The organism is Achromobacter deleyi, assembly GCF_902859705.1.
Classification (GTDB): domain Bacteria; phylum Pseudomonadota; class Gammaproteobacteria; order Burkholderiales; family Burkholderiaceae_B; genus Achromobacter; species Achromobacter deleyi.
On the sequence record NZ_CADIJO010000035.1, the window covers coordinates 1 to 52717 of the forward strand.

Consider the following 52717-nt stretch of genomic DNA (forward strand, 5'->3'; position numbering starts at 1 on the left):
GCCCCGGCCGCCGCCGCCGTGACCCGCCTGGTGGCCCTGGCCGGCGCCGCCCGCGCCGCGCCCGGCAGCGATGCCGCGGCGATCCACGACGCACTGGCCGAGCAACAGCGGCCCGACCTGGACCCCCAACTGACCAACGCACGCGGCTTTCCGGTATTCAGCGCCCGTGCCGAGCACCTGGATATCGACGCCCTGCGCGAAGCCGCCCACGCCGACAAGGCCCCGCAGGCGGCGCGTTCGGATGACCGCCTGCGCGCCACGGCGCTTCTGTGCGAGGTGATTGAAACGCTGTCGCAAGAGGCCCGCGGCCACGTGCTGGACCACGGCACGCCGGAACGCGACCACGATTGGCCGCTGCTGCAGCTGGAACTGCTGCTGCCCGCGCAATGGCCGCAGGCCGCGCGCGACCACGCGCTGGAACAGGCCCGCGCGGCGGCCGTGTGGGTGCCCACGCGCCTGACCTTGCAGCTGCACAAGGCCGAAGACACGCTGGCCAGCGACAGCCTGCTGCGCCAACTGGCGCTGGAACCGCTTGCCGCGGACCGCGCCCCGCTGCGCATCGTGGCCGCGGCCGATTCCTATATTGATGCGAACGTGGTGCAGGACTGGGATGCCGGCGGCACCTTGGTCAGCACCGCCACGCCGCAAGGCCGCGTGCCCGGCGAGGCTGCCGCGGGCCTGCTGCTCGACCTGGCGCAGACCGCGCCGCCCGACGCCAAGAGCGCCCCGCCCGCCCTGCCGCCCGAAGGCGCCTTCGCGCTGACGCTGTCGGCCATGGCGCACCGCGCCACCGACGCCGACGCGCGCGGCGCCGCCAGCGAACCCATGCTGACCGAACTGGCCACCCACTTCCTGACCCAGCACGCGCGGCGCGCGGACGACATCCGTGCATTGGTCAGCGATGCCGACCACCGCGGCAGCCGGCCGCTGGAAGCCGCGGGGCTGGCCAGCACGCTGTTTCCCGCGCTGGACCCGAACCAGGATTGCCTGGCGGTCGGCACGGCCTGCGGCTACACCGGCGCGGCCGCGCATCTGCTGACCCTGGCCGTCGCGGGCCAGGCCAGCACGCAGGCCGAGGCGCCGGTGCTGGTTGTCATGACGCAAGACCCGGCGCTGCGCACGCTTGCGCTGGTGTCCCAACCCCTTTCCCCCTCCGCTTGACCCCTATAAAAACAGCCAAAATCATGCGTAGCCCTTCAGGTTTCTTCTCCGGTATTTCCAGCGCCATGAGCGAAGGCAGGCACTGGACCTCACGCGCGCTGGGCAACCCGCGCCTGTTCATGGCGATCGGCCTGATCGCCCTCGTCGTGTTCCTGTTCCTGTTTGCCGACACGGTCGAGATCGGCCTCGTGTGGGCGGGCATCGCGCTGGGGATCTTCCTGTTTCTCTGGCTGTGCGCCTTCCTGTGGCGCCGGCGCCGTGCGCGGCGTGCCAACAAGAACCTGGGCGATATGCTGGAGCAGCAGGTGCAGACGGGCGCGGCAGCCGCCAACCGCGGCGAGGTCGACGCGCTGCGCACGCGGCTGATCCAGGCGGTGCGCACCATCAAGACCTCGAAGATCGGGCAGGTGTCGGGCAACGAAGCCCTGTACGAGCTGCCCTGGTACATCGTGATCGGCAACCCGGCCGCGGGCAAGAGCAGCGCGGTCATCAATTCGGGCCTGCAATTTCCCTTCGCCGACAAGAACGGCGCGGCCGTGCGCGGCGTGGGCGGCACGCGCAATTGCGACTGGTTCTTCACCACCGAAGGCATTCTGCTGGATACCGCGGGCCGCTATTCGGTGCACGAAGAAGACCGCAACGAATGGATGGGTTTTCTGGACCTGCTCAAGCGCCACCGCCCCAAGGCGCCGATCAACGGAATCATCGTGGCGGCCAGCATCGACGAGCTGACCGGCGCGGGCCCCGAATTCGCGATCAACCTGGCCAAGAACCTGCGCCAGCGCGTACAGGAACTGACCGACCGGCTGGAAGTGTTTGCGCCGGTGTACATCATCTTCACCAAGGCCGACCTGATCTCGGGCTTCAGCGAGTTCTTCTCCGACAGCGACCAGCGCGAGCGCGACCGTGTGTGGGGCGCCACCCTGCCCTACGGCGCCGAAGAAAACCGCGACGTGCTGGCCCTGTTCGACGAGCGCTTCGACGAGCTGTACGAGGGCCTGAAGGAAATGGGCACGGCGCAGATTTCGCTGCGCAGCCGCAGCGACCTGCCGCCGGGGCTGTTGACCTTTCCGCTGGAATTCGCCGGCATCAAGCCCGCGCTGCGCACGTTCCTGTCGACGCTGTTCGAGACCAATCCGTTCCAGTACAAGCCGGTGTTTCGCGGCTTCTATTTCACCAGCGCCTTGCAGGAAGGCGTGTCGCAAAGCACGTCCACCGAGCGGCTGGCCGAGCGCTTTGACCTGCGGCCGGCGGCGCGCGGCCAGGCCCGCAACGTGTCGTCGCACAACGGCTTTTTCCTGCGCGACCTGTTTTCCAGCGTGATCTTCGCCGACAAGAAACTGGTGCGCCAGCACGCCAGCCCGGCCAAGACCCGCATGCGCTACGTGACCTTCTTCGGCCTGGTGCTGGCGCTGGGCCTGGTGCTGGGCGGCTGGAGCTGGTCGTACCTGGGCAACCGCCAGCTGGCGCAGAACGTGCAGGCCGACCTGGACAAGGTGGTGCGCCTGCAAAGCGAACGCACCGACCTGCAAAGCCGCCTGGAAGCCATGGAGATCCTGCAGGACCGCATCGAGCAGCTGGACCGCTATTCGTCCAGCCGGCCGTGGTCGCTGGGCCTGGGCCTGTACCAGGGCGACGTGCTCAAGGAACGCCTGCTGGCCGAGTACTACAACGGTGCGCGCCAGTTCATGCTGAGCCCGGTCAAGGCCAGCCTGGAAGACTTCCTGGCCAAGGTGGACATGTCCGGCGCCGCCGCAGCCGCTGGAGGCACGCCGCAACCGGCGCCGCAGGCCGCGCGCACGCCGCACAACCCGGGCGGCGACACGCTGTTCCAGGATGCCTCGCCGACCAATGCCGACGACGCCTACAACGCGCTCAAGACGTACCTGATGATGGCCAATCACCAGCACGTCGACCCCACCCACCTGTCCGACCAGATCACGCGTTTCTGGCGCGGCTGGCTCGAGACCAACCGCGGCGCCATGCCGCGCGACCAGCTGATCCGCAGCGGCGAGCGCCTGATCTCGTTCTACGTCAGCCGCGCGCCCGATGCCGGCTGGCCCCAGATCGATACCAACCTGGCCCTGGTCGAGAAGACCCGCGCCAGCCTGCGCGCCGTGATGCAGGGCATGCCGGCGCGCGAACGCGCCTACGCCACGCTGAAGGCCCGCGCCGCCACGCGCTTCCAGACCATGACGGTGGCGCGCATCGTGGGCGAGAACGACGCGGGCGTGGTGGCCGGCAGCTACGCCATCCCCGGCACCTTCACCCGCGAGGCCTGGGAACAGTACATCCAGCCCGCCATCAACGAGGCCGCCAAGAAGGAAGTGCAGACCAGCGACTGGGTGCTGGGCGTGAACGCACGCGACGACCTGACGCTGGACGGCAGCCCCGAGCAGATCCAGAAAAGCCTGGCGACGATGTACAAGACGGAATACGCCCAGGAATGGCAGAAGTTCCTGCGCGGCGTCACCATCAAGCCGTTCACCAGCTTCGAGCAGTCGGTGGGGGCCATGAACCGCCTGGGCGATCCGCAGACCTCGCCCATCGCCAAGCTGATCAACACCACCTACGAGCAGACCTCGTGGGACAACCCGTCGCTGATCAACGCCGGCCTGCAACAGGCGCAAAGCGGCGTGGTGGGCTGGTTCAAGCGCGTGATCCTGCGCCAGACCCCGCCCGCGCCCGCGGCCACCACCACGGCCAATGGCGAAGCGATTCCGATGGGGCCGGTGGGCCGCGAATTCTCGGATGTGGCCCGCCTGGTGGTCACGCGCGAGAACCAGTCGCTGCTGGGCAACTACATGGGCGCGCTGTCCAAGATCCGCACCCGCTTCAACCTGCTGAACAACCAGGGCGACCCCGGCCCGGGTTCGCTGATCCTGCTGCGCCAGACGCTGGAGGGCAAGGATTCGGAACTGGCCGACGCGCTAAAGCTGGTGGACGAGCAGATGCTGGCGGGCCTGTCGGCGACCCAGCGCGAAACGCTGCGTCCGCTGCTGGTGCGCCCGCTGATCCAGGCCTATGCCGTGGCCATGCAGCCGGCCGAGTCTGAATTGAACAAGGTCTGGAACGCGCAGATCTACCAGCCGTTCAACCTGACGCTGGCCGAGAAGTATCCGTTTGCCGCGCGCGCCAGCGTCGAGGCCAGCAGCGACGAGATCGGCCAGGTGTTCGGCCCGCAAGGCAGCATCGCCAAGTACGTCAACGACACGCTGGGCCCGCTGACCGTGCGCCGCGGCGACATCCTGACCGCCCGCACCTGGGGCGACATGGGCGTGAGCCTGCAGCCGACGTTCACGGCCAACTTCGCGCAGTGGGTGGCGCCGTTGTCGGGCGGTGCGGCAGGCAGCGGCGCGGCCAGCCAGCCGCAGACGCTGTTCCAGATCCAGCCCAAGCCCGCCTCGGGCGTGACGGAATACACCATCGAGATCGACGGCCAGCAGCTGCGCTATCGCAACACGCCGCCGCAGTGGGTCAACTTCGTGTGGCCCAATGCGCAGGGCGCGCCGGGTGCACGCATCACCGCCACCACCTTTGACGGCAGCTTGGTCGAGATCGTCAACGAGCCGGGCCGCTTCGGCCTGGAACGCCTGATCGCCACCGCCCAGCGCACGTCCAACGCGGATGGCAGCTTCAACATGAGCTGGGGCAAGTCCAACGTGACCGTGCCCGTGAAGCTGCGCATCATCAGCAACGCCCAGGCGCCTGGCGCCGGCGGCAGCGAGCCCGGCGGCAGCCAGGGCCTGCGCAACCTGCGCCTGCCCTCTTCCGTGGTGGGCGCCACCCCCGAATCCTCCTCCGCCCAGACGCGACCCGGAGCGCCGCAATGAGCAACTTGCAGTCCCCCCTGTTCCGCACGGCCTATTTCGGCAAGATCCCGGCCCGCGGCGACTTCGTCAAGAACACCTCGCACCCGCAGTTGATGGCCACGCTGGACGCCTGGGTCGCCAACACGATGGAACTGCTGGCCCAGGAACCGCACTGGAAGACGCTGTACGACGAAGCCGAACCCATGCCGTTTGCCATCCTGGGGTCGCGCGGCAAGCTGGCCATTGCGGGCCACCTGCAGCCCAGCCGCGATCAGTCGGGCCGGCGCTTTCCGTTCCTGTCCGCGACCTCGGTGGAGGTGCAGCGGCCGCTGGAATTCATTGCCCGCAGCCCCATGGCCTTCAGCCGGCTCTGGAACCGCATGAGCGGCGCCGCGGCGCTGCTGATGACCGACGCCGACCCCGCGGCGGCCTTGCAGGCGCTGAACGAACTCGAAGGCGAAATCCGCACCGAGGCCGACGACGGCTTTGACGCGTTTGTCGACCTGCAGACCGTCGAGCGCCTGGAAGCCATGCTGCGCGGCAACGGCCACGCGGCGCGGGTGCACGACATCATCCTGGCGCTGGGCATACTGCTTGAACCCGTGATGTCCAGCGGCTCGTCACAGCTGGATCGCGGGCTGGCGCTGCCGCTGCCCGACGACCCGCTCTACCTGAACCTGGTGGCCTCGTACTGGATGACGTTGATCGCGCCATTCCTGTCGCGTGCCGACTTCGAGATCACCGTGTTCATCGGCCGCATCGCCGGCAAGCATCGGCTGGTGGCGGGCTTTCGCGGCGCCTCGCCACAGACGCTGGCCAGCCTGCTGTCCACGCCGCAGGCGTTTGCCGAACAGCACATCGTGCTGGAAGACGCGCCCTGGGTGCGCAACCACGTGTCGGCCAGCCATGGCCTGGCCAAGCTGTCCAGCTACCTGGACCAACCGCGGTTGTCCCTGCGCATGGCGCTGGACACCTACCGCGAAGTCTTCACCGGAGCCTGACCATGCGTGTCTCTCTCCTGATCCTGGCGGCGCTGCTGTCGTCCGCCGCCATGGCGCAAGACGGCGCCACCGTCGTGCCCGCCAATGTCATTCCGCAACCGGGCCAGGTCGTGGCCAGCGGCGCCGTGCCCGACGAGGCCACCAAGGCCGATGTGCTGACGCGGCTGCAACAGGTGTACGGCGTGGGCAATGTGATCGACCAGATCGAAGTGGGCGGCGTGGTGGCGCCGCCGAACTGGTCCGAACACGTGGGCAAGCTGATCGGCCAGCCGCTCAAGCAGATCAACCGCGGCCAGCTGGAAGTGGACGGCACCCAGATCCGCCTGCGCGGCGAGGTGCAGAACGAGGCCTCGCGCCAGCAGATCGCCAGCACCTTCGCGACCTCGCTCAACCCCACCTACAAGATCGTCAACGGGCTGCGCGTGGCGGCCGGCAAGGACGAACAGGGTCTGCTGGACAAGGTGCTGACCAACCGCGTGGTGGAATTCGAAACCGGCAGCGCCACGCTGACCGCGCGCGGCCGCGAGCTGCTGGACCAGGTGGCCGACGTGGTGCCCAAGCTGCACAGCGACAAGGTGCAGATCATCGGCCACACCGACAGTTCCGGCAGCCGCAGCACCAACCTGGCGCTGAGCCAGGCGCGTGCCGACGCGGTCAGGGCCTATCTGGTGGACAAGGGCTTGCCGCCCGGGCGCTTCGAGACCCTGGGCGCGGGGCCGGACCAGCCGGTGGCCACCAACGCTACCGCGGAAGGCCGGGCCAAGAACCGCCGGATCGAGTTCCGGGCCAGCCGGTAAGGCACGCCCCGGCCGCGACGGCCGGGCACCCATCGAACAGGCGGCGAATACGCCGCGTTGCGGGCCCCGGCAGCATGCCTGGGGCCCTTTTGCTATCAGCCGTTGTGCTCGGGCGGCTTGGGCACGCCCAGCAGCTCTTCCAGGCCCGACAGGGCTTCGCCGTTCTTGACCACGGTGCGCAGCCACAGGTGCAGCGACATCTCGCCCCAGCTGGCCGCCTTGTCGGCCAGATAGGCCACCGGGCTGTGCGGTTCGGTGCGGCGAAAGAACTCAGCCACTTCACGCAATTGCGCCAGGGCCTGGTCGCGGGTTTGCAGCGGACCGCGCGCAGGCGCGGGCACGGCGGGCGGGAGATCGGCGGCAGCGGTCAAGGTGGGCTCCATCCGGATGGCGGGTGCGCCGGCAGGCGATGCGGCCGGGGCCGCGGCCGGCGGCGCCAGGTCGGCGCGCACCAGCAGGCCGGCCTCGCGGGCGAAACGATGCACAAGTTCGGTCACGTCCTGCAGGGCCGTGCGCAGCGGCGTGAAGGCCGGGCCGTCGTCGCCCAGGCGTTCGGTCAGCGTCAGTTCCAGCACGTCCACGGCCGCGAAGCAGCTTTGCAGCTGGCTTTCGAGGTCGGAATAGAACGCGGGTGGCGTATCGCGGCGGGCGGCATCGAACTGGTCCAGCGTGACCTTGCCGCGCGACATATCGGCCGCATTCTGCGGCGTGCGCTTGATGGCGTTGGCCAACTGGCTGGCGCTGTCCCACAGCACCGCGCCAAAGCGCCCGCCTTCGGACTGCGTCAGCGGCAGTTCGCGCACCAGTTGCTGCGAGCGCGACAGCAGCCACGCCAGGTTGCCGACGCGCTGCTGCGCATCGCCCTCGTCCGGCACGGGATGCAGGCCGTCCCAGTAGTGGCGGCACAGGCCGTCGACCAGCAGGAAGCCGTCGCGCAGCCCCGCAAAGCCGCGGGTCTTGGCCCAGGCTTCGGCCAGCCAGGCGGCCACGCGCACGTCCTTGCTGCGGGTGGCCAGCACGTCGGTGCAGATGCGGATGACCTGGGGCCAGTCGGCCTCTTTGATGTCGATGACCCAGTCGCCCTGGTCCAGGTGGGGGTCGTCGTGGCGGCGGGCTTCGCGGATGGCGTCGAATTCGGCCGAAAAAACCATGTCGGCGCCACAAGGCGCCGGGCCGGGAATGGGCTGCAACAATGCGTCGATATCGCTCATGGGTTCCTGAGTCGTGGCGGCGTCGAAAGCAGCGATGATCCCATATCTGTAACGACGTTACGTTCTAAGATGACACGTCCTATTACAAAGCGCATCAGGCACCCTGGATATCATTCAAGCTCTCCAAAAACTGGGAGTCGCGATGAACAAGTCATTCCACATGATGCCCAACGGCCGCTTCATCAATGGCACGCCGCGGCGCTGCCCTGACGGCACTTACGTCGGCGACGGCGGGCCGATCACACGGGCGCCGGACGGCACCTACGTTGCCGGCACACCGCAGCGCGCGCCCGACGGCAGCTACCTGGGCAGCGGTGGTCCCGTGCGCATGGCGCCCGACGGCACCTTCGTCGTAGGCCCGCCTCGCATGGCGCCTGACGGCACCTATCTGTAAGCATAAATAACCATCCTTTCGGAGCAACGGGCGGCCATGGCGCAGCGATCCGTAATACGCAAGGGCGACCGCACGTCACATGGCGGCGTGGTCGTCACCGGGGACGAGTCCGTCCAGATCTTCGGCCAGCCCATGGCGCGCGTGGGCGACCGCGTCACCTGCCCCAAGTGCGCCGGCCAGCACACCATCGTGGAAGGCGTGCAGAGCGTCAGCTCGAACCGCCCCACCGCGCTGGAAGGCATGAAAACGTCTTGCGGCGCCACGCTGATCGCCAGCCAGCAGTTCTACCAGCTTGAGCATGGTGGCGGCCAAGGCGGCGGTTCGGGCGTGAACGATGCGGCCGCGGCCGTACAGGCCGGCGCGCCGGCCGCGCTGGCCGAGGCGATTGCGCCGCAGGACGCGCCCGCCCAGTGCGCCCACGTGTCCGACACGCTGAAGCTGACCGAGCAGATGTTCGACGCCAAGCGCGCGCCCGTGCGCATGACCGGCCCGTCGGCCTACCAGCCGCCGGCCGGCCAGGCCCGCCAGGGTGACGACAAGTGCGTCATGTACGAGGCCTGGCCCGGCGGCCAGCGCGTGCCGGTGGTGCTGGAGCCGCGCGAATCGCCCTGGACCGGCAACCTGTTGCAGCGCTCGTCCAGTGAGATCACCGAACGCCTGACCGAACAGCCCCAGCCGCAACCCGAACAGGTGGCCAAGAGCCTGGGCGCGGCGCCCAAGGCGCTGTTGCAGGGCCGCGATCTGCAGATTCGCATCGCGCGCGGCATGTCGCTGGAAGACCGCGTCACCCGCCTGAACGCGCAGGTCGTCAAGGGCCCGCCCTGGGCCGACCCGACGCGCGACGCGCATACCGTGGGCGAAACGATGTTCTCGCACATCACGCTCTACAGCATGCCCGGCGAGCAGGGCATGGTCGACCACGCCGTGCTGCACGAGCTGGCCCACAGCTACGCCAACAACACCCAGGTCGACATGAAGGCCTGGGCGGCGGCCGCGCGGTCCGACGGCAAGGTGCCATCCGACTACGCCAAGGCCGGCCCGCAAGAGGACTTCGCGGAATTCGTGGTGATGGCCGTGGCCACCCAGGGCACCGGCTGCGAGCCGTACGCCCGGTCGCAGTACCCGGCGCGCTACAAGCTGCTGGACGGGATGAACCTGCTGGACAAGGCGCCGGCCACGCAAAGCGCCTGAGGCTGCCCGGCGTCGGCAGCCATGCGCGTCCGTGCGCGTCCGTTCAGGGCGCCCGGACGCCCCCCAGCCGCGGCGATTTGCACCCGGCGGCAACCCGCAGTACCATACGTTCCATATACAAACCATATACGGAACGTTCACTATGGGCATCGTCAAGATCTCCGAGCAGATGCACGAAAACCTGCGCGTCGCCAGCGGCGCGCTCAGCCGCTCCATCAATTCCCAGGCGGAACACTGGATGCGCATCGGCATGCTGTCCGAGCTGTACCCCGAATTGCGCCACGCCGATATCTGCCAGCTGCTGATCCGCATCGAGCAGGCGGAGGGCTTCAGTATTGCGGCGCTGTCCCAGGGGCAGCCGCAGCCCGGCCAGCAGGAGGCCGCGTAAATGGCGAAGAAGGTTTCGATCAAGTCCGCCGCCGACATCGTCATGGCCCGCAAGGCCGGCGCCCTGGCCGCGGACGTGCTGCACATGATTGCCGAGCACGTGCGCCCCGGCGTCACCACCGACGAACTGGACCGCATCTGCCATGACTACATCGTCAACGTGCAGCAGGCCATTCCCGCCAACGTCGGCTACCACGGCTTTCCCAAGACCATCTGTGCGTCGGCCAACCATGTGATCTGCCACGGCATTCCGTCGGCCAAGGTCCTGAAGAACGGCGACATCCTGAACATCGACGTGGCCGTCATCAAGGACGGCTGGTACGGCGACACCAGCCGCATGTACTTCGTGGGCCAGCCCAGCCCGCTGGCGCGGCGCCTGGTCAACACCACGTACGAAGCCATGCGCGCCGGCATCCTGGCGGTCAAGCCGGGCGCCACGCTGGGCGACATCGGCCACGCCATCCAGACCGTGGCGCACCGCGAGCACTTCAGCATCGTGCGCGAATACTGCGGCCACGGCATCGGCCAGATCTACCACGACGATCCCCAGGTGCTGCACTACGGCCGCCCGGGTGAAGGCATGGTGCTGCAGCCGGGCATGATGTTCACCATCGAGCCGATGATCAACGCCGGCAAGCCGCAGACCAAGCAACTGCCCGACGGCTGGACCGTCGTCACCAAAGACCGCTCGCTGTCGGCGCAGTGGGAACACATGGTGGTGGTCACCGAGACCGGCTATGAAGTGCTGACGCCCTGGCCGGACGGCTTCGGCGATTACCCGCCGATTCCTTGAGCGAAACGCCCAGTCGGCCTGGGCGACGGTTCGCCGACGCCTTGAGCTGAACCCACCGCAACATTCGGAGTGCGGACCGCGCGGGGCCCGATCATGATCGGGCCCTTGCCGTTTCTGCGGCCCTGCCGCCCGCCCCATGCCCGCCCTGCCCCCGGCCTTCCGGCGTCTCGCCGCGTCCAACCTGGCCGCCCAGTTCTCTGAACAGATTGCCCTGGCCGCCGCGCCGCTGGTGGCCGTGCTGGCGTTGGGTGCGAGTGCGGCCCAGACCGGCTATCTGCAGACCGCGCAGACGCTGCCTTTCCTGTTGCTGTCGCTGCCGGCCGGCGTGCTGGCCGACCGGATATCACGCCGCACCTTGATGACTGCCGCCGAATGCGCCCGCGCGGCCAGCCTCTTGGGCCTGTTGGCCTTGCTGGCGCTGGGCGGATTGAACCTGGGCTGGCTGGCCGTGCTGGGCTTTCTGGGTGCAGTGGGCACGGTGGCCTACAACGTGGCCGCCCCGGCGCTGGTGCCGACGCTGGTGCCGGCCCGCGACCTGGGCAACGCCAACCGCTGGCTGGAACTGGCGCGCAGCGCGGCGTTTTCGGCCGGGCCGGCCCTGGGCGGTGCGCTGGTCGGCTGGATCGGCGCGTCCAGCGCCTATGGGCTGGCCACGGCGCTGTCGCTGCTGGCGGCCATGCTGCTGGCGGGCCTGCCGGCCGAGCCGCCGCGCACGGCGCCGCGCCGACGGCTGTGGCGCGAACTGACCGAGGGCGCGGCGTTCGTGGCCGCCCATCCGCTGCTGCGGCCCGTGCTGGTGACCGCGGTGTTCTTCAATACCGCCTGGTTCGTGCTGCAAGCCGTGTACGTGGCGTATGCCGTTACGCATCTGGGCCTGACGGCGGCGGGCGTGGGCGCCACGCTGGGCATCTACGGCGCGGGCATGCTGGCCGGTGCGCTGGCCGCACCCTGGCTGGCCGCCCGCCTGCCGTTCGGCGCGCTGATCGCCGCCGGGCCGCTATGCGCGCTGGCGGCCAGCCTGATCCTGCTGTCGACCCTGGCGCTGCCGTCCGGCGCCTGGGCGGCGGTGGGCTTTTTCCTGTTCGGCGCCGGCCCGATCCTGTGGACGATTGCCACCACCACGCTGCGCCAGTCGGTCACGCCCAACGCGCTGCTGGGCCGCGTGTCCGCCGTGATCGTCACCGCCACCTTCGGCGCGCGGCCGGTGGGCGCCTTGATCGGCGCGGCGCTGGCGTCGCGGGTGGGGGTCGAGGCCTGCCTGTGGGTATCCAGCGTGGGGTTTGCGGTGCAGTTCGTGGTGCTGTTCGCATCGCCCGTGCGGCGGCTGCGCCAACAGCCGCAAGCCGTGGCGGCTTGAGGCGCCGCCCATCTGTGGTGACTATCTGTCGTGCCCATCTGTTGCGCCTATCTGTTGCGCCTATCTGTTGCGCCCATCTGTTGCGTCCATCTGTCGCGCCCATCTGTTGCGCCCATCAATCCGCCGATCTGTATCTGTCGGCCTGCCTGCCCTGCCGCTAGACTGGCGCGGTGCTGCCTGACGGCCCCTGCGCCGCCGGCTTTCCGATCCCCCATTTCTCCGCGCCCAGGCGGCGCGGCTGCCAACATGCTGAACATCCTGGGCAAGGCCTCTTCCATCAATGTCCGCAAAGTGCTGTGGACTTGCGCCGAACTGGACCTGCCGTTTGAACGTGAAGACTGGGGCGTGGGCTTTCGCCCGACGCAGGACCCGGCCTTCCTGGCCCTGAACCCGAACGCCATGGTGCCCGTGCTGCGCGACGGCGACTTCGTGCTGTGGGAATCGAACAGCATCATCCGCTACCTGGCCGGGCAATACGGCAAGACGGACGCGCTGTACCCCGCCGAGCCCAAACGCCGCGCCCGCGTCGACCAGTGGCTGGACTGGCAGGCGACCGACCTGAACCGATCGTGGACCTACGCCTTCCTGGGACGGGCGCGGCAATCTCCCGCCCACCAGGACCCGGCGGCCATCGCGGCATCGACCCGGGACTGGGCGCATTTCATGGGCATCCTGGAACAGCGCCTGCAAGCGACCCGCGCCTATGTGGCGGGGGATGATTTCACGCTGGCGGACATTGCGGTGGGCCTGTCGGTGAACCGGTGGTTCAGCACGCCGCTGGATAACGACAAACGGCCACCGCTACCCGCGGTGGCCGCCTATTACGACCGCCTGGCCGAACGTCCGGCTTATCTGCTGTACGGACGCAACGGCACGGCTTGACGCGCTTTACTTGACCACGCCGCAGACCAGGCGCCCGCCTCCGCCGCCCAGCGGCTGGGGCGTGTCGCTGTAGTTGTCGCCGCCCACGTGGATCATCAGCGCGTGCTTTTTCACGTCGGCCAGCTTCAGGTGCGGCGCCACCACGGCCTGTTTGGCCGTGCCGTTGGCGGCCACGACGATGAAGGGCAAGTCGCCCGTGTGGCCGTCGGTGGCTTCGGGGCCTTTGTGGGCCTTGGTGCCGTGCGGGTCCAGGTGGCCGCCGGCCGCGCCCCCGGGCGCCATCTGGCCGTTCACCATGCCGGGTTCGCACGAGCCTTTTTCGTGCACGTGAAAGCCGTGTTCGCCGGACGGCAGGCCCGTCAGGTTGGGGGTGAATTGCAGGCCGGCCTTGGTCTGCTTGATGGAGATGGTGCCGGCGCTTTTACCCACGCCGTCGGCCGTCAGGAACGACATCGCGACATTCTCGGCCTGGGCCGCGGCCGAAGCGCCGGCCAGTGTCAGCGTTGCAACAAGTATCGAGATTTTCTTCATGGACTTGCCTCCTGGGATCTTGCGCCGGTTGCCCGCCGCTGCGAAAGACAATAGCACCGGGGCGCGGCGCTTCGCCAGCAATCTTCATTCCTGATACATACGGCGTAACAGGCCGTTGCCGGCCGGCATTTCGGCCCGGCACGCCCGGCAAACGCCGGGCCCTAACTGCCCACCAGCAGCACCCCGGCATGCAGCAGCACGCCGATCAGTCCGCCCACCAGCGTGCCGTTGAAGCGGATGTATTGCAGGTCGCGCCCCACGCTCAGTTCCAGTTCGTCGACCAGATGGCGCTCGTCCCACAGCTTGACGGTGCGCGAGATGTGTTCGGTGACGCCGATGCGCAGACGCCCGGTCAGGCGGCGCGCGGCGCCCAGCACATGATTGTTGATGGCCTCGCGCAGATCCGGGTCTTCGCCCAGCTTGCGGGCCAGCGCCAGCAAGGCGCTTTCCAGGTGCGCGGCCAGGGCCGACTGTTCATCCGCCAAATCGCGGCGCAGCGCGGCGTGGATGTCGTCCCACAGGCCCTGCACGTATTCCTGCACCTTGGGGTGGTCGATGGCGCGCTGCTTCAAGGCTTCGACCTGCTCGGCCAGCGCCGGGTCGGTGCGCAGGCGCTCGATGTAGTCCAGCACCCAGGCCTCGTAGTCGCGCCGCACCGGGTGGTCCGGTTCGGACAGCACGTCGCGCAGTTCCTGCACCAGCGCGCGCGCCAGGCGGTCGGCCAGGTTGTCGGCAATGCCGTCGACCGAGGCGATGACGTCCACCGCCGCGATGATGCGCGGCCATTCCTTGCGGGCAAACTTCACCAGCAGCGCCGAGGCGCGTTCTTTCACGTCGTCGTCGCCCAGGTAGCCGCCCAGGCGTTCCATCGCGGCGTCCAGCAGTTCCTGGTGGCGGCCGTCGCGGGTCAACAGGCCCAGCACCTCGCCCGCCGTGCCGGCGGCGTCCCAGCGGCGCAGGTTCTTCACCACGAACTCCTGGATCACGCCGCGCACGGCATGGTCGTCCAGCAGGTCCAGCGTTTGCAGGGCCACGCGGCGCGCGCCGTCGCTCAGGGCATGCGCCTGCTTGGGGCGGGCCAGCCAGCGCGACAGGCGCGCGGCCGGGTCGAACACGCGCAGCTTTTCCATCAGCGTGTCCGGGTCCAGGAAATGGTCGCGCACGAACACCGCCAGGTTGTCGCCGATGCGGTCTTTGTTGCTGGGAATGATCGCGGTGTGCGGAATGGGCAGGCCCATGGGCCGGCGAAACAGCGCCACCACCGCGAACCAGTCGGCCAGCGCGCCCACCGTGGCGGCTTCGCAGAAGGCCCGCACCCAGGCCCACGCGCCCTGCCCGCCCATGACGTGGCTGGTGATGAACCCGCTGATCATCGCCACCAGCAGCGCCAATGCGGCGATCTTCATGCGCCGCAACTGCGCGCGGCGAGCCTGCGAGGCCAGCGCGGAATGGGTCGCGGACGAGCGGGCGGACGATGGTGTTGCGGTCATGAGGTCTCCGGCGGGAACGCGAGGCCCAGCATACCAAGCCTGCCGGTCGGCGGGATCACTCGCCCGCCTCGGCCAATGCGCCGCGCAGCCAGGCGATGAAGGCGTCGGCGTGCGCCGTGCGCGTGCGGCCGGCGGCCGGCACCGCACGCAGGCCGCCGTCAAACGGCACGAAGCCATAAGGCGCCACCAGTTGGCCGTCTTGCAGTTCGCGCGCGATCAAGCGCCGTTCGACCAGCGCCACGCCCAGGCCGGACAACGCGGCCTCGATGCACAGGTGGGTGTGCGGAAACGCCAGTGTGTCGCCCAGGGCCGCCGGCTGGCCAGTGATGGCTTCCCACTGGTTCCAGGCGCTGGACGTGTATTCATGCGCGATGCGCACGCGCGACGCGGGCTTCTTGCGAGCGTAGGCTGGGGTGCACACCGCGCCAAAGCGCACCGGCGCCAAGGGCAGCGCCTGGCGCCGGTCGGCCTCGGCGTAGCCGGACAGGTCCCAGGCCAGGATCAGGTCGGCGCCTTCGTTGCGCATTTCACGCGCCGAGGTCATCGACAGGCGGATGCGGATGTCCGGATGCTTGCGATAGAACACGGCCAGTTGCGGCACCAGCCAGCGCATGGCGAAGGTGGCGCTGCATGCCACGTGCAACCCCGGCGCCTGCGACTCGCGGGCCAGGCGCTCGTAGGCGTTTTCCAGCTGGTCGAACGCGGCCCGCACCGAGGCATAGAAGGTGGCGCCGGCCTGGGTCAGGCGCAGGCCGGTGCCGTCTTTCTCGAACAGCGCCACGCCCGCGTGTTCCTGCAACAGGCGCAGGTGGCGGCTGATGGCGCCGTGGCTGCGGCACAGTTCTTCGGCGGCGCGCGTGACCGAGCCGCTGCGGGCAATGGCTTCGAAGGCGCGGACGGCGGATAGCGGGGGCAATTGGCGCATGGCGTGAGGGACGGTGGCAAGGTTGGGCGCAGGCAAAGGCTACGGGATTCGCCCGCCTATTCGTCAAGAAAACTGACGGATAGGCAGAAAAACTGCATTGTCGGCGGCATGGCCTGTTTTTAGCATGGCGACATTGCAATCAGAGCCCGTTCAAAGCGTTCTGCCCGCCCATTCAAGCCATCACGCACGGCTTACGGTGGCGCAGCCAGCGCAACGGCCCGGCACGGCATTACTTTTAATTAACTGACCTTTCCTTATCTGGAGCCCACGCCATGCACATCACCCACCTGACCGCCCACGAAGCGCTGGACAGCCGCGGCAACCCCACTGTTGAAGTCGAAGTCCGCCTGGACGACGGCGTCCGCGGCCTGGCCCTGGTGCCGTCCGGCGCGTCCACCGGCCAGCGCGAAGCCCTGGAAAAGCGCGACGGCGACGCCGCCCGCTACCTGGGCAAAGGCGTGCTGGGCGCGGTCAACGCCGTCAATACCGAACTGCGCGCCGCGCTGCTGGGCCTGCGCGCCGACCAGCAGGCCGAGATCGACCAGACCCTGATCGCGCTGGACGGCACCGCCGACAAGAGCCGCCTGGGCGCCAACGCGCTGCTGGGCGTGTCGCTGGCGGTGGCGCACGCGGCGGCGGCCAGCCAGGGCCTGCCGCTATGGCGCCACGTAGGCGGCGTGCAGGCGCAGACGCTGCCCGTGCCCATGATCAACATCATCAACGGCGGCGCGCATGCCGACAACCCGCTGGACTTCCAGGAATTCATGATCCTGCCGGTGGGCGCGGACAGCTTTTGCGAAGCCCTGCGCATGGGCGCCGAGGTGTTCCACACGCTACGCCACGCGCTCAAGGCGGCGGGCCACAGCGTCAACGTCGGCGACGAAGGCGGCTTTGCGCCCACCCTGCGCAACGCGCCCGAGGCGCTGGACTTCATCATGGCCGCCATCGAACAGGCGGGCCTGCGCCCCGGCGCCGACATCGCGCTGGCGCTGGACCCGGCCGCCAGTGAATTCCATGGCGCCGAAGGCTACCGTTACCACGGCGAGAACCTGCTGCGCAGCCCCGAACAGCAGGTGCACTACCTGGCCGGCCTGGTGCGCGACTACCCCATCGTGTCGATCGAGGACGGCATGGCCGAAGACGACGCCACCGGCTGGAAGGTGCTGGGCGCAACCTTGGGCAACACCTGCCAGCTGGTCGGCGACGACGTGTTCTGCACCAACCCCGAACTGTTCCAGGCCGGCATCGAACAAGGCATCGGCAACGCGATCCTGGTGAAGATCAACCAGATCGGCACCCTGAGCGAAACCTGGCGGGTGCTGGCGCTGGCGCGCCGCGCGGGCTACGGCGTGGTCATGTCGCACCGCTCGGGCGAAACCGAAGACACCACGATTGCCGACCTGGCAGTGGCGGCCAACTGCGGCATGATCAAGACCGGTTCGCTGTCGCGCGCCGACCGCACGGCCAAGTACAACCGCCTGCTGCGCATCGAGCGCGAATTGGGCGCGGCGGCCGTCTATGCCGGCGCCAGCGCGCTGGTGCGGCGCGCCTGATCCGACGGCAGGCGGCCGGTCAGGCGCTTGAACATCGCGGCAAAGGCGCTGGCCGTGGCGTAGCCGGTTTCGTGCGCCACCACACCCACCGGCGCGCCCTGCCCCAGCCGGCTGAGCGCCACCATCAGGCGCAGCCGGTGGCGCCAGGCGGTAAAGCCCATGCCCAGTTCGCGCACGAACAGCCGCGCCAAGGTGCGTTCGGACAGGCCCAGCCGGGCGGCCCAGGCGGCCAGGCCGTCGGCGTCGGCCGGATGGCGCAGCAGATGGTCGTGGATGCGGCGCAGACGGGCATCCGCCGGCCAGGGCATGTCCAGGTGCGCCAGGCCGCGCCAGTCGATCTCCTGCATCAGCAGTCGGGCGATCAGGCCGTCCTTGCCGGCCTCGTCGTAGTCCATCGGCATGTCCACCGCCCGCAGCAGCAATTCGTGCAGCAGCGGCGACACGCCGGTCAGCGTGGGCCCGCGCCCGCCGCCCAGGCCCGGCGCGAGATAGGCGGTGCGCAGCGACACCTTGCCGCGCATGCGGGTCTCGTGCACCACGCCGGCCGGCATCCACAGCGCCGTGCGCGGCGGCACCAGCCACAGGCTGCCCGCCGCGCGCACCTGCATCACCCCCTGCACGGCGTACATCAGCTGGTCGCGCGGATGCTGGTGCGGCCGGCTGTGATGGCCGTCGGGGTATTCCTTGGGCATGGCGCCCAGCGGGCGGTCCAGCCACTGGTAGTCGATCTGGTTGCTGCTTTTGGGCGCCGTCATCGCGCTGTCGTCCCGAGCCGCCGTCGGCTGTCCGAAACGGCGTAGTCATTGTCCGAGGCGCCGCCATCGCGGCCGGCGCCCGTTCCTAGAATGCGGATTTTGACATTGCCCGCGAGGAACGACGTGAAGAAACATATTCTGGTGCTGGACATCGACGGCACCCTGACCGACACCGTGGCGTTGCACCAGCGCGCCTTCCTGGGGGCCATGCAGGCCCTGGCGCTGCCGGCGCTGGAGACGGACTGGGGCGCGTATCCGCATCACACCGACACCGGCATCCTGCGCCATGCGCTGGCCATGAACGGGCGGGCCGAGCCGTCAGTCGGGCAGTTGATGGCGTTCGAACAGGACCTGGCGCGGCGCTTTCTGGATGAACTGGCGGCCGCGCCTACGCCGGCAGCGCCTAAGCCGGCAGCGCCCATTCAGCCCATCCCGGGTGCTGCCGACTTCGTGCATGGCCTGGCGGATTCCGCCTGGGCCGTGGTGTTCGCCACCGGCGGCGTGCGCGCGGTCAGCGGCGTGAAGCTGCAGGCCGCAGGCATTCCGTTTTCGGACGCTGCCCTGTTCACCGCCAGCGAAGAACCGGCGCGCGATGCCCTGGTAGCCCGAGCCATTGCGCACGCGCACCGTGCCTATCCGCAGACGCGGAACGGCGTGGTGGTGTCGATGGGCGATGGCCTGTGGGACCTGAAGGTCGCGCAGCAGTTGGGCCTGCGGTTCCTGGGCGTGGGGTTGACAGCGCAAGCCCTGGCGGCGCGCGGCGCCCCCGTCTTGCCCGACCTGACGGGCGCCGCCGCGGCGCTGGCGGCGCTGTTGGCCGAACACGGTTGAAGGCGGTGAGCCTCAGGCCTCGCCCCGATCCCGGTACGCGATGGCGCACTGGATGGCGAACGCCAATACCAGCACCAGCGTGATGATCAGGGCGCCCGCCCCGGTGGCGATCGCGTCGAGCCAGCGCGTATGCAGCGCCGTGGTGAGCGAGCCGGTGGCAATGGCGGTGGACGCGGTCAACAACAACAGCAAGGCCGCAAACGGCCAGACCCGGCCGCGCAGCCAGCGGCGCGATTGGCCCAGCCCGTAGCGGCCCGCCAGAGCGGCTTGCGGCAGGCTCAGCGACCAGGCGCCCAGCCGATGCATCACCGGCAGCCAGATCGCCAGCCACAAGAGCAGCATCAACGTCAGGAAGACCACGCTGGGCGTGCCCGGCATCTTGAAATACAAGGCCACGCCCAGCGACGTGCTGAACGATTTCAGGCCGACGATCAGCGCGGCCACGCCGGTCAGCAGCGCCAGCACCCGCAGGTAGGCGCCATCGACGCGCAGCGCAGGCTTGGCCGGCGATTCGTTCAGGTAGTGCTGCCAGGCCACCACCAGCCGCGCCAGCGACAGCAGGCAGACGATGGCGGCCGCCAGCAGCCAGCGTTCACGCGGGCCGCCGATCTGGTCGAGCAGCAACGCGCCGGGCAGTGACATCACGAAGAAAATAAACGCCAGCGGCGCCGCGGCGAACATGCCGGGAACCTGCCGGGTGAATTGGCGCAGCGTCTGAGCCAGCAGGCGGCGGCCGGTGAGCGGTTGCGGCACGGGGCGGCTCTCCTTGGGCGGGTCGAATCGGGGCCGGTCTGGCCGGGCGTCCCAGCGTTATACCAGAGCGCCGCAAGGGGTACGACAGCCCCCGGGGCGTTGCGATGCCGTGGCTTCAATCGGTGAACAAGCGCGGCACCACCTGACCCAGCGTACTGATGTGTCCGTCCATTTTCTTGCCTTGCGGGTTGGCGATATTGGCCGCCCCTGCCGTGCGCAGGCGCAGCGTCAATGTGCGGCCGCCTTCATCCACGTTGAACTGCAGACCGAACACCCAGTCGACCCCCTCGGATCGGGCCATCAGCGTAAGCCAGCCTTCTTGCGGTTCCTGCGACGTCTGCGCGTACAGCAGTTCACGCTGTTCCAGGGCGGCCGGCGCGGCGGCGGCAAAACGCTGCATCGCGGCGAGCACGGTCGGCGTATTGCCGGCCAGGGGCAACTGCACCAATTGCAGCGGCGGCACCAGCAAGCGATGGGAAAACAAGGTCGGCAACGCCAGGGTCGACGCGGGGCGGGCGTTCCAGCCGCCCGCCGCGTCGGACGGCGATCCAGGCTCGGCGGGCCCCGCAGCAGCCGGCGCGGGCGGCGGCGCGGCGGCGCTTCCTGTCGGGCCGGCGGCCGATGTACAGCCGCCCAGCAACACCACCACCAGGACCGGCCACAACCACCTGAGCAACGGCCGGAACATGCCGCCGCCTTCGGCCTGGCGCAGCGCTAGGTTCTTGCAGCGCATGCTTTGCCCTCCGGCTTGTCATGGAATTTAAGGAATTCTTCCACGCGCGTGAACTGCGCTTTGGGCTTGTAGCAGGCGTTCAACCCCCGCAGCAGCAGGAATTCCTCTTCGCTGCCCAACGCATTGGCGAAGAACTCGTCGTTCAGTTTGTCCGAGATCAGGTTCAGCGTCTTGTCATCGCGATAGCGCGCCAGGCGTTCGCCCAAGGTGTAGGCGGTCAACGCGGCTTCCAGACGGCTCTGCGCATCGCTGACCTGCTCGATCGAAGCCCCCGTCCCCACCTTGCTCAGCAGCGCCGTCAGGGCCACCGATTTCTCCAGCACGGACTTGGGCACGATGCTTTCAAAAGTGCCCACCGACACCAGCGCGGTCGGCACGTTCAGCGGCTTGTCGCCGTCCAGCGCCTGGTTGGTGCGGATGTTGTAGCGCAGCGGCTTTTCCCAGAACGCGCGCGGCCCGCCCACCGGCCGGCCCACCACCACGTACGTGCCCTGCTTGAGCAGCCCCAGGTCGGAACCGGCCGCCTGGTTGACCGCCGCCTGCGAATACAGCTGCACGCTGTAGTCCAGCACCATGCGGTTGCGCTGGTTGGCCAGCACCAGTTCGGCGGCGGTAAACGCCACGCCCACCAGCGGCGACACCAGCGGATTGTTGGCCAGGCTGGCCGCGCCGCTGGCCACGCCCTGCGCCCGTTGCAAGGCGCGCAAGGTCTCGGCGTTGCGCTCGGTGGTGACATCCATCACCCGCAGCCGGAACGACGGCGCCACGCGCTCGTCCCAGCGCTGCACGTAATAGACCAGCAGGTTCGAGAAATTCAAGGACTGGTCCGGCTGCACGCCGCGTTGATACCAGACCACGATGGACTGGTTGCTGCCGTCTTCCTTGGCCGCGATGTCCAGGATCACGGCGTAGTCCGCCGGCCCGTCGATGCCGACAGTCTTGTTGCCGTTGGCGTCTCGAATGGCCGGGATGTCGACCGACCGCATCATGATCGACAGCGGCGCGTTGGCCTGCACTACGGTGGACTGCTCGTTGGCCGACACCGGCGTGCCGGCCAGTTCCAGCGTTCGTACGGACTCGGCGGGGTTGGCGGCCGGCTTCAGATAGAAGATTCGGTTATCCGCATAGATAGGCGTATGCACGGTATAGCTGTCACCGATGCGGGGCTCGCCGCCCGCGCACCCGGCCAGCAGTGCGACCACCCCCAACATGCCCAGCCGCCACTTGCCGGCCAGCGCCCGGCGTAAGAACACGAAAGCCATACTTGCTCCGCAAGAAAAGGCCCGCAATGGATCGGAACGACGACGGGATTTTTATCATTATGTTTCTTTTTGTCAAACCTCGATAACCCGCGTCCGACCCCGTCCCTACTCGCCCGTGCCCAGCAGCCCCGGCCGCCCTTCATGCGCCGCCTGGGCGCGTTGCTGGATGAATTCGATCAGCATCGCGATGGCGCGCGGGTGGTGCCGGTTGGGCATGTACAGCATGTACATGCCGCGCCCGAAGATGCTCAGGCGCCATTGCGGCAGCGCGGCCACCAGGTCGCCGCGCGCGACGTCGTCGTGCACCACGTAGTCCGGCACCACCCCAACCCCCAGGCCGGCCAGCATGGCATCGCGCAGGAAGGCGTAGTTGCGCGAGATGATGGTGGGTTCCAGCACCACGTGCTGGCGCGGCTGCCCGCCGTAGTAGGCCGACAGGCGCAGCGGCCGGCCGATGACGGCGGCGCTGATGACCGGCAGCCGGGTCAGGTCTTCGGGGCGCGCCGGCAGGCCGCGGGCGGCGGCGAAGTCGGGCGAGGCGCAGGCCACGTAGCGCACCTGCCCCAGTTCGCGCGCCACCAGGTTCTGCGGCGGCTCGGACATGATCCGCACGGCGATGTCGACTTCGTCGCGCAGCAGGTCGTCGACGCTGTTCTCGAACAGCACGTCCAGCACGATGTCCGGGTAGGTTTTCTTGAATTCCAGCAACCATGGCGTCATGACGAACTGGCCGTAGCCGCTGGGCACGCTCAGGCGCACCTTGCCCTGCGGCGTCTTGCCCAGGCTTTCGACGGCTTCGCGCGCAGCCGCGAGTTCGTCCTGGATGCTGCGGCCATGCTGATACAGCTTCAGTCCTATTTCGGTGGGTTCGACGTGCCGCGTCGTGCGTCGCAGCAGCTGCATGCCGACGGCGCGCTCGAGCTGGGTCAGGTGGTAGCTGACGTTGGCGCGGGTCATTTTCAGGCGGCGCGCGGCCTCGCTGAGGTTGCCGGCGTCCAGGATCTCTACCAGCAGGGTCAGGGCTTTGGTGTCCATGTCGAATCTCCTCGACCGATTGTCAATTTTTTTTATCCTCAATGTCAATTATTGATGTCATTGTCAAGACTTCTTTACTGGGAAAGAATAAGCAAATACAAGACGGGCCGTCCCTGGCCCGCCAGGCGCCGTGACTGCGCCGCGTCCGCCCCCGGGGCGTGCCGACCTGCTTGAAAAGCCCTGCGCGATTCAAAGCTGGCACACCCTGGCCAGGCCAGCGCGGGCGGCAAGCCCTACCGGAGACACTGTCCCATGACAGCCAGCGCAAACGCCGGCGCGGTGCACACGCGCCGCGACGGCGACATTCTTGTCGTCACCCTCGACCATCCCCCCGTCAATGCCCTCAGCTTCGCGGTACGCGGCGGCCTCGCACGCGCCATCGACGAAGCCGAAGCCGACCCGCAGGTAAGGGCCGTGCTGCTGACCGGCGCGGGCAAGAATTTCATTGCCGGCGCCGACATCCGCGAATTCGGCAAGCCGCCGGTGCCGCCCAGCCTGCCCGACGTCTGCAACCGCATCGAAGCCTGCGCCAAGCCGGTGGTGGCGGTATTGCAAGGCGCCGCGCTGGGCGGCGGCCTTGAAGTCGCGCTGGCCGCGCATTACCGCGTGGCGCTGGCCAGCGCCAAGCTGGGCTTGCCCGAGGTCACGCTGGGCCTGTTGCCCGGCGCCGGCGGCACCCAGCGCACGCCGCGCCTGATCGGCGCGCAGGCCGCGCTGGACCTGATGCTGTCGGGCAAGCCGCTGGCCGCGCAGGCGGCGCTGGCCGCCGGGCTGGTCGATGAACTTGCGCCCGGCACCGACCCGCTGGCCGCCGGCCTGGACTACGCCCGCCGCCTGCTGGCGCAAGGCGCCCAGCCGCGCCGCAGCCGCGATGGCCGCGCCCTGGACGACAAGGCCGCCGCGCTGGCCGCCGTCAACGCCGCCAGCCAGCAGGTCGCGAGCACCGCCCGCGGCCTGTTCTCGCCCGCCAAGATCGTTGACGCCGTGCGCGCCGCCATCGAGCAGCCCTTCGACGAAGGCCTGCGCACCGAACGCGCCCTGTTCCTGCAATGCCTGGACAGCCCGCAACGCGCCGGCCTCATCCACGCCTTTTTCGCCGAACGCGACACCGCCAAGATTCCCGAACTGAAAGAAGCCAAGCCGCGCCCGCTGGACAGCGCGGGCGTGATCGGCGGCGGCACCATGGGCGCGGGCATCGTGGTGGCCCTGCTGGATGCCGGCCTGCCCACCGTCATGGTCGAACAGGACGACGCCGCGCTGGAACGCGGCCGCAAGCGCGTCGAACAGGTCTACGACCTGCTGGTGAAAAAAGGCCGCATGACGGCCGACGAACGCGGCGCGCGGCTGGCGCGCTTTACCGGCGCCACGAACTACGACGCCCTGGCCGGCGCCGACCTCATCATCGAAGCCGTGTTCGAGGACATGGACGTCAAGCTGGCCGTGTTCGCGCAACTGAACCGCGTGGTCAAGCCGGGCGCGGTGCTGGCCACCAACACGTCCTACCTGGACGTGGACCACATCGCGCAGGGCACCACCCGCCCGGCCGACGTGCTGGGCCTGCACTTCTTTTCGCCGGCCAACATCATGAAGCTGCTGGAAGTGGTGGTGGGCCGCGAGACGGGCGCCGACACCGTCGCTACCGGCTTTGAACTGGCCCGCCGGCTGCGCAAGATTCCGGTGCGCGCGGGCGTCTGCGATGGCTTCATCGGCAACCGCATCCTGGCTGTGCATCGCCAGGCGGCCGACATGATGATGGAAGACGGCGCGTCCCCCTACGAAATCGACGCCGCCGTGCGCGAATTCGGCTACCCCATGGGTCCTTACCAGATGGCCGACCTGGCCGGCGGCGACATCGGCTGGGCCACGCGCAAGCGCCGCGCCGCCACCCGCGACCCGGCGCTGCGCTACGTGCAGATTCCCGACCGCCTGTGCGAACGCGGCTGGTTCGGCCAGAAGACCGGCCGCGGCTTCTATCTGTACCCCGATGGCGCGCGCACCGGCACGCCCGACGCCGACGTGCTGGCCATCATCGATGCCGAACGCCTGCGCGCAGGCGTCACCCCGCGCGAGTTCAGCCACGAAGACATCCAGCGCCGCTACCTGGCCGCCATGATCAACGAGGCCGCCAACGTGCTGCACCAGGGCATTGCGCTGCGCCCGTCCGATATCGACATGGTGTTCCTGTCCGGCTACGGCTTTCCGCGCTATCGCGGCGGGCCGATGCACTACGCCGACCGCGTCGGCGTGGCCAACGTGCTGGCCGACATCCGCGCCTTCGCCAAGGAAGACCCGGCATTCTGGAAGCCGTCGCCGCTGCTGCTGCAGCTGGCCGAATCCGGCCGCGATTTCGCCAGCCTGAATTCCGCCGGCTGACGCCCCCCTATACCTATCCCTACCTGGACACCGACATGCGCGAAGCCGTCATCGTTTCCACCGCCCGCACGCCCATCACCAAGGCGCAGCGCGGCGAATTCAACCTGATCGCCGGCCCCACCCTGGCCGCCCACGCCGTGCGCGCCGCCGTCGAGCGCAGCGGCATCGACCCGGCCCTGATCGAAGACGCCATCCTGGGCTGCGGCTACCCCGAAGGCGCCACGGGGCGCAACATCGGCCGCCAGGCCGTCATCCGCGCCGGGCTGCCCGTCAGCATCGGCGGCGCCACCGTCAACCGCTATTGCGCCTCGGGCCTGCAGGCGATTGCGTCGGCGGCCGCGCGCATCGTCATGGACGGCGCGCCCGCCATGATCGCGGGCGGCATCGAATGCGTCTCGCACATCCGCACCCGCGACGACGGCGTGAGCGGCATGGACCCCTGGATCGTCGCCAACAAGCCCGAGCTGTACCTGCCCATGATCGAGACCGCCGACATCGTCGCGGCCCGCTACGGCATCAGCCGCGAAGCGCAAGACCGCTTCGCCGTGCAAAGCCAGGCGCGCACCGAAGCGGCCCAGGCCGCCGGCCGCTATCGCGAGGAAATCATCGCCGTCACCACCACGATGTCGGTCACTGACCGCGCCACCGGCGCCGTGACCGAGCGCGAAGTGACGATCGACAAAGACACCTGCAACCGCCCCGGCACCACCTACGAAGCCCTGGCCGCATTGGCCCCGGTGCGCGGCGCCGGCCAGTTCGTCACGGCCGGCAACGCCTCGCAGCTGTCCGACGGCGCCGCGGCCTGCGTGCTGATGGAAGCGGACGAAGCCAAGCGCGCGGGTATCCGGCCGCTGGGCGCCTTCCGCGGCCTGGCCGTGGCTGGCTGCGAGCCCGACGAAATGGGCATCGGCCCGGTCTACGCCGTGCCCAAGCTGCTGGCCCGTCATGGCCTGAAAGTCCAGGACATCGACCTGTGGGAACTGAACGAGGCCTTTGCCTCGCAGGCGCTGTACTGCCAGGAACGCCTGGGCATCCCCATGGACCGCCTGAACGTGGACGGCGGCTCGATCGCGCTGGGCCACCCGTTCGGCGTCACCGGCGCCCGCCTGGCCGGCCACGTGCTGATCGAAGGCCGCCGCCGCGGCGCCCGCTACGCCGTCGTCACGATGTGCGTGGGCGGCGGCATGGGTGCGGCCGGCCTGTTTGAAATCTACTGAGGAAACGCGTCATGGATCTGGAATTCACCCCCGAAGAAAACGCCTTCCGCGATGAAGTGCGCGCCTTCCTGGCCGCCCACCTGCCCACGCGCCTGTCGGACAAGGTCATACAGGGCAAGCTCCTGGCGCGCGCCGACATGGTCGAGTGGCACGCCATCCTGAACCGCCAGGGCTGGCTGGCCAGCCATTGGCCCGTCGAGCACGGCGGCACCGGCTGGAGCACCACGCAGAAGTTCATCTTCGACAACGAATGCGCCCTGGCCGGCGCGCCGCGCATCGTGCCGTTCGGCCTGAGCATGCTGGGCCCGGTGCTGATCAAGTACGGCAACGAGGCCCAGAAGCGCCACTGGCTGCCGCGCATTCTGGATGGCACCGACTGGTGGTGCCAGGGCTATTCCGAACCCGGCGCGGGCTCGGACCTGGCCTCGGTCAAGACCACCGCCGTACGCAGCGATGACGGCAGCCACTACATCGTCAATGGCCAGAAGACCTGGACCACCCTGGGCCAGTACGCCAACATGATCTTCTGCCTGGTGCGTACGTCCAGCGAAGGCCGGCGCCAGGAAGGCATCAGCTTTCTCCTGATCGACATGGCCAGCCCGGGCATCGAAGTGCGCCCCATCATCACGCTGGACGGCGAACACGAAGTCAACGAAGTGTTCTTTTCCGACGTGCGCGTGCCGGTCGAGAACCTGGTGGGCGAAGAGAACCGCGGCTGGACCTGCGCCAAGTACCTCTTGACCTACGAACGCACCAACATTGCCGGCGTGGGCCAGTCCACCGCCGCGCTCGAACGCCTGAAGGCGGTGGCGGCCAGCCAGAAGAAAAACGGCAAGCCCCTGGACCAGGACCCGGACTTTGCCGCCCGCCTGGCGCGGGTGGAAATCGAACTGGCCAACATGCGCACCACCAACCTGCGCGTGGTGGCGGCCGCGGCCGGCGGCGGCGCCCCCGGCGCGGAAAGCTCGATGCTGAAGATTCGCGGCACCCAGATCCGCCAGGAAATCACGGCGCTGAACCGCCGCGCCATGGGCCCCTACGCCCGCCCCTTCGTTCCCGAAGCGCTGCACGACGGCTACGATGCCGCGCCCATCGGCCCGGACGGCGCCGACAGCGCCGCGGCGCAGTACTTCAACAACCGCAAGCTGTCGATCTTCGGCGGCTCCAATGAAATCCAGAAGAACATCATCTCGAAGATGATCCTGGGACTGTAAAGGCCGGCCATGAACTTTGAACACACCGAAGACCGGCGCATGCTGTCCGACATGCTGCGCCGCTTTGTCGCAGAGCAATACGACTTCGCCACCCGCGAACGCAACGCCAGGCTGCCGCAGGGCTACAACCCCGACTTCTGGCGCCGCTACGCCGAACTGGGCGCCATCGGCGCGCTGTTCGCCGAAGAACACGGCGGCCTGGGCGGCGCGGGCTTTGACATCACGGTGGTATTCGAGGCGCTGGGCCGCGGCCTGGTGCTCGAACCCCTGCTGGACGCCCTGATGGTGGGCAGCGCCATCGCGCAGGCTGGCAACGCCGCGCAACGCGAGGCGCTGGACGGCCTGATCGCCGGCAGCATCACCGCCGCGCTGGCCGCGGCCGAACCGCAATCCGGCTACGCGCTGTCCGACGTGCGCACGCGCGCCGAACGCAGCGGCGACGGCTGGGTCCTGAACGGCGCCAAGGCCGTGGTGGCGGCGGGCGAGCATGCCGACCTGTTCCTGGTGTCGGCCCGCAGCGCCGGGGCCGACGACGACGAGGCCGGCATCAGCCTGTTCCTGGTCAGCGCCGGCACGCGGGGGCTGACGGCGCGCGGCTATGGCCTGATCGACGGCGGCCGCGCGGCCGAACTCACCTTCGACCAGGTCACCCTGGGCCCGGACAGCCTGCTGGGCGAGGCCGGCGCGGGCTTCGCCTTGCTGGAACACGCCACCGGCCGCGGCATGCTGGCGCTGTGCGCCGAAGCCGTGGGCGCCATGGACTGCGCCCGCGACGCCACGCTGGAATACCTGCGCACGCGGCGCCAGTTCGGCGTGCCCATCGGCAGCTTCCAGGCCCTGCAGCACCGCATGGCCGACGTCCTGCTCGAAATCGAGCAAGCGCGTTCGGCGGTCATCAACGCCGCCGCGGCGCTGGACCACCCCGACCGCGTCACCCGCGAACGCGCGCTGTCCGCCGCCAAATACACCATCGGCCGCATCGGCACGCTGGTGGCCGAAGAAAGCATCCAGCTGCACGGCGGCATCGGCATGACCTGGGAACTGCCGCTGGCGCACTACGCCAAGCGCCTGGTCATGATCGACCACCAGCTGGGCGACGAAGACCACCACCTGCGGCGCTACATCGCGCTGGGGCAGGCTTGAATGGCAAGGATGCAACCATGACCCAGGCCTACGCTGCCCCGCCCATCGCCCGGCCCTTTTCGGCGCCGTTTCCAGTCAAGACCGCCGCCGACGTCGCACGCCTGGCGGCCCGGCCGCTGGCCGACACGCTGACGGTGCAAAGCACCTACGAGATCTTCCGCAACTCGGCCGCGGCCTTTGGCGCGCGCACGGCGCTCACCTTCCTGCGCAGCGCCGACCCGGACGACACGCCCATCCACTGGAGCTACAACGAACTGCTGGCCGGCATCCACCAGACCGCCAACCTGCTGCACAGCCTGGGCGTCGGCCCGCGCGACGCCGTGGGCGTGCTGCTGCCCGGCTGCCTGGAGTACCACCTGGCGCTGTGGGGCACCGAGGCCGCGGGCATCGTGCAGCCCCTGAATCCGCTGCTGACCGAAGACAAGCTGGTCTCGCTGTTGACCACCGCGGGAGCCAAGGTGCTGATCGCCTACGGCTCGGACGTCGAATGCGGCGCCTGGTCCAAGGCGCTGCGGCTGGTCGAACGCGTGCCGTCCCTGAAGACCCTGCTGCGCGTAGCGCCGCACGACGAAGCGCCCGACCAGTGCCCCGCCCTGCCGGACTTCGCGCAGGACTTCAACGCGGCGCGGGCCGGGCAGCCGATGGACAGCCTGGTCAGCGAACGCGTCATCCGCGCCGAGGACGTGGCCGCGTACTTCCATACCGGCGGTACCACCGGCGCGCCCAAGCTGGCCGTCCACACCCACGCCAACCAGGTCTTCACCGCCTGGGCGGCCGTGCAGCTGCAAGGCGCGGGGCCGGGCGACGTGGTGATCAACGGCTATCCGCTGTTTCACGTGGCGGGCGTGCTGCCGGCGTCGCTGGCCGCGCTGTCGGCCGGCGTGCAGACCATCATTCCCACCACGCTGCTGCTGCGCAACCGCGACGTGCTGCGCAACTACTGGCGGCTGGTCGAGCGCCACTGCGCCACATCCCTGCAAGGCGTGCCCACCATCCTGGCGGCACTGGCCGACATTCCGCTGGCCGGGGCCGACATTTCCTCGCTGCGCTATTGCCGCACGGGCGCCGCGCCCTTGCCGGCCGAGCTGGCCGCGCGCTTCGAACGCCTGTTCGGGCTGCACGTGAATGAAAGCCTGGGCATGACCGAAATGGCCGGCATCACGTCCATCACGCCGCCCGGCGCGCGCTTTCCGGTCAATTGCGTCGGCTTTCCGCTGCCTTATGTGCAGGTGCGCGTGGCCAGCCTGGACACGCCCGCCGGCCAGCCGGCACGCGACCTGCCGCCGGGGCAGCCGGGCATGCTGCTGTTCAAGTCGCCCAACGTCATTCCGGGCTTTCTCGACCCTGAGGACACCGCGCGCGCCTTCACCGACGACGGCTGGCTGATCAGCGGCGACGTCGGCGTGCTGGACGCCGAGGGCCGCCTGCACCTGCAAGGCCGCGCCAAGGACCTGATCATCCGCAGCGGCCACAACATCGACCCCAAGACCATCGAAGACGCGCTGGCTACGCACCCCGCGGTGCACATCTGCGCCGCCGTCGGCGCGCCCGACCCGTACGCCGGGGAACTGCCCATCGCCTTCGTCACGCTGGCCGAGGGCGCGGACGTGTCCGAGGCCGACCTGGTGGCCTATGCCGCCGCCCATGTCGACGAAGGCCCTGCGCGGCCCAAGCGGGTCATCGTGCTGGAACACATGCCCATGACCAACGTGGGCAAGATCTACAAGCCCGATCTGCGCCGCCTGGCCACGGCGGTGTCGGTGCAGGCGGTGGTCGAGCGTGTGCTGCAAAGCGCCGGCCTGCCGCCGGACAGTGCTGTCTTGCGCGTGCTGGCCGACGCGCAACCTGACGTCGCCGTAGAAGTCGACGCAACCGCCCCCGCGCCGCTGAAGGAGCAGCTGCGCGAGGCGCTGGCCCGTTTGCCGGTCAAGGTCGCCGTGCACGGCTGACGACTGCCCCCATAAAAAACACTGGAGACAACCCCATCATGGTCCACCAACCCCTGCGCCGCACCTGCCTGGGCGCCCTGCTGCTGGCGCTGGGCGGCGCCCTGCTCGCGCCCGCCGCGTCGGCGCAAAGCGCCTTTCCCACCAAGCCCATCACCGTGATCGTGCCGTTCCCGGCCGGTGGGTCCACCGACCGCCACCTGCGCATCGTGGCGCAGGACGCGTCCAAGTACCTGGGCCAGACGGTCATCATCGAAAACCGCCCCGGCGCCGGCGGCACGCTGGGCCCGGCCACCATGTCGCGCACCGCCAAGCCCGACGGCTACACGGTCGCGCTGTACACGCTGGCCATGCTGCGCATGCCCTACATGCAGAAGACCACCTGGGACCCGATCAACGACTTCACTTTCATCATCGGGCTGTCGGGCTATACCTTTGGCGTCACGGTGCGCGCCGATTCGCCGTTCAAGACCTTCAACGAATACATCGAGGCCGCGCGCAAGAACCCGGGCAGCGTCGATTACGGCTCGACCGGCGTGGGGTCATCGCCCCACCTGTTGATGGAAGAGGTTGCCCTCAATGCCAAGGTCAAGCTGAACCACGTGCCCTACAAGGGCAACGCCGACATGCAGCAGGCGCTGCTGGGCGGCCACGTCATGGCGCAAAGCGACGGCACCGGCTGGGACCAGTTCGTGGACTCGGGCAAGATGCGCCTGTTGGTCACCTTCGGCGAAAAGCGCACCACCCGCTGGCCCGACGTGCCGACCGCGCTGGAACTGGGCTACAAGGTCAGTTCCACGTCGCCCTACGGCCTGGCCGGCCCCAAGGGCATGGACCCGGCGGTGGTCAAGGTGCTGCACGACGCCTTCAAGAAGGCCTTGCTCGATCCGGCCAGCCTGGACGTGATGAAGCAGCTGAACCAGGAACCCGTCTACCGCGACAGCGCCGACTACAAGGCGTGGGCCCAGGCCACCTACACGAAGGAAAAGGGCCTGATCGAGTATCTGGGGCTGATGGCCAAGGATTGATCCCACCGCGCGACGGGCGGCTTCGGCCCGGCGTGCGAAGGGGCCAAAGGCCAGGGGTCAAGGCGGGGCTTGGCGTGCAGCCTGGCCCCGCCTTGTCGTTTTCAGAAGGCGCTTTTGTACGCGTACAGGCCCGGGGCGCCGCCCGTCATCACGAACAGCACGGCGGAATCCGGCGCATGGTGGCCGGCGCGCACATCGGCCAACAGGCCCGCGAAGGCCTTGCCGGAATACACCGGGTCCAGCAGCAGCCCTTCGCTGCGCGCCAGCAGTTCCACCGCCTCGACCATGGCCGGGGTGGGCACGCCGTAGCCCGGGCCGCGCTGGCTGCCGTCCACCACGATATCGGCCGGCGCCAGGGCCTCTGGCGCGGCTTGTTCTGCATCCGGCCCGGCCTGCAGCAGCGCCAGCGTGGCGGCCGTGAGATCCAGCGTCTTGGCGTGGGCCACCGACTGCTCGGCCAGCGTGGTGAACGATTGCACCGTGGTCGCCGGCTTGCCCGCCGCGATCATGCCCGCGGCCAGCCCGGCATGCGTGCCGGCGCTGCCGTTGGCCACGACCACGCGGGTGAATTCCACGCCGGATTCGCGCGACTGCGCCAGGATTTCCAGCGCGCAGGCCGCGTAGCCCAGCGCACCGGTCGGCGTGGACCCGCCCAGCGGCGCCAGGTAGACGCGGCGGCCGGCCAGTTCCAGCGTGCGCACGCGTTCCAGCGCCGCGGCCATGGCATCGGCGCCGGCCGGCAGGTCGTGCACCACCGCGCCCAGCAGGCGGTTCAGCAGCATGTTGCCGTTTTCTTCGTAGTCGACATCGCTGCGCGGCACCACCCGGCCCAGCACCAGCTCGCAGGCCAGTCCGGCGCGGGCGGCAGCCGCCGCCGTCAGGCGTGCGTGGTTCGATTGCAGCCCGCCCACGGTCACGACCGTATCGGCCCCCATGCCGCGCGCCTCGCCCAGCAGGAATTCCAGCTTGCGCAGCTTGTTGCCGCCGCCGCCCAGCGACATGTGATCGTCGCGCTTGACGTACAGGCGCACGCCGTTGGCTGCCGCGCCCAGGGCCGCTTCCAGGCCGGCCAGGCGCTGGATCGGCGTGTGGCCGTCCAGCAAGGCGTAACGGGGAAAGCGCTGCAGCGCAGCCGCAAGATCAATGGGCATGGAAGGGTTCCGAAAAGCAAGGATGAAGGCGGGCCGGGGATAGCCCAGAAGTCGGTGCGGCATTCCCACAGAGGACGCCGACAGACCCCAGCAGGATACGCCAAGACCGCTGCGCGATTCATCACGCCTGCCTGGCGGATTGTGCAGCGGCCGGCATGAATCGCAGCCCCGCCGCCTCAGGGCGGGGACAATTCCCCTGCCGCCAGGCCGATCTGGTCAAAACAGATTTCGCGTGCGATGCGGGTGGCGGGGCTTTCGCTGCGGCCGCGCAACGTGACGAAGGCGAAGTGCGCGGCAATGTCGAAGTCGGCCGGCGGCGGCACGCGCGCCAGCGCACCGTGCGCGATCTGCGCGGCTGCCGACGCCAGCACGCCCAGGAATACGGCATCCGACTGCGCGGCAATATCCAGCAGGCACGCGATGTCTTCGCTTTCCCGGTGCAGCGCAAAGCCATCCGGCCTGGCCGCGGCGACGCGCCGGGCGATCTCGGGCGACAGGCCGGTGGACATCACCGGATACGCCAGCACCTGCGGCAGCGACGGCCGCGCGCCTTTGAGCAGCGGATGGCCGGGCCGGCAGACAAAGCCCGAGGCCAGCGCCGGCATGGGCGCCACGTCCAGGTCGGCGTCGTTGTCCAGCGTGCGCACATGCACCACCAGCGCATCCAGCGTGCGTTCGCGCAGGCTGACCAGCAGCGAATCGGTGGGCCCGCGCGACAGCTTGACCCGCAGAGCGGGGTGGGCGTGCAGCATGCGCCGCATCAGCGGCACGCTGAGCAAGGCGCTGGGCGCGGCGCCCAGGCCCAGCGCCACCGAACCGGTCTGCCCTTGCGCCAGCATCTCGGCTTCGCGGCGAATCTCGTGCACCTCGGCCAGCACACGGCGGGCGCGCTGCGCCACCTGCCGCCCCAGCGGCGTAGCCTCGTTGCGCTTGCCGATGCGGTCCACCAGCGGCGCGCCCAGCTCGGCTTCCAGCAACTGGATGCTGCGGCTGAAGGCCGGCTGCGACAGGTGCAGCGATTCGGCCGCGCGGGTGAAAGAGCCGGTTTCTAGCAGCGCCACCAGGTGGGCCAGTTGCGACAGGTTCATGAGCGGATCGCCTCGTCAGGGTGGCAAGAAACCATGCAGATAACCATGCATAAAACGCATTGTAATCAGCCAATCAATCGATTGGACAGATGAAATGCAGGCTTCTAGCATTCTGGAAAACACAACGACACCCCAAGGGACCTTCATGAAAAAGCTGCTGTTTTCCGCTGTTGCCATCCTGGCCGCGCTGGGCGCGGGCGCTGCCTGGGCCGACGAATACCCCGCCCGGCCCGTCTCGCTGATGGTGCCCTACCCGGCCGGCGCCGCCAGCGACATCACCGCCCGCGCGCTGCAAGGCCCCATGGCCCAGGCGCTGGCCGGCCAGGTCATTGTCGAAAACCTGGGCGGGGCCAACGGCGCGCTGGGCGCCAACCGCGTGCTGAGCGCGCGGGCCGACGGCTATTACCTGTTCCAGGGGTCGCCCAACGAACTGATCCTGGCCGGTCTGACCAACAAGTCCGTCAGCTACAAGCCGGATGCGTTCCGGATGATCGCGCCGGTGGCGACTTCGCCCTATGTGGTGGTGACCCGCGCCGACCTGGGCGCGGCCAACGTCGACGAACTGGTGGCCATGGCGCGCCAGCGCAGCGTGCCGCTGACGTACGGATCGGGCGGCGCCGGGTCGATGATCCACCTCATCACCGAAGCCTTGTCGCGCCGCACCGGCATTGCGCTGACGCACATTCCGTACCGTGGCGGCGCGCCGCTGATCACTGACATGGCCGGCGGCCAGATCGACTTCGCCATCATGCCGTACCAGGCCAACTATGACGACCTGCGGCGCGAGGGCCGCCTGAAGATCATCGGCACGCTGAACCGCGAACGCCTGGCGGCGCTGCCCGACGTGCCCAGCGTGCAGGAAAGCGCCAGCCTGAAAGACTTCAACTACACCATCTGGACCGCCTACCTGGTCAAGCAGGGCACGCCCGACGCGGTGGCGCAGAAGCTGCATGCCGCCGTCACCGCGTCGCTGGCCGACCCCGCGGCCCGCAAGACGCTGCTGGCCCAGGGCAAGATCCTGTTCGATCCGCAGACCCTGGCCGACAGCGCCGCCTTCTATGCCGAACAGACCGCCGCCCTGACCGAACTGGTGCGCGCCAGCGGTTTCACGGCGGACTGAGCCCCCGGCTGTTCCGCTTCCTGGCCCCCGCGCGGCCGCCGCCGGGGCCTGCATTCCGACTCATGGAGTTCCGCATGTCCGACACCCTGATCCAGCCCGTGCTGGCCCGTCTTGAAGAACGCCAGCCGCTGATCGAGCATTGGCTCAAAGCCTTCCTGCGCATTCCCAGCGTCAGCGCCGATCCGGCCTTTGCGCCGGGCATGGCCCAGGCGCGCGAATTCCTGTGCGAACGCCTGCGCCGCGAAGGCCTGGCCAATGTGCAATTGCTGGACGGCGGCGGCGAAGCGGCCGTCTACGGCGAATGGCTGGGCGCACCCGGCAAGCCCACGCTGCTGATCTACGGCCATTACGACGTACAGCCGGCCGACCCGCTGGACCTGTGGCGCACGCCGCCCTTCGAGCCCACCGAGATCGATGGCCGGCTGTATGCCCGCGGCACGTCCGACGTCAAAGGCTCGACCACGGTGGCGCTGGAAGTCGTGTTCGCCTATCTGGCCACGCTGCGCAGTTGCCCGGTCAACATCAAGGTCTTCCTCGAAGGCGAAGAAGAAACCGGCAGCCCCACGCTGCGCACGCTGATCCAGCGCCACGGGCCGCTGCTGGCCGCCGACGCGGTGCTGTCGGCCGACGGCGGCCGCGCCAGCGCCGAGGTGCCCACCATCAACACCGGCGCGCGCGGCAACGCGGCCCTGGAAATCCGCCTGCGCACGGCCGACAAGGACCTGCATTCGGGCCGCTACGGCGGCGGCGTGCGCAACGCGCTGCACGAAATGGCGGCCCTGCTGGCCACGCTGCACACGCCGGATGGCCGCGTGGCGGTGGCCGGTTTTGACGACGACGCCACGCCGCCCACGCCGCGCCAGCGCCAGGACACCGCGGCCTTTCCGTACGACGAAGCCGCCTTCTTCACCGACGTGGGCGCGGCCAGCCACGGCGAACCCGGCTACAGCCCGCGCGAACGCATCACGCTGCGGCCCGCGCTGGACGTGAACGGCATGTGGGGCGGCTACACCGGCGCGGGCACCAAGACCATCATCCCATGCGAAGCCTCGGCCAAGCTGACGGTGCGTGTGGTGCAGGGCCAGGACCCGGCGCGCGTCATTCGCGCCGTGCTGGCGCACCTGCAAGCCGCCTGCCCGCCCGGCTGCGCGCTGGACGTGACCGCGCTGACGGACGGCTCGCCCGCGTCGACCCTGGCGCCCCGGCATCCGCTGGTGCAGGCGGCCAGCGATGTGTTGCGGGCCAGCGCCGGCCAGGAACCGATCCACGTGCGGTTGGGCGCCAGCGTGCCGATCACATCGGTGTTCAAGGAAACGCTGGGCATCGACACGCTGATGTTCGGCTTCAACCTGCCGGACGAAGACGTGCATGCGCCCAACGAGTTTTTCCGGCTGGGTTCGATCCGTGAAGGGGTGCAGGCCTGGACGCGGCTGCTGGATGCCTTGAGCCGCTATGCCCCGGCGGCGTTCAGGGAAGGTTGAGGGCAGGCAGGGCCGCCAGGCGCAGTCATCCGCAGTCGCGCACAAGTTTGGTATGCAATAAATGTTGCCTTTCCTGTACGCGTTTTTGCTAGACTGACTGCCCTGCGTTCTCCCCTGTCGGCCGTTGTCGCCGCGCCCAATGACCGAGCAAGCCCTTCCCGACCCCAGTGCCGACGATATCGCCCGCGCCATCGCGGCCGCCATCGTGGCCCACCGCCTGCCCCCGGGCACCCGACTGCGTGAAGAGGCCCTGGCGCGGGTCTACAAGGTCAGCCGCACCAAGATCCGCGCGGCGCTGTTGATGCTGTCCAAGGACAAGCTGATCAACATCGTGCCCGACAAGGGCGCCTTCGTCAGCAAGCCCGACGCCAACGAGGCGCGCGAGGTCTACGCCGTGCGCCGCATCCTGGAAGCCGCGCTGGCGCGCGAATTCGTGGCCCGCGCCACCGCCGCCGACTACCGCCGCATCGACGCCCACCTGGCCGAGGAACGCGCGGCCGTGGAAGGCGGCGACGTGCAGGCGCGCAACCGCCTGCTGGGCGACTTCCACATCCTGCTGGCCGAAACGGTGGGCAATTCGGTGCTGACCGGCATGCTGCGCGAACTGTCGGCGCGCAGCGCCGTCATCACCGTGCTGTACCAAAGCTCGCACGACGCCAGCTGCTCGTCGCGCGAACACCATGCCTTCATCGAAGCCGCCCGCGCGGGCGACACCGAACGCGCCTGCGCCCTGATGGACGAGCACCTGGAACACGTGCAGACCGCCCTGGACTTCAATGAAGACGACCGCGTCGGCGGCGACCTGGTGACCGCCCTGCTCAGCTGAGGTGCGCCGGGTTTGATCCCGCGCAAACCGCGCCGCGCGCCTGCCCGATACAGTGTTACGTAGACGGCCGCCATTCGCGGGGGCCGCGGCACAAGCACGGGAGACACCATGTACAAGCACATCCTCATCCCCACGGACGGCTCGGCCCTGTCCACCGAAGGCGTCGTCAATGCCCTGAACCTGGCCCGCGCGCTGGGCGCCCAGGTCACCATTCTGACCGTCGAAGAACCCTTTCATGTGTTTGCCATGGGCGCGGCCCAGGTGGCCCACAACCTGAACGAATACCAGGACCAGATCCGCGCCCAGGCCGAACGCCTGCTGAGCGCGGCAGCGTCCCAGGCGCGCGAAGCCGGCGTGCCGTGCGAAACGCTGCGCGCCACGCATGAAGACCCGTACCAGGCCATCATCGACGCCGCCCGCGAGCGCCACTGCGACCTGATCGCCATGGCCTCGCACGGCCGCCGCGGCATGGCCGCCGTGGTGCTGGGCAGCCAGACGCAGAAGGTGCTGGCGCATTCCACGACGCCGGTGCTGGTCTACCGCAAGAAGGGCTGACGCCTGGCGGCCGCCAAGGCCGCTTTGGCAAGCGCCGCGCCTTCGCCCGGCCAGTCCGGACGGGCGCGGATTCACGCCCCAGTTCGCAGCAACTGCCCCATTCTTTCCTGCAGCCACCGTTCGGTCGGGCTGGGGCTGCGACCCTGCAGCCATAGCGTGCGCACCGACAGCGGCGGCAGGGACAGCCCCGCGCACGGCACGCTGACCAGATCGTTGCGATAGCCCTCGTATTCGGCGATGTTCAGCGGCAGGATCGCCCAGCCCAGGCCGTCGGCCGCCATGGCGGCAATGCTGTAGAAGCTGTCCGAGCGCCAAGCGGACGGGCTCATCACCACGTCCTGCACGCCGTCCATCTGCATCACCAGCTGGCGATGCCGCGCCAGATCGTTGCGCGTGACTTCGGGCAGCGCCGCCAGCGCATGCCCGCGCGCCACGAAGATGCCCTGCCCCACGTCGCCCAGATAGCGATGCGCGAACGCCGCCCCCGGGTCGCCGCGGTCGAAATGAAACGCCACGCTGGCGCGGCCCTGCTGCACGTAGTCGGCCACTTCGGTGGCCGTGCCGTTCAGCTGGGTCAGTTCCAGCGCCGGAAAGCGCGCCGACACTTCCTTGACCAGCTCGCCCAGCACCAGGTAGGGCAAGGCTTCGTCCAGCGCCACGCACAGGCGCGCATCCTGGCCGGCGGCAAACGACAGCGCGCGTTGCTCCAGCCCCGCCGCCTGGCGCAGCAGTTCGCGCGCCTCTTGCAGCAGCACGTCGCCTGCCTGCGTCAACGTGGCATTGCGGTGCGAGCGGTCGAACAGTTCCACCCCCAGGTCGGCCTCCAGCAGGCCCAATGACGTGCTGACGGCCGATTGCGCGCGGCCCAGTTGCCGGGCCGCCGCCGAGAACGAGCCCGCGTCGGCCGCCGCCACGAAATGCCTCAACTGATCCAGCGTCCAGTTCATGGTTCCTCCTGCCCACACAATCCATCTATTTTATAGATGCAATCAAACTTTTTATAGAAATTATGTAGATAGATAATGGCGGTCTTACAGGAGCATCCCTATGACGCAGCGGAACCTTACCCACGCTGTCGCCCCAGCCGCCCCCGGCCGCTGGCTCGTGCTGGCCATCGTGTCCAGCGCCCTATTGCTGATCGTCGTGGACATGACGGTGCTGTACACCGCCTTGCCCCGGCTCACGCACGAACTGGGCGTGACGGCCTCGTCCAAGCTCTGGATCGTCAACATCTACGCCCTGGTGGTTTCCGGCCTGCTGCTGGGCATGGGCACCCTGGGCGACCGCCTGGGCCACAAGCGCCTGTTCATGATGGGCCTGGTGGTATTCGGTGCGGCCTCGCTGGCTGCGGCCTATTCGCCCAACCCGGGCGCCCTGATCGCCGCGCGCGCCGTGCTGGCGATCGGCGCGGCCATGATGATGCCGGCCACGCTGTCGATCCTGCGCCTGACCTTCACCGACGAACGCGAGCGCGCCGTCGCCATCGGCGTGTGGGCCTCGGTGGCCTCGGGCGGCGCGGCGCTGGGCCCGGTCATCGGCGGCGTCCTGCTGGAACACTTCTGGTGGGGCTCGGTGTTTCTCATCAACCTGCCCATCGTGCTGCTGGCGCTGCCGCTGGCGCGCCGCTACATCCCGGCCAGCCGCCCCGACCGCCAGCGCCCCTGGGACCTGACCGGTTCGCTGCAGGTCATGGCGGGCCTGATCCTGACCGCGTATGCCCTGAAGGAACTGGGCCGCGCCCAGCCGTCCTGGCTGCAGGCCGGGCTGGCCTGCGCGGGCGGCGCCGCGATGCTGGCGGTGTTCGTGCGGCGCCAGCGCGCGCGGCCCTATCCGCTGATCGACTTCGCCATTTTCCGCAACCCCAGCTTCAGCTCGGCGGTGGCGTCGGCGCTGTTCGCCGCGGCCGCCCTGCTGGGCATGGAACTGGTCTTCAGCCAGCGCCTGCAACTGGTGCTGGGCATGTCGCCGATCCAGGCCGCGCTGTACATCCTGCCCTTGCCGCTGGCCGCCTTCATTGCCGGGCCGCTGGCGGGCTGGCTGCTGTCGCGCGTCAGCGGCGCGCGGCTGCTGTTCGTGTCGCTGCTGGTGTCGGGCCTGGGCATGGGCGGCTACCTGTTCAGCTACGACGGCGCGCTGGCCGCGCAGATGGCCAGCCTGTGCGTGCTGGGCGTGGGCATCGGCGCCACCATGACGGCCGCGTCCAGCACCATCATGCAAAGCGCCACGCCGGAACGCGCCGGCATGGCCGCGTCCATCGAAGAAGTCTCGTACGAACTGGGCGGCGCGCTGGGCGTGACGCTGATGGGCTCGATCCTGTCGGGCGTCTATGCCCACACGCTGGATGTGCCGGCGGGCCTGCCGGCCGCCGGCGCGGGCGCCGCGCGCGACAGCCTGGACGAAGCCCTGATCGTGGCCGAGGGCCTGTCGGCCGACCTGGGCGCCTCGCTGGCGCATTTGGCCCGCACGGCTTTCGATGCCGGCTACGCCGTGGTCATCGCCACGGCCACCGTGATGCTGCTGGGCACCGCCGTGCTGGTGCTGCTGAACCGGCTGCGCGGCGATACCCGTTCACGCGGCGCGACGGCGGGCTGATCCTGCCGCCATCGCCGCCGCGCTGGCCGTCGGCTACTTCATGGCGGCGGTGCGAAAGGCCTGATCCATGTCGGCGATCAGGTCTTCTTCGTGCTCCAGGCCGATCGAAATGCGGATCAGGCCTTCGGACACGCCGGCCGCGTCGCGCTCGGCGGCCGGCACGCCCGAATGCGTGGTGGACGCGGGATGGCACACCAGCGACTCGGTGCCGCCCAGGCTGACCGCCGACTTGAACAGGCGCAGCGCGTTGATGAAGCGAAACGCCTTGGGCCGCCCGCCGTCCAGCACGAACGCAAAAGTCGACCCCGGCCCGGTGCACTGGCGCTTGTAGACGGCCTGGTAGGCGTCGTCCGCGATCATTTCCGGATGGAAGATCTGCACCTTTTCATGCGGATTGCCCGCCAGCCACTGCGCCACCTTGGTGGCGCTGCGCGCAGCCTGCTTCATGCGCAGCACCACGGTTTCCATCGAGCGCGTGATCATCCAGCACGAATGCGGGTCCAGTTGCGATCCGAAAGCGCTGCGGATGGCGCGCACTTTCTTGATCAGGTCTTTCGAGCCCGTGACGGCGCCGGCCACCAGGTCGCTGTGCCCGCCCACGTACTTGGTCAGCGAATACACGCACAGGTCCACGCCATGCTCGGCCGGCTTCTGGAAGATGGGGCCCAGCAGCGTGTTGTCGCACACCGAGATCGGGCGGTAGCCGTGGCGCGACGCAAACGCGTCCAGCTCGGCCGTCATGGCCTGGAAGTCGATCAGCGCGTTGGTCGGGTTGGCCGGCGTTTCCACGTAGAACAGACGCACCGGGCCCTTGGCCGCGGCGGCTTCCAGCGCATCGCGCATGCTTTGCGCCGACAGGCCGTCGTGGATCGGATGCGAGCCGATGCCCCATTCCGGAAAGATCTTGGCGATCAGCGTTTCGGTGCCGCCATACAGCGGCACGGACTGCACCAGCTGGTCGCCGGGGCGCAGGAAAGCCAGGAACACCGCGCTGATCGCCGACATGCCGCTGGACGTCACCGCGGCGTCTTCCGAGCCGTCCAGCAACGACAGGCGGTCTTCGACGATTTCCAGGTTGGGATGGTTGAAGCGGCTGTACACCAGCCCGGCCGATTCACCCTGCGGCAAGGGCTTGCGGCCCGACACCAGGTCGAAGAACTCGGCGCCGTCTTCGGCCGACCGGAAAGCGAAGGTCGACGTGAGGAACACCGGCGGCTTGACCGCGCCTTCGGACAGGAAGGGATCGAAGCCGTACGACATCATCTGCGTTTCCGCGTGCAGCGGACGGCCGAAGATGTCTTTCTTGTGATAACTGGAATAGCTCATGGTGTGCCTCTCTTTGGGGGAATTGCGGCATGCCTGGCGGGCGCAATGCGCGTTCGGACACGATAGCGCCGCCCGCCGGGCGATGCAGCGAGTATGGGCCGCCCCGGCCACAATTTTCTTTCCATTTCTACTGCCGAAATCGGATAATTGGAAATATCGTTTCTCTTAACACCAGAACCATGAAAGACACTGCCTTGTTACATCAACTTGACGCGATCGATTGGAAAATCATGAAAATCCTTCAAGAAGATGGCCGCCTGTCCAACGCCGAACTGGCCGAACGCGTGTCGCTGTCCGCCTCGCCTTGCTGGAAGCGCTTGAAGCGCCTGGAAACGTCTGGCGTCATCCGCGGCTACCAGGCCATCCTGGACCGCCGCGCGCTGGGCATGGGGGTGGTGGCCTTCGTCAGCATCTCGCTGGAAAACCACACCGAGAAAACCTGCCACGCCTTCGAGGCCTCGGTGGCCGCCATGCCCGAAGTGCTGGCCTGCCACAACACCACCGGCCAGCACGACTATCTGCTGCACATCGTGGCGCGCGACTTCGACGCCTATTCCGAATTCGTGCGCAACCGCCTGCGCACGCTGCCCGGCGTGAAGGAACTGCTCAGCACGCTGTCGATGCACGAAGTGAAGTCTTCGACCAAGCTGCATCTGTAGCGCACACCGCGCCTTGCCCCTTGCACCAGAAAACCACAGCCGCCAGGAGTGTCATGAAGCTGTAGCGACCGAAAAATAGAGTGTCGATTCCGATTGAATCCCAAAGAGGACTTCCTGTTATGAAATCGACTCTCCGCATTGCGGCGGCTGGCGCCTGCCTGTCCGTCTTCGCTCTCTCCCCCGCCCTCTCGGCGGCGGCCACCGCCACCTCGGTTCAGCTCTACGGCTTGATCGACACCGGCCTGCAATACGTCAACAACGGTCCGGGCGGCAACAGCAAGACCGGCATGGCCACGGGCAATCTCAGCGGTTCGCGCTGGGGCCTGCGCGGCACCGAAGACCTGGGCGATGGCCTGTCCACCGTGTTCGTGCTGGAAAACGGCTTTGATTCCGACAACGGCACCACCATGCAGGGCGGGCGCCTGTTCGGCCGCCAGGCCTACGTGGGCCTGGCCAGCAAGGAATGGGGCCGCCTGACGCTGGGCCGCCACAACACGCTGATGATCGAATGGATGAGCAAGTACAACCCGTTCGACAACGCCAACTTCTCGATCAAGCGCCCTGACGCGGCGTTCTCCGACCGCACCGACAACGCGGTGATGTACGTCGGCAAGTTCGGCCCCGTCTCGGTCGGCGGCTACTACAGCTTCGGCTGGAACAACGAACAATCGTTCGACGACAAGACGCTGGGCCGCATGATCGGCGGCGGCGTGCGCTATCAGTCCGGCGGCCTGGACGCCGGCCTGCTGTACCACTCCAAGAACGCCGACAAGCCGGCCAAGGGCGCCAACAGCGACAACCGCGAAGACCGCATCGTGGCCGGCGTGTCGTACGACTTCGACGGCTTCAAGCTGTACGGCGGCTACCGCTGGCTGGAACAGAAGCTGACGCAGCGCAACTACAAGAACAACCTGACCTGGCTGGGTTTCACCTACCTGCCGGTGCAGAACAACCGCCTGTCGTTCACCGTGTACCACCTGGACGATGCCGTGTGCGACGACATGAACAACGCCGTCTGCCCCGCCGCGCAAGCCGCGGGCACCGGCCAGAAGTCGACCATGTTCGTGCTGGGCAACGAATACGACCTATCCAAGCGCACTACGGTGTATGCGGTGGCGGCCTACGCGGTCAACGACGACAAGTCGTCGCAGAGCGTCATCGGCGGCAAGTACGGCGCCAACGTCGAGCCGGGCAAGAACCAGTTCGGCCTGAACCTTGGCCTGCGGCACCGGTTTTGAGCGCGCTTGATCCTACCGCGGGCGGCACGGCGATCGCCGTGCGCGGCCTGCGGCACGCCTTCAACGGCCACACCGTGCTGGACGGCGTCGACCTGGACGTGCCCGCGGGCACCGTCCTGGCGCTGCTCGGCCCGTCGGGCTGCGGCAAGAGCACCCTGCTCAAGGCCCTGGCGGGCTTGCTGCGGCCACAGTCCGGCCGCATCGAGTTCGGCGGCGCCACCGTCTGCGACGCGCAGCGCCACGAGCCGCCGGAACGCCGCGGCCTGGGCATGGTGTTCCAGGACTACGCCCTGTGGCCGCACCTGAGCGTAGCGCAGAACGTCGCCTTCCCGCTGGAAATGCGCGGCGTGCCGCGGCGCGAGCGGCCGGCCCGGGTGCAGGAAGCCCTGGCCCTGGTCGGCCTGCACGAGCACGCCACGCGCCGCCCGTCGGACCTGTCCGGCGGCCAGCAGCAGCGCGTCGCGCTGGCCCGCGCCATCGTGGCGCGGCCGCGCGTGCTGCTGTTCGACGAGCCACTGTCCAACCTGGACCGGGCCCTGCGCGAATCGCTCTGCGTCGAGATCGGCGCGCTGCTGCGCCGGCTTGGCACCACCGCCGTCTATGTCACCCACGACCACGAGGAAGCCCATGCCCTGGCGCACACGATCGCCCGCATGGCGCACGGCCGCATCGCCGACCTTGTCATGTCCAAACCCCAGGACTCTGCCTAAAATGCCCCACGCACCCCTTTCAAAACTACTCGCTACGTTCTTTATGACGCTTTCGTTCGGATTGGCCTCGGGCCAGGCCAAGGCGCTTACCGTTTACACCGCGGGCCCCGGCGGCCTGATCAAGCAATTGGCCGCGGGCTTCCAGGAAAAGACCGGCATCAAGGTCGACGTGTTCCAGGCCACCACCGGCAAGGTGATGGCGCGCCTGGAAGCCGAGGCCGCGAACCCGCGCGCCGACGTGCTGATCTCGGCCTCGTGGGACACCGCGCAAGACCTGGACCAGCGCGGCTGGCTGCTCGCCTATGAAAGCCCCAACGCCGCCCAGGTGCCGGCGCGCTTCAAGACCCCGACCTACGTCGCGCAGGGCATTTCCGCGCTGGGCATCGTCTGGAATTCGCGCAGCGGCACGCCCGAACCGCGCGACTGGTCCGACCTGACCGGCCCGCAGTTCAAGCAGGCCGTCACCACGCCCGACCCGGCGCTGTCCGGCGCCTCGCTGGACCTGCTGCTGGGCCTGCAAAGCGCCCAGGGCGAAGCCGCCTGGAAGCTCTTTGAAACGCTGCGCGACAACGGCATGACGATCTCGGGCCCCAACGCCCAGGCGCTGACGCCGGTGCTGCAAGGCGCCAAGGCGGCAGTGTTCGGCGCGGTCGACTACGTGTCGTACGCCAGCGTCGAGAAGGGCGAATCCATCAAGGTCATCTTCCCGTCCAGCGGCACCGCCATCGCGCCGCGCCCGATGATGATCCTGAAGACCACCAAAGCGCCCGACGACGCACGCAAGTTCATCGACTACGTGCTGTCCGAAGACGGCCAGCGCGCCGTCGCCGACGCCTGGCTGATGCCCGCGCGCCAGGACGTGGCGGGCAAGCGGCCCCTGTTCAAGGACCTGGCGCTGCTGCCCGAGACCGCCCCCGGCGCCAATCGCGCCGAGGTGCTGGCCCGGTTCGCCCGCCTGTTCGGCCAACACTGACAGGCCGGGATGCCGGCCCGCCCGGCATCCCCACCTCCACCATGAAAAGCGTCTTCATCCTGGCGGCCATCACCGTGGCCGCCCTGGGCGTGCTCGTCGCCCTGCCGATGGCCTTTGTCGCACTGCAGGCCATCTTTCCCCACCTGGCCGAAGGGTCGCTGCGCAACCCCTTCGGCGCCTGGGCCGCGACCCTGGCGACCCCGGCCGCGCTGACCCTGATCGGCGGCACCCTCAAGCTGGGCCTGGGCGTGGCGGCCGTAAGCGCCGCAATCGGCATCCCGCTGGGCGCCTTGCGCGGCCTGTTCCAGGTGCCGCTGGCGCGGCTTTGGGACCTGCTGTTCCTGGTGCCTTTCCTGCTGCCGCCCTACATCGCCGCGCTGTCCTGGACCATGGCGCTGCAACCGCGCGGCTACCTGGAACAACTGGCCGGTTTCAACCTGGGTCCGCTGCTGTTTTCCCCGGCGGGCGTGACACTGGCCATGGGGCTGGCGATCTTCCCGGTGGTGTATTTCGCCGTGTCGCGCAGCATGGCCGCCACCGGCGCGCGGCTGGCGGACGTGGCGCGCGTGTTCGGCGCCGGGCCCTGGCGCGCGTTCCTGCGCGTCACCCTGCCGCTGGCGCTGCCGGCCATCGCGGCCAGCCTGCTGCTGGCCTTCACGCTGGCCATCGAGGAATACGGCGTGCCCGCCGCGCTGGGCTCGCAGGCCGGCGTCAATGTCATGACGACCGCCATCGAGCGGCGCCTGGCGGACTGGCCCATCGACCTGCCCGGCGCCGCGCTGCTGTCGATGGTGCTGGTGGCGCTGGCGTTGACCGCCTACGCGGTGCAGCGCGCGCTGGTGGCCGGACGCGGCTTCGAAACCACCACCGGCAAGCCTGCCCCCTTGGCGCGCGGCCAACTCGGCGCGTGGCGCTGGCCGGTGCTGGGCCTGTTCGCCGCCGTCGCGCTGGTGGCCGTCGCGGCGCCGCTGGCCTCGATGCTGGCCGCGGCCTTGACGCGCCACGTCTCGGCAGGCCTGTCGCCTACCAACCTGACCCTGGCCAATTTCGCGGCCTTGTTCCAGACCGGCGGCGAAGCCTGGCAGGCGCTGTCCACCAGCCTTTTGCTGGCCAGCGGCACCGCGCTGGCGGCCGGCGCCGTGGGATTGCTTGCCGCGTGGTGCGTGGCGGGCCGGCATGTGCCGGGCGCCGCCGTCATCGACGCGCTGGCGCTGCTGCCCGCGGCCCTGCCCGGCGTGGTGGTGGGCGTGGGGCTGATCCTGGCCTGGAACCAGCCGTTCTGGCCCGCGTCGCCCTACGGCACCTGGGGCATCCTGCTGCTGTCGTACACCTGCCTGCTGTTGCCCTACCCCGTGCGCTACGTCAGCGCGGCGCTGTCGCAGATCGGCGCCAACCTCGAAGCGGCCGCGCGGGTGCACGGCGCCAGCGCGGCGGCGGCGCTGCGCCGCATCGTGCTGCCGCTGGTGCTGCCGGGCCTGGCCGCGTCGATGCTGATGGTGTTTGCCGTGGCCTCGCGCGAACTGGTCACCTCGCTGCTGCTGGCGCCGGCCGGCGTGCAGACGGTGTCGATCTTCGTCTGGCGGCAGTTCGAACAGGGGTCGGTGGGCGAAGGCATGGCCATGGCCGCGGTGGCCGTGGCGGTCAGCCTGACGCTGATGCTGGCGGCCACGCTGATCCGGCGGCGGCAATAAGGCCGGCCTGAAGCGCCGCGGGGCCGTGCCTTGCACAGGCACGGCCCCGCGCGCAGGCCCCGCACAACGCCGGGGCCGCTTGCTGAATTACATCTGCCCCTGCACCACCCGGTTGCGGCCCTGGCGCTTGGCCTGGTACAGCCCGCGGTCGGCCACCTGGATCAGGTCGGTGCAAGGCTGGTCGGCCACCGGCACGGCCGTGGCGGTGCCCACGCTGACGGTCAGCCACGGGCCGCCGCCCGCATCTTTTTGCGGAATCTGCATCGCTTCCACCGCGCGGCGCAGCTTTTCGGCGGCCAGGCGCGCGCTGCCCGCCGGCGTGCCCGGCAGCACCAGCGCGAATTCCTCGCCGCCAAAACGCGCCGCCAGGTCGGTGGACCGGTCGCAGCTGGCGAAGATGGTGTTGGCCACGCGTTTCAGGGCCTCGTCGCCGGCAATGTGGCCGTAGGTGTCGTTGTAGGACTTGAAGTGGTCCACGTCGATCATCAGCATGCTGATTTCGCGGCCGTCGCGGCGTGCGCGCAGCCATTCGGCGTTGAGGTATTCGTCGAAATAGCGGCGGTTGCCCAGGCCCGTCAGGCCGTCGGAATTGGTCAGGCGGCGCAGTTCCATATTGCTTTCCAGCAACTGCTGCTGGCTCTGGCGCAGGGCCTGGTAGGCCTCGTCGCGCTGCACCATCGCCAGGTACGAGCGCGAGTGGTAGCGGATGCGGGCCACCAGTTCGATCGAATCGGGCAGCTTGACCAGGTAGTCGTTGGCGCCGGCCGCAAACGCCGCGCTCTTGATGGCCGGGTCTTCCTTGGTGGACAGCACGATGATGGGAATGTCGCGCGTCACCGGATGGCCGCGGTATTCCTGCACCAGGCTCAGGCCGTCCACGCCCGGCAGCACCAGGTCCTGCAGGATCACGGTGGGCCGCGTCTGGATGGCGACGGTCAGGGCCTTGTAGGGGTCCGAACAATAGTGGAAGTCAATGTTGCCCTCCGTGGCCAGGGCCCTGCGGATGGCCTCGCCGACCATTACCTGGTCGTCGACCAGCAATACCATGGCCGCGTGCGAATTCAGGTCCGCCGACGCCGGGCTGTCAATGGGAGGGTGCATAGTGTCTTTCCTTGATTTCTCGCTGTATCCGCCGGGTCAGGCAAACGCCTGGATCAAACGGGGTGCAATCTTATCCAATGGGCGGATTTCAACGGCGGCCTGCAAGGCAGCCGCCGCTTTGGGCATGCCATAGACCGCGCTGGTCGCCTGGTCCTGGGCAATGGTCAGGCAGCCGCGCTCGCGCAGCGCCTTCAGGCCGCGCGCCCCGTCCTGCCCCATGCCGGTCAGCAGCACGCCGACCGCCAGGCCGCGCCAATGCTGTGCCACGCTATGGAAAAATACATCAATTGAGGGACGGTACAGGCTTTCCTTGGGATTCTCGGTGTACCGCAGCGTACCATCCGCCACCAGGTGCAGATGGTCGTCGGTGCCGGCCAGCAGCACCTGGCCGGGCGCGGGGCGCTCGCCCTCGCGCACCAGCCGCACCGGCAGCGTCACCTGGTCGTTGAGCCAATCGGCCATGCCGGCGGCGAACGACGCGTCCACATGCTGCACCAGCACGATGCCGGCGGGAAACGTGACGGGCAGATCGCGCAGCAGCTGCGCCAGCGTGGCCGGGCCGCCGGCCGAGGCGCCGATCACCAGCAGGCCCTGCGACGGCCCTGCCTGCGTCGCGCTGCGGGCCACCGGCGACAGCGCCGTGCGGTTGTTGCCGTAGCGGCCGATCAGCCAGCCGATGTTGCGGATCTTGCGCAGCAAGGGCGCGGCCGCCGTGCGCAGGTCGGCGCTGCCCACCACCGGGGTATCCACCGCGTCCAGCGCGCCATAGCCCATGGCGTCGAACACCCGGGCGGTATGGCGGGCCACGTCCACCGTGACCACCACGATGGCGCAAGGGCTTTCGGCCATGATGCGGCGGGTGGCCTCGACCCCGTCCATGACGGGCATGATCAGGTCCATCAGCACCACGTCGGGACGGTCCTGGGCGCACTGTTCCAGGGCCTCCTGGCCGTTGGCGGCGACCCAGGCGACTTCCAGCCCGGGTTCCAATGCGATGACGCGCCGCAGGGTTTCGACGGCCATCTGCAGATCGTTGACGATTCCGATTCTCACGTTCGCGCCTTTCCGATCAGGTCTTCGACGGCGTCCAGCAGGGCGTCGTCGTGGAAGCTGCCCTTGGCGAGGTAATAGTCGGCGCCGGCATCCAGGCCCCGCCGTCTGTCCTCTTCGCGATCTTTGTAAGACACTACCATCACCGGCAGGCTTTGCAACTTGGGGTCAGCCTTGATCCGCGTGACCAATTCGATGCCGTCCATGCGCGGCATGTCGACGTCGGTCACCACCAGGTCGAAGGGCTCGTTGCGCAGCATGTTCCAGCCGTCCATGCCGTCCACCGCCACCGCCACGTCAAAGCCGCGGTTCAGCAGCAGCTTGCGTTCCAGTTCGCGCACGGTCAGCGAATCGTCCACCACCAGCACGCGCTTGCGGCGCCGCGCCTGCGCCACCGGGCCGCCGCCGTCCACGCGGGTCAAGCGCCCGCCTTCGACCAGCTTCTGCACCGACAGCAGCATGTCCTCGACGTCCAGGATCAGCAGCGGCGTGCCGTCGTCCATCAGCGAACCGGCCATGACGTCCTGCACCTTGCCCAGGCGCGGGTCCAACGGCTGCACGACCAGCGTGCGCTCGCCCACGTAGCGGTCCACGGCAATGCCGTAGAGCTTGTCGTGGTCGCCCACCACCACGACCGGCAGGGTTTCGGCCGCCGGGGCCGGGTCGCCCGACCGCAGGATCTGGCGCGCCGACACCAGGCCGATCTGGCGGTCCATGAAGCGGAAATGCTGGTGCCCTTCGAGCTGCTCGATGTCTTCGGCGCGCACCTGCAATGCGTGGCTGACATACGCCAGCGGAAACGCGTAGATCTCGCCCTGCACCTCGACCAGCAGGCTGCGCACCACCGACAGCGACAGCGGCATTTCCAGCACGAAGCGCGTGCCCTGCCCCGTCTGCTGGTGAATGCGCACGGCGCCGCGCAACTGCCGCACCATGGTCTGCACCACATCCAGCCCGACGCCGCGGCCCGAGATCTCGGTCACTTCGCCGCGCGTGCTGAAACCGGACAGGAACAGGAATTCCAGCAGTTCGGCCTCGCTCAGGCGGGCGGCGGTCTCGCTGTTGGTCAGCTTGCGCTGCACCACTTCGACCCGCAGGCGGTCCAGCGAAATGCCGCCGCCGTCGTCGCTCAGTTCAATCAGCAGCATGCCGGCCGCGTGGCGCGCCGACAGCCGGATCAGGCCTTCGGGCGACTTGCCGGCTTCCAGGCGGTCCATCGGCATCTCGATGCCGTGGTCCACCGCGTTGCGCAACAGGTGCATCAGCGGGGCATCGAGCTTGTCCAGGATGTCGCGGTCGACCTGGGTGGTGTCGCCGTCGATTTCCAGCCGTACCTGCTTGCCCAGCGAGCGGCCCAGGTCGCGCACCATGCGCGCCATGCCGCCCACGCCGTCGCCAAACGGCCGCATGCGGCAGGCCAGCGCCGTGTCGTACAGGCGCTGCGCCAGGTGGCCCATGCGCCAGCCGAATTCGTCGACCTCGCTGGCGCGCTGGGTCAGTTCCTGTTGGCAGGCTTCGACGATGCGTTGGGCATCATCCAGCGCGGCCTGGCTGCGGGCGTCCAGGGGCTCCCCGGCCAGCGAGGCGCGCAGGCTGTCCAGCGCCTGCCCGGCGCCCGACTGCAGCCGCCGCAGCCGCAGCATGGACGCGCTGAACGGCGCAATCCAGTGCGATTCGACCAGGGTTTCGCTGGACAGGCCCAGCAGCTTGTTGAGCGTGTCGGCCGTGACGCGCAGCACCCGTTCGCCCTCGCCCAGCGCCTGGTCCGACACGCGGCGCGCGGGCGGCGGCGGTGGCGGCGGATCGTCCGGCCGCTGGATGGGCGGCAGAAAATCTGACGGCCGGGGCGCGCGTTCGACCACCGGCGCGGCGGGCGGCGCATTGGGCGCGTTGGACAGGCGGGCCACCAGGTCGTCGATCTCGCTGCCGAGTTCGGCGCCGGGCGTGGCCACGCGCTGCAACAGGTCCGCGCCCAGCAGCAGCGCATCGATATCGGCGGCCTGCAAGCGCAGCCGCCCTTCCTGCGCGGCCACCAGGCAGTCTTCCATGGCATGCGCGATGCGCACTGCCGGATGCAGGTCGACGATGCGGGCTGCGCCCTTGAGCGAATGCGCGGCGCGCATGCAGGCCTCGAGCTGGGGCGCCGACGTGGGGTCGTGCTCCAGCGCCAAGAGGCCGTTGTTCAGCACCTGCACCTGATTGCGGGTTTCCAGCTGGAACAGTTCCAGCAGCGAGGCGTCGCGCATCTGGTCCGGGTTCACGCCAGGCTCCGTTCCAAGGCTTGCATCAACAGGGTCTCGTCCAATACGCCCACGCTGCGGGCGCCGCAGCGCGCCACGCCGCGTGAATACTTCAGGCTGGCGCCTTCGACGGTGGCGGGCAAGGCCCCCAGCGCGTCCAGGTCCACCGAATGAATGCCTTCGACCTCGTCGACCGGCAGTACCACCGCGCGGCCCGCGCCGCCGAAGATCAGCATGCGCGCCGCCGCCGGCCGGTCGCGGCCGCCATCCGCCGCCGTGGCGTCCAGCCCCAGCAACCGCGCCAGCGACACGCACACCGTCAGGGTGCCGCGCACGTTGGTCACGCCCAGCACCGCCGGGTCGCGGCGGTGCGGCAGCGTCAGGATGGCGCGGGTGCTGGCCACTTCATCGAGCGCCTTGGTGGGCAGGCCCAGCCATTCATTGCGCAGGCGAAACACCAGCAGCGACGACAGGCGCGCCTGCCCCGCCAGCGCGGCCGTCACGTCCTCGACATGGGCGGCCGCTTGCGGCGGCAGCCGGTCCAGGATCCGCTTGGCCGCCGCGGCATACACCGGACAGTTGCGGCAGTGCACGTGTTCCGGCAGGCGTTCGCAGCTTTTATCGCCGCGGATGCCGATACGGTTCCAGCAATCGTCCACTTCGGACAGCCTGGCCAATGCGTCAGTCACGGCGGGCCTCCTGGCGCGCGGCGCGCGCCTGCAAGCGGCGGGCGCCTTCGTGGTCGCCCTCGGACGCGATCAGCGCGGCCAGGTGCAGCAGCGCCTCGCGGTGGGTCGGGTCCAGGTACAGCGCCTTGCGGTAGGCGGCCTGGGCCTGGCGGGCATCGCCCTCGGTGTCGTGCAGCAGGCCCAGCAGGTACAACGCGTCGGCGCTGGCGCCGTGGCGCTCCAGGTGGGCGCGGCATTGCGTCATGGCCTCGGCCACGCAGCCCTGGTCGGCCAGCGCGGCGATGCTGCGCAGCGAGGCGTCGGGGTCTTGGGCGGCGTCCGCCGCCGCCCCACCTCCGCGCACGGCGGCGTGCGCCGAAGCCGCCCCCACGGTGGCCGGCAGGGGCTTGCCCGCGGACATGGCGGGCATCGTCGGCATTGCCTGCATCCCGCGCGCGTCGGCCGCGCGAATG

45 protein-coding genes and 1 pseudogene are annotated in these 52717 nt (G+C 69.0%); 28 read left to right on the forward strand and 18 right to left on the reverse strand.

Features of this window, described 5'->3' with window-relative positions; all coding sequences use genetic code 11:
* The 4 genes from HV798_RS28800 to HV798_RS28815 form a co-directional block, all read left to right on the forward strand.
* The coding region (locus HV798_RS28800) for a hypothetical protein (RefSeq protein ID WP_175216615.1) at window positions 1-1161 on the forward strand (1161 nt) is incomplete at its 5' end.
* Window positions 1162-1226: 65 nt separating this feature from the next.
* Window positions 1227-4994, forward strand: coding sequence for a type VI secretion system membrane subunit TssM (gene tssM, locus HV798_RS28805; protein WP_425486176.1), 3768 nt, complete (start codon window positions 1227-1229; stop codon window positions 4992-4994).
* Window positions 4991-5974 (forward strand): type VI secretion system-associated protein TagF, encoded by a 984-nt coding sequence (gene tagF, locus HV798_RS28810; RefSeq protein WP_025137941.1) that lies wholly within the window; start codon window positions 4991-4993, stop codon window positions 5972-5974. The genes tssM and tagF overlap by 4 nt, the downstream gene beginning before the upstream one ends.
* A gap of 2 nt (window positions 5975-5976) precedes the next feature.
* Window positions 5977-6771 carry an OmpA family protein gene (locus HV798_RS28815; protein ID WP_025137940.1) on the forward strand — a complete coding sequence of 265 codons (795 nt, stop codon included), beginning with the start codon at window positions 5977-5979 and terminating at the stop codon, window positions 6769-6771.
* Between the two features lie 95 nt (window positions 6772-6866).
* Here HV798_RS28815 and tssA read toward each other — a convergent pair whose 3' ends face one another.
* Window positions 6867-7982 carry a type VI secretion system protein TssA gene (gene tssA, locus HV798_RS28820; RefSeq protein WP_175195931.1) on the reverse strand — a complete coding sequence of 372 codons (1116 nt, stop codon included), beginning with the start codon at window positions 7980-7982 and terminating at the stop codon, window positions 6867-6869.
* 142 nt (window positions 7983-8124) lie between these two features.
* Here tssA and HV798_RS28825 point away from each other — a divergent pair, with 142 nt between their 5' ends.
* From HV798_RS28825 to HV798_RS28850, 6 genes are all read left to right on the forward strand, one after another.
* On the forward strand, window positions 8125-8376 hold the full coding sequence (locus HV798_RS28825) for a hypothetical protein (RefSeq protein WP_025137938.1): 252 nt from the start codon (window positions 8125-8127) through the stop codon (window positions 8374-8376).
* A gap of 36 nt (window positions 8377-8412) precedes the next feature.
* Window positions 8413-9567, forward strand: a complete 1155-nt coding sequence (locus HV798_RS31810) for a PAAR domain-containing protein (RefSeq protein WP_246289273.1) — start codon at window positions 8413-8415, stop codon at window positions 9565-9567.
* A 142-nt stretch (window positions 9568-9709) separates the two neighbouring features.
* Window positions 9710-9955: a ParD-like family protein gene (locus tag HV798_RS28835; RefSeq protein ID WP_025137936.1), complete on the forward strand. Its 246-nt coding sequence runs from the start codon at window positions 9710-9712 to the stop codon at window positions 9953-9955.
* Window positions 9956-10747 carry a type I methionyl aminopeptidase gene (map, locus tag HV798_RS28840; protein WP_025137935.1) on the forward strand — a complete coding sequence of 264 codons (792 nt, stop codon included), beginning with the start codon at window positions 9956-9958 and terminating at the stop codon, window positions 10745-10747.
* 136 nt (window positions 10748-10883) lie between these two features.
* Window positions 10884-12104, forward strand: a complete 1221-nt coding sequence (locus tag HV798_RS28845; RefSeq protein ID WP_175195933.1) for an MFS transporter — start codon at window positions 10884-10886, stop codon at window positions 12102-12104.
* Window positions 12105-12350: 246 nt separating this feature from the next.
* On the forward strand, window positions 12351-12986 hold the full coding sequence (locus tag HV798_RS28850) for a glutathione S-transferase family protein (RefSeq protein ID WP_175195935.1): 636 nt from the start codon (window positions 12351-12353) through the stop codon (window positions 12984-12986).
* A 6-nt stretch (window positions 12987-12992) separates the two neighbouring features.
* Here HV798_RS28850 and sodC read toward each other — a convergent pair whose 3' ends face one another.
* The 3 genes from sodC to HV798_RS28865 all read right to left on the reverse strand — a co-directional run bounded on the left by sodC (window position 12993) and on the right by HV798_RS28865 (window position 15932).
* Complete coding sequence (sodC, locus tag HV798_RS28855) at window positions 12993-13517, reverse strand: superoxide dismutase family protein (protein WP_175195937.1); 525 nt, start codon at window positions 13515-13517, stop codon at window positions 12993-12995.
* A 161-nt stretch (window positions 13518-13678) separates the two neighbouring features.
* Window positions 13679-14923 (reverse strand): DUF445 domain-containing protein, encoded by a 1245-nt coding sequence (locus HV798_RS28860; RefSeq protein ID WP_175196000.1) that lies wholly within the window; start codon window positions 14921-14923, stop codon window positions 13679-13681.
* A 139-nt stretch (window positions 14924-15062) separates the two neighbouring features.
* Window positions 15063-15932: a LysR substrate-binding domain-containing protein gene (locus HV798_RS28865; RefSeq protein ID WP_175195939.1), complete on the reverse strand. Its 870-nt coding sequence runs from the start codon at window positions 15930-15932 to the stop codon at window positions 15063-15065.
* A gap of 272 nt (window positions 15933-16204) precedes the next feature.
* Here HV798_RS28865 and eno point away from each other — a divergent pair, with 272 nt between their 5' ends.
* Window positions 16205-17485, forward strand: a complete 1281-nt coding sequence (gene eno / locus HV798_RS28870; RefSeq protein WP_175195941.1) for a phosphopyruvate hydratase — start codon at window positions 16205-16207, stop codon at window positions 17483-17485.
* Here eno and HV798_RS28875 read toward each other — a convergent pair.
* Window positions 17449-18240, reverse strand: coding sequence for an AraC family transcriptional regulator (locus HV798_RS28875; protein ID WP_175195943.1), 792 nt, complete (start codon window positions 18238-18240; stop codon window positions 17449-17451). The two genes, eno and HV798_RS28875, sit on opposite strands and share 37 nt — an antisense overlap.
* A gap of 123 nt (window positions 18241-18363) precedes the next feature.
* Between HV798_RS28875 and HV798_RS28880 the strand changes: the two genes are divergently transcribed.
* Complete coding sequence (locus HV798_RS28880) at window positions 18364-19071, forward strand: HAD family hydrolase (protein WP_175195945.1); 708 nt, start codon at window positions 18364-18366, stop codon at window positions 19069-19071.
* Between the two features lie 12 nt (window positions 19072-19083).
* Here HV798_RS28880 and HV798_RS28885 read toward each other — a convergent pair whose 3' ends face one another.
* The 4 genes from HV798_RS28885 to HV798_RS28900 form a co-directional block, all read right to left on the reverse strand.
* A complete protein-coding gene (locus HV798_RS28885; protein ID WP_175195947.1) occupies window positions 19084-19824 on the reverse strand; it encodes a hypothetical protein in 741 nt (246 codons plus the stop codon).
* A 115-nt stretch (window positions 19825-19939) separates the two neighbouring features.
* A complete protein-coding gene (locus HV798_RS28890) occupies window positions 19940-20557 on the reverse strand; it encodes a hypothetical protein (RefSeq protein ID WP_175195949.1) in 618 nt (205 codons plus the stop codon).
* Window positions 20539-21819 (reverse strand): hypothetical protein, encoded by a 1281-nt coding sequence (locus HV798_RS28895; RefSeq protein WP_175195951.1) that lies wholly within the window; start codon window positions 21817-21819, stop codon window positions 20539-20541. The genes HV798_RS28890 and HV798_RS28895 overlap by 19 nt, the downstream gene beginning before the upstream one ends.
* A gap of 105 nt (window positions 21820-21924) precedes the next feature.
* On the reverse strand, window positions 21925-22854 hold the full coding sequence (locus HV798_RS28900; protein ID WP_025137923.1) for a LysR family transcriptional regulator: 930 nt from the start codon (window positions 22852-22854) through the stop codon (window positions 21925-21927).
* 252 nt (window positions 22855-23106) lie between these two features.
* Here HV798_RS28900 and HV798_RS28905 point away from each other — a divergent pair, with 252 nt between their 5' ends.
* From HV798_RS28905 to HV798_RS28930, 6 genes are read left to right on the forward strand one after another with little or no spacing between them, the layout of a single operon-like run.
* Window positions 23107-25227, forward strand: a complete 2121-nt coding sequence (locus tag HV798_RS28905; protein ID WP_175216616.1) for a 3-hydroxyacyl-CoA dehydrogenase NAD-binding domain-containing protein — start codon at window positions 23107-23109, stop codon at window positions 25225-25227.
* A 35-nt stretch (window positions 25228-25262) separates the two neighbouring features.
* A complete protein-coding gene (locus HV798_RS28910) occupies window positions 25263-26444 on the forward strand; it encodes an acetyl-CoA C-acyltransferase (protein WP_175195956.1) in 1182 nt (393 codons plus the stop codon).
* Between the two features lie 11 nt (window positions 26445-26455).
* Window positions 26456-27658, forward strand: coding sequence for an acyl-CoA dehydrogenase family protein (locus tag HV798_RS28915; protein WP_025137920.1), 1203 nt, complete (start codon window positions 26456-26458; stop codon window positions 27656-27658).
* 9 nt (window positions 27659-27667) lie between these two features.
* A complete protein-coding gene (locus tag HV798_RS28920; protein WP_175195958.1) occupies window positions 27668-28801 on the forward strand; it encodes an acyl-CoA dehydrogenase family protein in 1134 nt (377 codons plus the stop codon).
* Window positions 28802-28818: 17 nt separating this feature from the next.
* A complete protein-coding gene (locus tag HV798_RS28925; protein ID WP_175195960.1) occupies window positions 28819-30750 on the forward strand; it encodes an acyl-CoA synthetase in 1932 nt (643 codons plus the stop codon).
* Between the two features lie 38 nt (window positions 30751-30788).
* Window positions 30789-31775: a tripartite tricarboxylate transporter substrate binding protein gene (locus tag HV798_RS28930; protein WP_175195962.1), complete on the forward strand. Its 987-nt coding sequence runs from the start codon at window positions 30789-30791 to the stop codon at window positions 31773-31775.
* 101 nt (window positions 31776-31876) lie between these two features.
* Here HV798_RS28930 and HV798_RS28935 read toward each other — a convergent pair whose 3' ends face one another.
* Window positions 31877-32926, reverse strand: coding sequence for a D-cysteine desulfhydrase family protein (locus HV798_RS28935; RefSeq protein ID WP_175216617.1), 1050 nt, complete (start codon window positions 32924-32926; stop codon window positions 31877-31879).
* 176 nt (window positions 32927-33102) lie between these two features.
* Window positions 33103-34014: a LysR family transcriptional regulator gene (locus HV798_RS28940; protein WP_175195967.1), complete on the reverse strand. Its 912-nt coding sequence runs from the start codon at window positions 34012-34014 to the stop codon at window positions 33103-33105.
* 145 nt (window positions 34015-34159) lie between these two features.
* On the opposite strand from HV798_RS28940, the gene HV798_RS28945 reads away from it, so the two are divergent.
* The 4 genes from HV798_RS28945 to HV798_RS28960 all read left to right on the forward strand — a co-directional run bounded on the left by HV798_RS28945 (window position 34160) and on the right by HV798_RS28960 (window position 37996).
* Window positions 34160-35134, forward strand: a complete 975-nt coding sequence (locus tag HV798_RS28945) for a tripartite tricarboxylate transporter substrate binding protein (protein ID WP_175195969.1) — start codon at window positions 34160-34162, stop codon at window positions 35132-35134.
* Between the two features lie 74 nt (window positions 35135-35208).
* Window positions 35209-36615: a dipeptidase gene (locus tag HV798_RS28950; protein ID WP_175195971.1), complete on the forward strand. Its 1407-nt coding sequence runs from the start codon at window positions 35209-35211 to the stop codon at window positions 36613-36615.
* Window positions 36616-36754: 139 nt separating this feature from the next.
* Window positions 36755-37441 (forward strand): GntR family transcriptional regulator, encoded by a 687-nt coding sequence (locus HV798_RS28955; protein WP_175216618.1) that lies wholly within the window; start codon window positions 36755-36757, stop codon window positions 37439-37441.
* Between the two features lie 108 nt (window positions 37442-37549).
* Window positions 37550-37996: a universal stress protein gene (locus HV798_RS28960; protein WP_025137911.1), complete on the forward strand. Its 447-nt coding sequence runs from the start codon at window positions 37550-37552 to the stop codon at window positions 37994-37996.
* 71 nt (window positions 37997-38067) lie between these two features.
* Here HV798_RS28960 and HV798_RS28965 read toward each other — a convergent pair whose 3' ends face one another.
* Complete coding sequence (locus tag HV798_RS28965; protein WP_175195973.1) at window positions 38068-38943, reverse strand: LysR family transcriptional regulator; 876 nt, start codon at window positions 38941-38943, stop codon at window positions 38068-38070.
* A gap of 100 nt (window positions 38944-39043) precedes the next feature.
* Here HV798_RS28965 and HV798_RS28970 point away from each other — a divergent pair, with 100 nt between their 5' ends.
* The gene (locus tag HV798_RS28970) at window positions 39044-40588 is read left to right on the forward strand and encodes an MFS transporter (RefSeq protein ID WP_175195975.1); all 1545 of its coding nucleotides are present in this window, start codon (window positions 39044-39046) and stop codon (window positions 40586-40588) included.
* A 33-nt stretch (window positions 40589-40621) separates the two neighbouring features.
* On the opposite strand, the gene HV798_RS28975 is transcribed toward HV798_RS28970, so the two are convergent.
* Window positions 40622-41914: a cystathionine gamma-synthase family protein gene (locus tag HV798_RS28975; protein WP_025137908.1), complete on the reverse strand. Its 1293-nt coding sequence runs from the start codon at window positions 41912-41914 to the stop codon at window positions 40622-40624.
* 179 nt (window positions 41915-42093) lie between these two features.
* Here HV798_RS28975 and HV798_RS28980 point away from each other — a divergent pair, with 179 nt between their 5' ends.
* The 5 genes from HV798_RS28980 (at window position 42094) to HV798_RS29000 (ending at window position 47185) form a co-directional block, all read left to right on the forward strand.
* The gene (locus tag HV798_RS28980; RefSeq protein WP_029953882.1) at window positions 42094-42573 is read left to right on the forward strand and encodes an Lrp/AsnC family transcriptional regulator; all 480 of its coding nucleotides are present in this window, start codon (window positions 42094-42096) and stop codon (window positions 42571-42573) included.
* Window positions 42574-42692: 119 nt separating this feature from the next.
* Complete coding sequence (locus tag HV798_RS28985) at window positions 42693-43811, forward strand: porin (protein WP_175195977.1); 1119 nt, start codon at window positions 42693-42695, stop codon at window positions 43809-43811.
* Entirely contained in the window at window positions 43808-44521 is a 714-nt protein-coding gene (locus HV798_RS28990; protein ID WP_175195979.1) for an ABC transporter ATP-binding protein, read from the forward strand. The genes HV798_RS28985 and HV798_RS28990 overlap by 4 nt, the downstream gene beginning before the upstream one ends.
* Before the next feature lie 43 nt (window positions 44522-44564).
* A complete protein-coding gene (locus HV798_RS28995) occupies window positions 44565-45494 on the forward strand; it encodes an ABC transporter substrate-binding protein (RefSeq protein WP_217481200.1) in 930 nt (309 codons plus the stop codon).
* A gap of 41 nt (window positions 45495-45535) precedes the next feature.
* Window positions 45536-47185 carry an ABC transporter permease gene (locus HV798_RS29000; protein ID WP_175195983.1) on the forward strand — a complete coding sequence of 550 codons (1650 nt, stop codon included), beginning with the start codon at window positions 45536-45538 and terminating at the stop codon, window positions 47183-47185.
* 87 nt (window positions 47186-47272) lie between these two features.
* On the opposite strand, the gene HV798_RS29005 is transcribed toward HV798_RS29000, so the two are convergent.
* From HV798_RS29005 to HV798_RS29025, 5 genes and pseudogenes are all read right to left on the reverse strand, one after another.
* Window positions 47273-48286 carry a response regulator gene (locus tag HV798_RS29005; RefSeq protein WP_025137902.1) on the reverse strand — a complete coding sequence of 338 codons (1014 nt, stop codon included), beginning with the start codon at window positions 48284-48286 and terminating at the stop codon, window positions 47273-47275.
* Window positions 48287-48322: 36 nt separating this feature from the next.
* Window positions 48323-49339 carry a chemotaxis response regulator protein-glutamate methylesterase gene (gene cheB / locus HV798_RS29010; protein ID WP_175195985.1) on the reverse strand — a complete coding sequence of 339 codons (1017 nt, stop codon included), beginning with the start codon at window positions 49337-49339 and terminating at the stop codon, window positions 48323-48325.
* Window positions 49336-51597, reverse strand: a complete 2262-nt coding sequence (locus HV798_RS29015) for a hybrid sensor histidine kinase/response regulator (protein WP_175195987.1) — start codon at window positions 51595-51597, stop codon at window positions 49336-49338. The genes cheB and HV798_RS29015 overlap by 4 nt, the downstream gene beginning before the upstream one ends.
* Entirely contained in the window at window positions 51594-52265 is a 672-nt protein-coding gene (locus tag HV798_RS29020; RefSeq protein ID WP_175195989.1) for a chemotaxis protein CheW, read from the reverse strand. Before HV798_RS29020 ends, HV798_RS29015 begins: the two co-directional genes overlap by 4 nt.
* Window positions 52258-52717 (reverse strand): annotated as a pseudogene (locus HV798_RS29025) (tetratricopeptide repeat protein); the annotation flags it as partial. The gene HV798_RS29020 and the pseudogene HV798_RS29025, both read right to left, overlap by 8 nt.

What these genes read in the sequence shown, in the direction of transcription:
- HV798_RS31810 (WP_246289273.1), top strand. Translation starts at nt 8,413, where the DNA reads ATGGCGCAGCGATCCGTAATACGCAAGGGCGACCGCACGTCACATGGC.
- tssM (WP_425486176.1), top strand. Translation starts at nt 1,227, where the DNA reads ATGAGCGAAGGCAGGCACTGGACCTCACGCGCGCTGGGCAACCCGCGC.
- HV798_RS28915 (WP_025137920.1), top strand. Translation starts at nt 26,456, where the DNA reads ATGGATCTGGAATTCACCCCCGAAGAAAACGCCTTCCGCGATGAAGTG.
- HV798_RS28930 (WP_175195962.1), top strand. Translation starts at nt 30,789, where the DNA reads ATGGTCCACCAACCCCTGCGCCGCACCTGCCTGGGCGCCCTGCTGCTG.
- sodC (WP_175195937.1), bottom strand. Translation starts at nt 13,517, where the DNA reads ATGAAGAAAATCTCGATACTTGTTGCAACGCTGACACTGGCCGGCGCT.
- HV798_RS29005 (WP_025137902.1), bottom strand. Translation starts at nt 48,286, where the DNA reads ATGCACCCTCCCATTGACAGCCCGGCGTCGGCGGACCTGAATTCGCAC.
- HV798_RS29000 (WP_175195983.1), top strand. Translation starts at nt 45,536, where the DNA reads ATGAAAAGCGTCTTCATCCTGGCGGCCATCACCGTGGCCGCCCTGGGC.
- HV798_RS28905 (WP_175216616.1), top strand. Translation starts at nt 23,107, where the DNA reads ATGACAGCCAGCGCAAACGCCGGCGCGGTGCACACGCGCCGCGACGGC.
- HV798_RS28935 (WP_175216617.1), bottom strand. Translation starts at nt 32,926, where the DNA reads ATGCCCATTGATCTTGCGGCTGCGCTGCAGCGCTTTCCCCGTTACGCC.
- tssA (WP_175195931.1), bottom strand. Translation starts at nt 7,982, where the DNA reads ATGAGCGATATCGACGCATTGTTGCAGCCCATTCCCGGCCCGGCGCCT.
- HV798_RS28965 (WP_175195973.1), bottom strand. Translation starts at nt 38,943, where the DNA reads ATGAACTGGACGCTGGATCAGTTGAGGCATTTCGTGGCGGCGGCCGAC.
- HV798_RS28945 (WP_175195969.1), top strand. Translation starts at nt 34,160, where the DNA reads ATGAAAAAGCTGCTGTTTTCCGCTGTTGCCATCCTGGCCGCGCTGGGC.
- HV798_RS28895 (WP_175195951.1), bottom strand. Translation starts at nt 21,819, where the DNA reads ATGGCTTTCGTGTTCTTACGCCGGGCGCTGGCCGGCAAGTGGCGGCTG.
- tagF (WP_025137941.1), top strand. Translation starts at nt 4,991, where the DNA reads ATGAGCAACTTGCAGTCCCCCCTGTTCCGCACGGCCTATTTCGGCAAG.
- map (WP_025137935.1), top strand. Translation starts at nt 9,956, where the DNA reads ATGGCGAAGAAGGTTTCGATCAAGTCCGCCGCCGACATCGTCATGGCC.
- HV798_RS28850 (WP_175195935.1), top strand. Translation starts at nt 12,351, where the DNA reads ATGCTGAACATCCTGGGCAAGGCCTCTTCCATCAATGTCCGCAAAGTG.
- HV798_RS28985 (WP_175195977.1), top strand. Translation starts at nt 42,693, where the DNA reads ATGAAATCGACTCTCCGCATTGCGGCGGCTGGCGCCTGCCTGTCCGTC.
- HV798_RS28900 (WP_025137923.1), bottom strand. Translation starts at nt 22,854, where the DNA reads ATGGACACCAAAGCCCTGACCCTGCTGGTAGAGATCCTGGACGCCGGC.
- HV798_RS28920 (WP_175195958.1), top strand. Translation starts at nt 27,668, where the DNA reads ATGAACTTTGAACACACCGAAGACCGGCGCATGCTGTCCGACATGCTG.
- HV798_RS28980 (WP_029953882.1), top strand. Translation starts at nt 42,094, where the DNA reads ATGAAAGACACTGCCTTGTTACATCAACTTGACGCGATCGATTGGAAA.
- HV798_RS28975 (WP_025137908.1), bottom strand. Translation starts at nt 41,914, where the DNA reads ATGAGCTATTCCAGTTATCACAAGAAAGACATCTTCGGCCGTCCGCTG.
- HV798_RS28875 (WP_175195943.1), bottom strand. Translation starts at nt 18,240, where the DNA reads ATGACGGCGCCCAAAAGCAGCAACCAGATCGACTACCAGTGGCTGGAC.
- HV798_RS28940 (WP_175195967.1), bottom strand. Translation starts at nt 34,014, where the DNA reads ATGAACCTGTCGCAACTGGCCCACCTGGTGGCGCTGCTAGAAACCGGC.
- HV798_RS28835 (WP_025137936.1), top strand. Translation starts at nt 9,710, where the DNA reads ATGGGCATCGTCAAGATCTCCGAGCAGATGCACGAAAACCTGCGCGTC.
- HV798_RS28845 (WP_175195933.1), top strand. Translation starts at nt 10,884, where the DNA reads ATGCCCGCCCTGCCCCCGGCCTTCCGGCGTCTCGCCGCGTCCAACCTG.
- HV798_RS28860 (WP_175196000.1), bottom strand. Translation starts at nt 14,923, where the DNA reads ATGAAGATCGCCGCATTGGCGCTGCTGGTGGCGATGATCAGCGGGTTC.
- HV798_RS28955 (WP_175216618.1), top strand. Translation starts at nt 36,755, where the DNA reads ATGACCGAGCAAGCCCTTCCCGACCCCAGTGCCGACGATATCGCCCGC.
- HV798_RS28825 (WP_025137938.1), top strand. Translation starts at nt 8,125, where the DNA reads ATGAACAAGTCATTCCACATGATGCCCAACGGCCGCTTCATCAATGGC.
- HV798_RS28995 (WP_217481200.1), top strand. Translation starts at nt 44,565, where the DNA reads ATGACGCTTTCGTTCGGATTGGCCTCGGGCCAGGCCAAGGCGCTTACC.
- HV798_RS28815 (WP_025137940.1), top strand. Translation starts at nt 5,977, where the DNA reads ATGCGTGTCTCTCTCCTGATCCTGGCGGCGCTGCTGTCGTCCGCCGCC.
- HV798_RS28950 (WP_175195971.1), top strand. Translation starts at nt 35,209, where the DNA reads ATGTCCGACACCCTGATCCAGCCCGTGCTGGCCCGTCTTGAAGAACGC.
- HV798_RS28910 (WP_175195956.1), top strand. Translation starts at nt 25,263, where the DNA reads ATGCGCGAAGCCGTCATCGTTTCCACCGCCCGCACGCCCATCACCAAG.
- HV798_RS28960 (WP_025137911.1), top strand. Translation starts at nt 37,550, where the DNA reads ATGTACAAGCACATCCTCATCCCCACGGACGGCTCGGCCCTGTCCACC.
- HV798_RS28925 (WP_175195960.1), top strand. Translation starts at nt 28,819, where the DNA reads ATGACCCAGGCCTACGCTGCCCCGCCCATCGCCCGGCCCTTTTCGGCG.
- HV798_RS28890 (WP_175195949.1), bottom strand. Translation starts at nt 20,557, where the DNA reads ATGCGCTGCAAGAACCTAGCGCTGCGCCAGGCCGAAGGCGGCGGCATG.
- HV798_RS28970 (WP_175195975.1), top strand. Translation starts at nt 39,044, where the DNA reads ATGACGCAGCGGAACCTTACCCACGCTGTCGCCCCAGCCGCCCCCGGC.
- eno (WP_175195941.1), top strand. Translation starts at nt 16,205, where the DNA reads ATGCACATCACCCACCTGACCGCCCACGAAGCGCTGGACAGCCGCGGC.
- HV798_RS28865 (WP_175195939.1), bottom strand. Translation starts at nt 15,932, where the DNA reads ATGCGCCAATTGCCCCCGCTATCCGCCGTCCGCGCCTTCGAAGCCATT.